The following is a 55449-nucleotide window of genomic DNA, read 5'->3' on the forward strand; positions in this document are numbered from 1 at the left end:
CCTCAACCCGATCGAAGAACCGATCAGGTCGGGGTATCAACATATCTGGCGTTGACTTTTGGCACGCTGTTGAGTTCTCAAGGAACGGACGCTTCCTTTGTACTCACCCGAGAGACTCTCTCAGGCTTTCCTCCGGGCGCTTCCCTTCGGTCTTGCGTTTCCGACTCTATCAGATCCTTTCGGACCCTGATTCCCTGTCGGCGGGTTTTGTCGTGGGCTTCTGGCTTTCGCCTGTCGGCCTTTCGACATTCACTACGTTAGCCGATTCCTCCGTGGACTCATAATCGAGTCTCGCGAGTTTGAATTCAGGCATGCGGACACGCCGAATTCGCCCCCGCTGAGGGGAAGTCGTAGGTAGTGGGTTTGCCGCTTCCGGCTGCAGGCGATTGCCGTACCCGGGTCAAGCGGCTCGGGCTACGTTACGCGCCTGCCAAGGGGGAGTCAACTTCGGCGTCGCCGGGGCACATGGGCCCGATAGGGGCTGACCGTCGGGTCGTCGGCGACCCAGTAGCGCCAGGGGTGGACGCCGCCCTCGCCGGCCACGCCGGTGCGTGGGCCGTTGCGTACCTGGTCGCGGGGTACAGGTGCGCCGGTCAGGATGCGCAAGGGGGTGGCCCCGTCCGCGCACGCGTCCGTGCCGTTCAGGGCTCGGTCCACGCCCAGGGCGGTGGCCAGGCGGGCCGGGCCTTTGGCCAGTTCCTTGTCATTGCGGGCGGAGAGCCGACGGGTGCGGGCCTGCTCGACGCCCTCGATGATCTCGCCGGCGCGGAGCAGAACGGCGCTCGCCCTGCCCTCCGGACCACACACCAGGTTCATGCAGAACCACATGCCATAGGTGAAGTAGACGTACACGTGTCCGGGCGGACCGAACATCACGTCGTTGCGGGGTGTGCGACCGCGGTAGGCGTGGGAGCCGGGGTCGTTCTGACCGTCGTAGGCCTCGACCTCTGTCAGGCGGAGAGCGATCGGGCCGTCCGGGGTGTCGCGCACCAGGATGCGGCCCAAGAGATCCGGGGCCACCTCGAGGATGGGGCGGTCGAAGAAATTCCTGGGCAGAGGCGTACGGTCAGGGCTCGCGATCATGCCGTCCGAGCGTAACGCAGCCGGGTCCGTTCGCGGGATGGCCGGGGGGTCGCCCACCTTGCCAGGGCGTGAGGTGCGGAACCGGCCACGGCCGAATCGCGTTTGTAGGGATCAAGGGTTCACACAATGCCTGGAGAGGGAGAGACATGGCGTTCAAGAAGCTGCTCGCGAGCCTGGGGGCCGGCGGGGCTTCGGTCGAGACCGTGCTGAGCGAGGTCAACGTCGTTCCGGGCGGTGTCGTCCAGGGCGAGGTGCGGATCCAGGGTGGGTCCGTCGACCAGCAGATCGAGGCGCTGTCGGTCGGACTGCAGGCCAAGGTCGAGGTGGAGAACGGCGACCAGGAGTACAAGCAGGACATCGAGTTCACGAAGAGCCGGCTCGGCGGTGCCTTCGAGCTGAAGGCGAACGCCGTGCACGCCGTACAGTTCGGGCTCGAGATCCCGTGGGAGACGCCGATCACGACGATCGACGGGCAGACGCTGCGCGGGATGAACATCGGCGTGACCACGGAGCTGGAGATCGCGCGTGCCGTGGACTCCGGTGACCTGGACGCGATCAACGTGCACCCGCTGCCGGCGCAGAAGGCGATCCTGGACGCGTTCATCGGGCTGGGCTTCCGCTTCAAGAGCGCGGACATGGAACGGGGCCACATCCGCGGTACGCGGCAGAAGCTGCCGTTCTACCAGGAGATCGAGTTCCTTCCGCCGCAGCAGTACCGGGGGCTGAACCAGGTCGAGCTGAGCTTCGTCGCCGACGCTCAGGCGATGGACGTCGTGTTGGAGATGGACAAGAGGCCCGGGCTGTTCAGCGAGGGCAGCGACACGTTCCGTTCCTTCAAGGTGGGGCTGAACGACTACCAGGGGACCGACTGGACGGCGTACCTCAACCAGTGGCTGTCCGAGGTCGGCAGCAAGCGGAACTGGTTCTAGGGGTTCTAGGCTCGGACACCACTGCACCGAACGATCAGGAGGTACCGAGGTGACCGAGCTCAAGCGGCGGCCGCTCCCCCATGACTTCCACCCGCCCGTGCCGGCGTTCACGGTCACGAGCGAGGACGTCCAGGAGGGGGCGACGCTCAAGGGCGCTCAGGTTCACGCGGCCGGCAACACCTCACCGCAACTGCGGTGGGAGGGTTTCCCCGCCGAGACCAAGAGCTTCGCCGTGACGTGCTACGACCCGGACGCCCCGACGGGCAGCGGGTTCTGGCACTGGGTGGTGTTCGACATCCCGGCCTCGGTGACCGAGCTGCCGGCGGGCGCGGGCAGCGGCAAGTTCGAGGGGCTGCCGGAGGGTGCCGTACAGGCGCGCAACGACTTCGGCACCAAGGACTTCGGCGGTGCCGCGCCGCCGGCCGGGGACGGGCCGCACCGGTATGTATTCACGGTCTACGCCGTGGACCAGGAGAAGCTGGGGCCGGACGCGGAGGGCACCCCGGCGTTCGTCGGCTTCAATCTGCGGTTCCACACGATCGCGCGTGCCCAGCTGATCGGTGAGTACGAGGTGCCCGCCGAGGGCTAGTGTTCCGAGCGTTCATGGAACGTTTGCCCGCCTCTGGTCTTGGAATGGATCAGGGGCGGGCATTTTTGTTGCCGGGGGGTGGCGGGGGGAGCGTTCCCCCCGCGGGAGCAGCAGATATTGCGTTGTCCATCTCGGCGTGCCCGGCCAGAGTTGATCCCAGCCCGCCACGGGGTGGGCCGGTGCGCACGGGAGGTGGGCTGGTATGCGGGACACGCTGGTGCTGAACGCTAGCTTCGAGCCGTTGTCGACGGTGACGCTTAATCGAGCCGTCGTTCTGGTGCTCCAGGACAAGGCCGTCGTCGAGCAGGCCCACCCCGAACTGCGGATGCGCGGAGCCGCGCTCGACATACCGGCGCCCCGGGTGATCAGGCTGTGCCAATACGTACGGGTGCCCTTCCGAAGACGCGCTCCGTGGTCGAGGCGGGGCGTGCTGGTCCGGGACCGGCACCGGTGCGCGTACTGCGGACGGCGGGCGACGACCGTCGACCACGTGGTGCCGCGGTCGCACGGCGGGCAGGACACCTGGCTGAACACGGTGGCCTCCTGTGCGGAGGACAATCACCGGAAGGCGAACCGGACGCCCGAGCAGGCGGGTATGCCGCTGCTGCGGGAGCCGTTCGAGCCGACGCCTGCCGACGCGATGCTTCTCGCCCTGGGTCAGCACGACTTCGACGCACTGCCGGAATGGCTCGCCCAGCCGGCCGCGTAGCCCACTGCGCGGATGGGGGCGTACCTCTCACCAGAGGTACGCCCCCATCCGCGCAGTGGGTACTGCCGTCAGTCGATGGACGGCTTCTCGCGCCGCTCCTGGGCCGGGACGCTCCCGCCGCCACCGCCGCCGCCCGAACCGCCGCCCATACCGCCGAAGTTGCCCATGGCGCCGGACAGGCCCTTGAGGGCGTCGCCGATCTCGCTGGGGACGATCCAGAGCTTGTTGGCGTCGCCCTCGGCGATCTTCGGGAGCATCTGGAGGTACTGGTAGGAGAGCAGCTTCTGGTCCGGGTCGCCGGCGTGGATGGCCTCGAAGACCGTACGGACGGCCTGGGCCTCGCCCTCGGCGCGCAGGGCGGCGGCCTTGGCCTCGCCCTCGGCGCGCAGGATCTGGGACTGCTTCTCGCCCTCGGCGCGCAGGATCTCGGACTGCCGGACACCCTCGGCCTGGAGGATCGCGGCACGCTTGTCGCGGTCGGCGCGCATCTGCTTCTCCATCGAGTCCTGGATGGAGGTGGGCGGTTCGATGGCCTTGAGTTCCACGCGGTTGACGCGGATGCCCCACTTGCCGGTGGCCTCGTCGAGGACGCCGCGCAGGGCCGCGTTGATCTCCTCGCGGGAGGTGAGGGTCCGCTCCAGGTCCATGCCGCCGATGATGTTGCGGAGCGTGGTGACGGTCAGCTGCTCGATGGCCTGGATGTAGCTGGCGACCTCGTACGTCGCGGCGCGGGCGTCGGTCACCTGGTAGTAGATGACCGTGTCGATGTTGACGACCAGGTTGTCCTGGGTGATGACCGGCTGCGGCGGGAAGGGGACGACCTGTTCGCGCAGGTCGATGCGGTTGCGGATGGTGTCGATGAACGGGACGACGATGTTGAGGCCCGCGTTCAGTGTCCGCGTGTAGCGGCCGAAGCGCTCGACGATGGCGGCGCTGGCCTGTGGGATGACCTGGATGGTCTTGATCAGGGCGATGAAGACCAACACCACCAGGATGATCAAGACGATGATGACCGGTTCCATCGTGGTTGTCCGTCCCCTTCTCCGCCTCGGCGCTCTGGCAGATCCTATTGGCCCTGACTGGCGACCCTGACTACTGCTGATCTTACGGCTGTTGAGGATCTTGCTGTCGAGTCTGACAGACCGTCGTGTACCGCGGAGGGTGTTCGGTCCACTTGCGTACGGCGAGGTCACATGATGATCGCCGTGGCCCCATCGATGTCCACGACGTCCACTTCCTCGCCCGTCTCGTACGCGCGTCCGGTGTCGAGCGCGCGTGCCGACCAGACCTCTCCGGCGAGCTTGATCCGGCCGCCGGAGCCGTCGACCCGCTCCAGTACGACGGCCTGTCTGCCCTTCAGGGCGTCCACGCCCGTGGCCAGTTGCGGCCGTTGGGAGCGGTGCCGGGCGGCGATGGGCCGTACGACGGCGATGAGGGCGACCGAGACGATGACGAAGACGAGTACCTGGACGACGACGTCCGCGCCGAATTCGGATGCGACGGCGGCGGCGACCGCGCCGACGGCGAGCATCCCGAACTCCGGCATCGCGGTCACGACGAGCGGAATTCCAAGCGCTGCCGCGGCGACGAGCCACCACACCCATGCGTCGATGTCGTTCACATGGTCATGGTAGGTCCGGGTGACGTGCCGGGAACAGGGCGCACGGGGGGCGGGTCAGGACAGGGGGAGCCCCTGTGCGGTCCAGCGGTCGCCGACCCGCTCGACGACGAGCGGCAGTCCGAAGCAGAGGGAGAGGTTGCGGGAGGTGAGCTCCAGCTCCAGCGGGCCCGCGGCCATGACCTTGCCCTGACGGATCATCAGAACGTGGGTGAAGCCCGGGGCGATCTCCTCTACATGGTGGGTGACCATGATCATCGAGGGGGCGATCGGGTCGCGGGCGAGACGGCCGAGGCGGCGGACGAGGTCCTCGCGGCCGCCGAGGTCGAGGCCGGCGGCGGGCTCGTCCAGGAGCAGCAGCTCGGGGTCGGTCATCAGGGCGCGGGCGATCAGCGTGCGCTTGCGCTCGCCCTCGGAGAGGGTGCCGAACCTGCGGTCCAGGTACTCGGTCATGCCGAGGCGGTCGAGGAAGGCGCGGGCGCGCAGCTCGTCGATGTCCTCGTACTCCTCCTGCCAGCCGGCGGTCATGCCGTAGGCGGCGGTCAGCACGGTCTGCAGGACGGTCTGGCGCTTGGGCAGCTTGTCGGCCATGGCGATGCCGGCCATGCCGATGCGCGGGCGCAGTTCGAAGACGTCCGTGCCGGGCTTGCCGAGGGTCTCGCCGAGGATGGTGGCGGTGCCGTTGCTGGGGTAGAGGTAGCTGGACGCGACATTGAGGAGGGTGGTCTTGCCGGCGCCGTTGGGGCCCAGGATGACCCAGCGCTCACCCTCCTTCACCGACCAGGAGACCTGGTCCACCAGAGCCCGGCCCTCGCGGACCACGGATACGTCCTGAAGCTCCAGAACATCGCTCATGAGCGCGTTGTCTCCCCTTGCATTGTGGCCGGTCTCGGCTGTCGCGTACGCCTCTGGCTCGGGCCGCCGCGCCGGTGGGCGCAGGCCCTCCAGGAAATCTACGCCACCGGTCGGCTTCACCGTTCCATCGGTCCGGTCCTTAGGGTGGGGGCATGCTCTCGGAACCACGCGCAGGGCGCCTTGCCGCCTGGGGAAATGCCCTTATTGCCGGAATGGTCTCGCCGGACGACGCCGCGGTCGCGATCGTCGGCGACGACGCGGTGCACCGGGTGGAGGGGGTGCCGGGTGAGGCGGAACCCGTCGGTCTCACGTTGGCGCTGGGGCGGTTGCGGGCGCTCGGCGCGACCGGGCTGCGGGTCGCGCTGCCCGCGCCGGGGCATCCGCTGGGGCTGAGCGGACCGCCGGACTTCAACGCGCGGGCGCTGGAGGCCGAGGAGGCGGTGATCTGTCACGGCGCCGCGCTCGGGCTGGTGCCGGAGGTGTACGAGGCCGGGCCCGAGGGTGATGTGCATGTCGAGGTCGTCTGGCACTGCCTGCCGGTGCGGGAGGCGCCACCGGCGGATGTGCCCTCGCTCGGGGAGGCCGAGCGGGAGTTGGCGGAGGCGCTGCGCGACGCGACGGAGGTGCTGACGCGGCTGGATGTGGCCGGGTCGGGGCCGGTGGCGGAGGCGGCGGTCGCGGCGTACCGGGCGCGGGCGGAGGCGGGGCGGGAGGTGCTGGCGCCGGGGTATCCGCCGCGGGCGGTGCGGGTGCTGGAGTTGGCGCAGCGGGTGGGGGCTTTGGTGTCGCTGGCGTGTGAGAACGGGCACGGGGGCGCGGTGAGCGCGTCCGAGATGGCGGCGCGGGGGGAGGCGTTGCGGCCGGTGGAGCGGACGGCTCGGCGGGCGCAGGTCGCGGCGTACAACTCCGTTGTGGAGGAGGGGGAGCGGGGCGTGCGGTGACGTCCCTTGGTCAGTGGGGGGTTTGGGTTGTGCGGGGCGTTGCCCAGGGGGCGGTGATGTCTCTCGGTGGTGGTGCCCGGGGTTCGGGTGGGCCGGGGGTGGGGCGCGCGGCCCGGCGCCGGCGGGGTGCCGCTGCGCCCACCCGTGCCGCCCCAGCGGCACGACTGCCCGCAGCTGGGAGGGAGGCGGGTGACTGCCCGCAGCTGGGGGGACGGGCAGCTGCCCGCAGCGGGGGGGGGACGGGAGCTACCCACAGCTGGGGGTGACGGGAGCTACCCGCAGCTAGGGGCGACGGGAGGCTGCTCCCGGCTGGGGGGAGCCGGGGATGCGACCGGCCTCCCGGGTGGGGGCCCGGGAGGCCGTGGTGGCTTGGTGGCCCGGGTCAGTGGTTGACGCCGAGGTTGCCGAAGGCCGGGTTCAGGACGCCGATGACGTTGACGCTGTTGCCGACGGCGTTCACCGGGATGTGGATCGGCGCCTGGACGACGTTGCCGGAGGCGACGCCCGGGGAGCCGATGGCCTCGCCGTGGGCGACCGAGCCGTCGGTGGCGGAGGCCATGCCCGCGCCGGCGGCGATCAGCCCGCCGGCCACCATCGTCACGGCCGCTGCCTTCTTCAGGTTCTTCACTTACAAGCCCTCCTTGCGATTGCCGCGGCAGGCGCCGCGGCACGCACTGGAGAACGGCCGGGCGGCGGAGAGGATGCGCCATATGGGTGACATTCCCACGACGGTATGAATCTCGCACCGGAAGGGAACCCTCCGGGGCGCCGCCGCGTAGGGGGTCAGGTCAGTCGGTCATCCCGTGGCGTACGGCCCACAGCGCGGCCTGGGTCCGGTCCGCGAGGTCGAGTTTCATCAGGATGTTCGACACGTGGGTCTTCACGGTCTTCTCGGAGAGGACGAGGGCGCGCGCGATCTCGCGGTTGGAGCGGCCGTCCGCTATCAGGCCCAGCACCTCGCGCTCCCGCTCCGTGAGGGCACCCGCTCTGCCGTGACCCGAGTTGTTCTCCTCCTGGGACAGCAGGGCGCCCGCGACCTCGGGCTGGAGCAGGATGTGGCCGGCGTGGACGGAGCGGATGGCGCCCGCCAGCGCATCGGGATCGACGTCCTTGTAGACGTAGCCGGCCGCGCCGGCCCGCAGGGCCGGGACGACGGTGCGCTGCTCGGTGAAGCTGGTGACGACCAGCACACGCGCGCGGTTGTCCAGCTCGCGGAGTCTGCGCAGCGCGTCGACGCCGTCCATGCCCGGCATCTTGACGTCCATGAGGATCACGTCGGGTTCCAGTTCCTCGGCGCGGTCGACGCCCTCGGCGCCGTCCGTGGCCTCGCCCACCACCTCGATGTCCTCCTGCACCTCCAGGAAGGTGCGCAGGCCCCGGCGGACCACTTGGTGATCGTCGACGAGCAGCACCTTGATTGCGTCAGCCACCGGGGACCTCCATCTCGATCGTGGTGCCCTTGCCGGGCGCCGATTGCACGGTCAGCCTGCCACCGGCGCCGCTCGCCCGGTCCCGCATCGAGACCAGGCCCAGGTGGCGTCCCGCGCGGCGCACCGTGCGCGTGTCGAAGCCGCTGCCGTCGTCGGTGACCCGCAGCACGGCTCCGGCGCCGCGCCGCTGCAGCGTCACGTCGACGTGGTCCGCCGCGGAGTGGCGCAGGGCGTTGTGCAGCGCCTCCTGGGCGACGCGCAGCAGCGCCTCCTCCTGGGCGGCGGGCAGCGCCTTGACCCCGTGCCCGGTGAAGGTCACGCGCGCGGTGTGGGCGCGGTCGAGGACCTGGATCTGGGTGCGGAGGGTGGCGACGAGGCCGTCCTCGTCCAGGGCGGCGGGGCGCAGCTCGACGACGGCGGCGCGCAGTTCGTCGGCGGCCTCGGCGGCGAGCGCGGCCACCTGCTGCAGCTCGCCCTTGGCGCGCGCGGGGTCGCGGTCGACCAGGGTGGCGGCGGCCTGGGCGGTCAGGCGCAGCGAGAACAGCTTCTGGCTGACCGCGTCGTGCAGTTCGTGGGCGAGGCGGGAGCGCTCCTCGGCGATGGTCAGCTCGCGGCTGCGTTCGTACAGGCGGGCGTTGGTGAGGGCGATCGCGGCGTGCTGGGCGAGGATGCCCAGCAGTTCCTCGTCGTCCGCGGTGAAACCACAGGTGCCCTGCGGTTTCGGACAGTTCTTGTTGGCGAGGAACAGGGCCCCGATGACCTCGTCGCCGTCGCGGATCGGCAGGCCCAGGAAGTCGACCAGGTCGGGGTGGGCGGACGGCCAGCCCCCGAAGCGGGGGTCCTTGCGGACGTCGCCGAGGCGCTGGGGCGTGGCCTCGTGCAGCATCGCGGCCAGGATGCCGTGCTGGCGTGGAAGGGGGCCGATGGCCTTCCACTGCTCCCCGCTGACGCCGTCGACGACGAACTGCGCGAAGCCGCCGTGGTCGTCGGGGACGCCGAGGGCGGCGTACTGCGCGTCGAGCAGTTCGCGGGCCGAGGCGACGATCGTCTTGAGGACGTCGCGCACCTCGAGATGCCTGCTCATGGCCAGCAGCGCGGAACTGACCGCGGCGAGGCCGGACCGGGGACCGTGACTCATGTCCTCACGGTACCGGCGGGCTACGACACCGGGATCGGACCTGTGACCGCCGTCGCCTAGGGCGGTGGGCCTAGGCCCGAGGTCCCGCCCGCCGGTCCTAGGGCGAAGGGCCCCGCACGGTTGCGGCCCGTGCCCGAGGCGGCCGGTGCGGCGCGGTTCCTACGTTGAGGATCACGCCGACCGCTCAGGAGGCGTGGACGACGAGGGGACGTGTGTCATGCCGGTTGCGATCATCACGGGAGCTTCGAAGGGACTGGGCCGGGCGCTCGCCGAGGCCCTGGCGGCGCGGGGCTGGGACCTGGTGCTGGACGCCAGGACGCCGGAGGTGCTCGAGGAGACCGCGGCGGCGCTGGAGGCGTCCGGAACGCGCGTGACGGCGCTGCCCGGGGACGTCACCGACGCCGGGCACCGGGCCGGGTTGGTCGCGGCGGCCTGGCGGCTGGGCGGGGTGGATCTGCTGGTCAGCAACGCGAGTGCGCTGGGCGCGGAGCCGCTGGTGAGCTTGGAGGAACTGTCGCTGGACGGGCTGCGGCGGGCCCTGGAGGTGAACGTCGTGGCCGCGCTGGGCCTGGTCCAGGAGGCGCTGCCGTTGCTGCGTGCGGCCCCGGCGGGCGCGGTGCTGACGGTCAGCTCGGACGCCGCGGCGGAGGCGTACGAGACGTGGGGCGGCTACGGGGCGTCCAAGGCTGCCCTGGACCAGCTGGCGGCGGTACTGGGCGTCGAGGAGCCTGGGCTGCGGGTCTGGGCGGTCGATCCCGGGGACATGGCCACCGACCTGTACGCGGCGGCCGTACCGGACGACGACGATCCGCGGCCCGATCCGGTGAATGTCGTCCCGGCACTGCTCAGGCTGCTGGACGAGCGGCCGGCCAGCGGTCGCTACGGGGCTCCGGCGCTACTGGAGGGACCGCGATGACGCTGGCGCTGCACGTTCCGCAGGAGCTGTCGGCGCGGGTACCCGCCGAACAGCGGGGGCCCGGGCTGGCCCGGGACGGCGTACGGCTGCTGGTGTCGCGTGGCACCGACGTCTCGCATCACGGGTTCCGGGAGTTGCCGAGGCTGCTGCGGGCGGGGGATCTGCTCGTCGTCAACACGTCGGCCACGCTGGCGGCCGCCGTCGACGGGCGCGTCGGGGACGCGCGCGTGGTGGTGCACTTCTCCACCCGCGGGGATGACGGCCGGTGGGCGGTGGAGCTGCGGGATCCGGACGGAAGGGGCACCACGCGCGCGCGTGCGGGCGGACCGAAGGGGACGGAGGCGCGGCTCCCAGGGGGCGCGCGGCTCGTACTGGAGGAGCCGTTGAGTGCGCGCGGCGAGCGGTTGTGGTGGGCCCGGGTGTCGGGGGCGGAGGTGCCCGCGGTGCTGCGGGAGCACGGGCGGCCCATCCGCTACTCCTACACGGAGCGGGATCAGCCGTTGTCCGCGTACCAGACGGTGTTCGCGCTCCCGTCCGCGGACGGGGCGGGCAGCGCGGAGATGCCGAGCGCGGCACGGCCCTTCACGGCGCGGCTGGTGGCGGAGCTGGTGAGCCGGGGGGTGCAGTTCGCGCCGGTGACGCTGCACACGGGGGTGGCTTCGGCGGAGTCGCACGAGCCGCCGTATCCGGAGCGGTTCTCCGTGCCGGAGGCGTCGGCACGGCTGATCAACGCCGCCCGGGCCGGTGACGGGCGCGTGCTGGCGGTGGGGACGACGGCCGTGCGGGCGGTGGAGTCGGCGGCCGGTGCCGACGGGGTCGTACGGGCCCGGGCGGGGTGGACCGATCTGGTCGTGACTCCCGAGCGCGGGGTGCGGGTGGTCGACGGGCTGCTGACGGGGCTGCACGAGCCCGAGGCCTCGCATCTGCTGATGCTGGAGGCGGTGGCGGGGCGGGCGGCGATCGACCGCGGGTACGAGGCGGCGGTGCTCGGTCGCTATCTGTGGCACGAGTTCGGGGACGTCCATCTCCTCCTGCCGTAGGAGGAGGGTGCGCAGGCCCTCACACACTGCATTGCTTCAGCAACCGAAGGTGAGAAGGGCGGGGGGCGGGTGTGAGCCCGCGCATAGGGTGCACGTCACGTACGAAGGGGAGTAGGAGAACGACTCGTCCGTTTTGAGCGGGGCAGATGGTCCAATCTGCCCCGCTTTGCCGTTCCCTGATCCACTATCCCGGATCGTACGTCACACCTTTGCCTCCAGATTTTGCGGCCGCTAAGAATTGCTCTCGTCGCTCAACGCCGTGGGTTGTCGCCCCGCGGCGTTCGTGCCGGAAGCATCCCTGTCCCCACCGGACGAGAGCGACCTCCGCGCTATTCGAAGAGGTCTATCCCGCCATGCCCAAGAACATCTTCACCCGTGGTCATAGTCGTCCCCTGAACCGCACCCACAAGCTCGCGATAGCCGGTGTCGGCACGCTCGGCGCCGCCGCCGTCGCGCTCACCGCGGTGCCGGCCAGCGGTCAGACGACCACGAGCGAGGCTGCCGCTCCGAAGGCCAAGGTGGCGTACAGCACCGAGCAGATCCAGGACGTGCACGCCGGCGTCACCGGCCAGCTCGCCGGTGCCAGCCAGAAGGTCGCCTCCATCGAGGCGAAGAAGGAGGCGACCGCCAAGGCCGCCGCCAAGAAGAAGGCCGCCGCCGAGAAGGCCGCGGAGAAGCGCGAGGCCAAGGAGACCGCCAGCCGGTCCGCCAAGCGCGCCGAGGTCAAGAAGGCCTCGACGAAGAGCTACTCCGACAACCTCGACGGCTGGATCCGCGAGGCCCGGGACATCATGAAGAAGCACGGCATCCCGGGTACCTACGAGGGCATCCACCGCAACATCATGCGGGAGTCCTCCGGCAACCCGAAGGCCATCAACGACTGGGACATCAACGCCATCAACGGCATCCCGTCCAAGGGCCTGCTCCAGGTGATCCCGCCGACGTTCGAGGCCTACCACGTGCCCGGCACCTCCAAGAACATCTACGACCCGGTCGCCAACATCGTCGCCGCGTGCAACTACGCCGCGGACAAGTACGGCACCATGGACAACGTCGACAGCGCGTACTGAGGTCGGCGCGGACCTCTTCACGACGTCGCCGACGCCGATCCGAACACCGAAGGGCGGCACCCTCCTGACGGGGTGCCGCCCTTCGGGGCGTTCACGGGACCTGAGGTCCCTCGCGCTTAGTTGCGCATGACCTCGGGCTCGTGCCGGCGCAGGAAGCGGGCCACGAAGAAGCCGCAGATCACGCCGAGGACGATCAGCGCGGCCATGTTCATGCTCCAGGCTCCGACGGTGTGCTCCCACAGGGGATCCGCCTCGGCGCCCTTCTCCGGCGGGCTGATCCTGTTGAAGTCCAGCGTGGCGCCGGCCGCGGCGACCGCCCAGCGCGACGGCATCAGGTACGAGAACTGGTTGACGCCGACCGCGCCGTTCAGGGCGAAGAGGCAGCCGGTGAAGACGACCTGGATGATCGCGAACATGACCAGCAGCGGCATGGTCTTCTCGGCGGTCTTCACCAGCGAGGAGATGATCAGACCGAACATCATCGAGGTGAAGCCCAGCGCCATGATCGGCAGGGACAGCTCGACGAGCGTCAGCCCCCCGAGGACCAGCCCCTCCTCCGGGATCTCCCGGGTGGCGAAGCCGATGACGCCGACCAGCAGACCCTGCAGCACGGTGATCATGCCGAGCACGAAGACCTTGGACATCAGGTACGCGGAACGCGACAGGCCGGTCGCGCGCTCCCGCTCGTAGATGACCCGTTCCTTGATCAGCTCACGGACGGAGTTCGCGGCACCGGCGAAGCAGGCGCCGACCGCGAGGATCAGCAGGACCGTGGTGGCCGTGCCGTTGGGAATGATCCGGCCGGTCTGCGGGTTGGCGGGATTGGGCAGCAGGCCCTTGTCGGCGTCGATGAGCAGGCTCACCGCGCCGAGTACCGCCGGCAGGATCACCATCAGGGCGAGGAAGCCCTTGTCCGAGACGATCACCGACACATAGCGCCGCACCAGCGTGACGAACTGGGACATCCAGCCCTGCGGCTTCGGTGGCTTCATCGCCTGCATCGCCGGTACCTGTACGGACTGCGGCGCGACGGCGTCGATGTCCGCGGCGTACATCTGGTAGTGCTGCGAGCCCTTCCAGCGGCCCGCCCAGTCGTAGTCGCGGTAGTTCTCGAAGGCGGAGAAGACGTCGGCCCAGGTGTCGTAGCCGAAGAAGTTCAGCGCCTCCTCGGGCGGGCCGAAGTAGGCCACCGAGCCGCCCGGCGCCATCACCAGCAGCTTGTCGCAGATCGCCAGCTCGGCCACCGAGTGGGTGACGACGAGGACGGTGCGGCCGTCGTCGGCGAGGCCGCGCAGCAGCTGCATGACGTCGCGGTCCATGCCCGGGTCGAGGCCGGAGGTCGGTTCGTCCAGGAAGATCAGCGACGGCTTGGTGAGCAGTTCCAGGGCCACGGAGACACGCTTGCGCTGGCCGCCGGACAGGGAAGTGACCTTCTTGTCCTTGTGGATGTCCAGCTTGAGCTCGCGCAGCACCTCGTCGATGCGGGCGTCACGCTCGGCGGCCGTCGTGTCGGCCGGGAAGCGGAGCTTGGCCGCGTACTTGAGGGCCTTCTTGACGGTCAGCTCCTTGTGCAGGATGTCGTCCTGCGGGACCAGACCGATGCGCTGACGCAGCTCGGCGAACTGCTTGTACAGGTTCCGGTTGTCGTAGAGGACCTCGCCCTGGTCGGCGGGCCGGTACCCGGTGAGCGCCTTGAGCAGGGTCGACTTGCCGGAGCCGGACGGGCCGATGACCGCGATCAGCGACTTCTCGGGCACGCCGAACGAGACGTCCTTGAGGATCTGCTTGCCGCCGTCGACCGTGACGGTCAGGTGCCGGGCGGAGAAGGACACCTCACCGGTGTCGACGAACTCCTCGAGCCGGTCCCCGACGATGCGGAACGTCGAGTGGCCGACGCCCACGATGTCGGTCGGGCCGAGCAGCTGCGTGCCGCCCTTGGCGATCGGCAGACCGTTGACGTACGTGCCGTTGTGCGAGCCCAGGTCGCGGATCTCCATGCGCCCGTCGGGCGTCGAGTGGAACTCCGCGTGGTTGCGCGAGACCTGCAGGTCGGAGACGACCAGCTCGTTCTCCAGGGCACGGCCGATGCGCATCACGCGGCCGAGCGAGAACTGGTGGAACGTGGTCGGGCTGCGGTCGCCGTAGACCGGCGGCGCCCCCGCCGCGCCGCCGGGCCCCTGCTGCTGGGGGAAGTGCGGCGCGGCCTGCTGCTGCTGCGCGTGCTGCTGCTGCCAGCCGGCCTGCTGCTGCCCGTGCTGCTGTCCGTACTCCTGTCCGTGCTGTTGGGCCTGGTGCGGCGGGGCCTGCTGCTTCTGCGGCTCCTGCGCCGGGGCCTGCTGGGCCCAGCCGGCGTTCGCACCCTGCGCGGCGTACGGCTGCTGCGAGGGCTGGGCCTGCGGCGTGCCGACGGCGGCCTGGGCGCCGGTCAGGTTCACGCGCGGTCCGTCGGTCGCGTTGCCCAGGTTCAGCACCGTGCCGGCGCCGAGCTCCACCTGCTGGATCCGCTGCCCGTGCACGAACGTGCCGTTGGTACTGCCGTGATCCTCGACGACCCAACTGCGGCCGTTGAAACTGATCGTGGCATGCCGCCAGGAAACCCTGGCGTCGTCGAAGACAAGCTCCCCCTGCGGATCGCGTCCGAGCGCATATGACCGGGACGGGTCGAGCGTCCAGGTCTGTCCATTGGATTCCAGTACGAGTTCCGGCACTCCATGCCCCACTGAGTTGTCCCCCGATGTGCTCCCGTCGCGGGGAGTCTAGGGATGTCGAACATCGGGGGGAACTATTTCAGGCTCGGCCCCCTGACCGAAAGTCGGGCCTTGTGAAAACTGCGTAGGCACCCTTCGGCCGTTCCCGTTGACGGGGTTGAAACCTGCCCGGAGAGTGGTATTCCACGCGAGGGGGACATGCGCGGCAACTTCGCCGCGCAGCGGATCGGGGGGTCTGCCATGAGCGCGTCCACAAGCGTCGGAACCGACGGGTACGGCACCAAGGTGCCTTGGGGAGACGTCCTGCTGTCCGCGATCGCGGCCGTGAGCTGGGCGTTGATCGGCATGGCGGGAACGGCGGCGCTCGGTCTGCGTCTGCTCGACGCGGACGCGGCGGGCTCGCTCGGCCCGATGACCGCGGCGGTCGTGGCGCTCGGCGCGGGCGGTTCGGTCACACCGGCCGGTGATGTGTCCGCGTTCGGACTGAAAGGCGCCGAGGCGCACACGGCCATCGAGATCACGCCACTGGGTGTCGGCCTGGTCGGTGCGCTGCTCCTGTCGTTCTTCTTCCTACGGTCCTTGCGGGCGGCCGGAGTTGTGGTCTCGCCCGCCGAACTCCTCGCGCGCGCGGGAGCGGCGATCGCCCTTTTCGTGGCGATGACGGGCGGGCTGGCCTGGGCGGGGCGCGACGTCGTCACGATCGACGGCGGCTCGCTCGGACTGGACGACCTGCCCGGCGGGGGCGGCGGCATCGAGCTTCCGGGGCTCGGTGACGTGGGCGACATCGGCGGGCTGCTGCCCGACCGGATCGGTGACCTCGTCGACGCCGAGGCGGCCGTCGGCTTCACCGTCGACACCACGCCGACGCTGCTGGGCGGGCTGCTCTGGTCCACCGGGGTTCTGCTGATCGCGCTGCTGGCCTCGCGTCGCACTCCCCTGCCACGCGGGTTCGAAGCCGTGCACCGGGTGGTGCGGCCGGCGGTGTCGGCCGTCGTCACGGTGGCGCTCACCGCGGTGGCCGCCGGTTTCGCGGCGGCGGCCTACGCGGCGACCGGCGACGACCACCCCCGGCGGATCGCCGGGGCCGCGCTGCTGGGCGCGCCGAACGGGGTCTGGCTCGGTGTTCCGGTCGGCCTGTTCGTGCCGTGGGACGGGCGGGCCACGGGCGAGCTGATCGGGGTACTCCCCGCTCCGCTGGACGAGCTGCTGGGCGCCGGCGCAGAGGAGCCGGTCACGCTCGGGCGGCTGGCGGAGCTGGACGGGCGGGTGTGGCTGCTGGGGGTGGCAGCGGCGCTGATGATGCTGCTGGCCGGTGTGCTGACGGCGGTCCGGACGCCGGTGACGCGGGAGGACGCGCACTCGCTCGCTTTCGCCGGGCGGTGTGCTCTGCGACTGGGCGTCGCCATGGCGCCGGCGCTGCCCCTGCTGGCCTGGCTGACGGAGGTGTCGGTGAACGCCTCGCTGTCGGTGCTCGGCGTCGACGCGTTCGGGGCGGGCATCGGCCTGCGGGGACACCTCGGCACGGCGCTGCTGCTGGGTGCCGTGTGGGGCGCCGGGGCCGGAGCCGCCGGGGCGCTGCTGGCACGGGTGAGCGGGGTGGCCGGGGCGCGAGCGACGCCGTTGGCACGGGGTGCCGGGACGGCTGGGACGGAGGCCGCGGTCGGGGGTGGCGGGATCGCGGGCGACGCGACGTACGCGGGGCCGCCGTCGGGGCCGTACCGGCCGGGCCCGACGCAGCGGCCGCCCGATTCCGGCGGCAACCCGTATCTCCGGCTGCGGGAGGGGTCGGGAGAGCCCGAGGACGCGCGGCCGTCGGGGCCGCGTACCCCGCCGCCGCCCGCTGCGGAGCGGACGCCGGGCAGCGGACGGACCGCCCCCGGAGCCCAGCCGCGCCGCGGCGCGGGGCAGGGACGCGAGGACGCGGGCCGGGGACCCGAAAGCGCGGGACAGCAGCCCGACCGCGACGGGCGGCAAGGCGGTCACGACGTGTACGGCGCCCCTACGGTGGCCGGGCCGCTGGGGCCGCCGCGACGGCCTCCGCGGCCCGCGAGCCGGCCGCGGTCCCGGTGGGGCGAAGGCCCCCCTCCCCCGCCTCCCCCGCCTCCGGCACCGCCGCGGCATCCCAGGGACGACCGGTGAAGCGCCCGGCACCGGGCCGGGACGAGTCGATGGCCGACCCCCGATCCCGCGGACCGCGGCAGGCCACCGCCCGAGCGGTACGGCGGCAGGCCACCGCCCGAGTGGTACGGCGGCCTCCGTGGCCCGGGGGGGGGACGGCCCGAAACGTGCACCGTAATCGTGCACCGAAGTCGTGGCACCGAAGTCGTCACACCCGCGCGGGACGGAAGCAGGCGCGCCCGGCCGCCGTCCTCGCCAGGGCGCGGGACGACCGGCTCCCCGGCCGCAGTGCCGCCCCGCGTTCCACGAGGCGACAGTGGAGGGGAGGAAACAGGCACAGTCGGGCCCGTCCCGGACGTCGTGTCCGTCAGGCGGACCTCGGGGGCGGGAGGCACCGGGTGCCGGATACGGTTGGAACACCATGAGCGCTTCGCAGACCTCTGACGTTCCCACGCTTCTCGTCAAGATCTTCGGCAAGGACCGACCGGGCATCACGGCCGGCCTGTTCGACACCCTCGCCGCCTACTCCGTCGACGTGGTCGACATCGAGCAGGTCGTCACCCGTGGCCGGATCGTGCTGTGCGCGCTCGTGACCGAGCCGCCCCGAGGCCTGGAGGGCGATCTGCGGGCGACCGTCCACAGCTGGGCGGAGTCGCTGAAGCTGCAGGCGGAGATCATCTCCGGTATCGGCGACAACCGGCCGCGCGGTCTCGGCCGCTCCCTGGTCACGGTGCTCGGCCACCCGCTCACCGCCGAGGCGACGGCCGCCATAGCGGCCCGCATCACCGAGTCCGGCAGCAACATCGACCGCATCTTCCGGCTGGCCAAGTACCCGGTCACCGCCGTCGAGTTCGCGGTGTCCGGCGTGGAGACCGAGCCGCTGCGCACCGCGCTGGCCACCGAGGCCGCCGCACTCGGTGTGGACGTCGCGGTCGTCTCGGCGGGGCTGCACCGGCGGGCGCAGCGCCTGGTCGTGATGGACGTGGACTCCACGCTCATCCAGGACGAGGTCATCGAGCTGTTCGCCGCGCACGCCGGCTGCGAGGACCAGGTCGCCGAGGTGACGGCGTCCGCGATGCGCGGAGAGCTGGACTTCGAGCAGTCGCTGCACGCGCGCGTGGCGCTGCTGGGAGGGCTGGACGCCTCGGTGGTGGAGAAGGTGCGCGGCGAGGTGCGGCTGACACCGGGTGCCCGCACCCTGATCCGTACGCTGAAGCGGCTCGGCTACCAGGTGGGGGTCGTCTCCGGCGGCTTCACCCAGGTCACCGATGATCTGAAGGAGCGGCTGGGGCTGGACTTCGCCCAGGCCAACACCCTGGAGATCGTCGACGGAAAGCTGACCGGGCGGGTCACCGGGGAGATCGTCGACCGGGCGGGCAAGGCGCGGCTGCTGCGCAGGTTCGCCGCCGAGGCGGGCGTGCCGCTGTCGCAGACCGTGGCGATCGGTGACGGCGCCAACGACCTGGACATGCTGAACGCGGCCGGACTCGGCGTCGCCTTCAACGCCAAGCCGGTGGTGCGGGAGGCGGCGCACACCGCGGTGAACGTGCCCTTCCTCGACACGGTCCTGTACCTGCTGGGCATCACCCGCGAGGAGGTCGAGGCGGCGGACACGCTGGACGAGGGTCTCGGCGAGGACCTCGGCCTGCCCTTCGACCGGATCTGACCCGGCGGGCGAGCGCCCGGCGCAGCGAGCACCCGCCGCAGCCGGGCGTGGGGCGGATCAGTCGGCCGGTGCCCAGTAGTCGGCCAGGGAGGCCGTGCCCGGCTCCACGTCCTTCCAGGAACCGGTGAAGGTCAGGACGGCGAAGGCGGCGGTCGGGAAGCCCCGGCTGCCCATCCGCTCGCGGGCTTCGTCCTCGGTCGAGCCGGCCAGGATCTCGGCGAGTCCCTCCATGCCCGGGTTGTGGCCGATCACCAGCACGTTCCGCAGGTCGTCGGGGGTCTCGTTGAGCACGGCGATCAGCTCACCGGGCGAGGCCTCGTAGATCCGCTCCTCGTAGACGGTTTTCGGCCGCTGCGGGAACTCCTGGACGGCGAGCTTCCAGGTCTCGCGGGTCCGGATCGAGGTGGAGCACAGTGCCTGGTCGAAGGGGATGCCGGTGTCCGCCAGCCGACGTCCTGCCTCTGCGGCGTCCTTGCGGCCCCGATCGGCGAGCGGCCGTTCGTGGTCGGTCACCTGTGGCCAGTCGGCTTTCGCATGCCGGAAAAGAACAATCCTGCGGGGTTCTGCGACGCTCATGGCATCCAGCTTCGCATGAAACAGGCCACGGGGCGCAGGGAGTTGACATGCGGATTCACCGCCTGGGGCGCATCCGGGCGCCGATCCGGCCTCAGTGCGCGGTCAGCTCCCGCACCCGCTCCAGGAGGTGGGCGATCCCGGGCTCACCGGCGGCGGCGTGGGCCTCGGAGGGGTTGAGTATCAGCAGGAGCAGAGTGACGAAGGCGAGCACGGGCAGGGCGAGGGCCCACCAGGGCAGCCGGTTCTCGACGCCGCCCCGGGTCGCCTGGGGAGGCCGGGTGTGGGTAGGGGCCGACATGAGTGCCTCCGCTGGTCTTCGGGCGTCCCGGTCCGTGCTCCGCGGCCCGCCTGCCGCGGGCACTGTCGAAACTACGGAAACCGCGGGCCCCGGCCCATCCGGAGGTCCACCCACTCGACCCTGAACCTCGCCCCCTAGGGGATGGGGGGTTAACCCCACCATCAGGCGGACGAGGCCGGCGTCACGGCGAGGCGATCGTCGCGATGATGCCGATGATCACGAAGATCGCGAGGAAGCCACCGAAGACGTACAGCATCTTCTTCTGGCCGTGCTGAGGGTTCGGGTCGAGGACTGGCATGAGGCAAGTCTCGCATCCGGCGTCCGCTCCGGGGCACGCGGGCCGCCGGCCGGGGCAGCCGGGCCACCGACCGCGGCAGGCGGACCCACTGACCGCGGCAGGCGGGCCACTGACCGCGGCAGGCGGGCCACCGACCGCGGCACGCGGGCCGCTGCCGGGATCAGCGGGCCGCTTCCTCCTCCACCGTGCGGTCGCGCCCCGCCAGGAAACCCACCACGATCTGCGGCACCATCAGGGCGCTCATCAGCGCGATCGGCAGGCCCCAGCCCCCGCTGTGCTGGTAGAGCACGCCCACCAGCAGCGGGCCCGGGATGGAGATCAGATAGCCGGTGCTCTGCGCGAAGGCGGACAGCTGCGCGACGCCCGCGCCCGTCCTCGCCCGCATCCCGACCATGGTCAGCGCGAGCGGAAAGGCGCAGTTGGAGACGCCGAGCAGCAGGGCCCAGGCCCAGGCGCCGCCGGCCGGGGCGAAGTACAGGCCGGCGTAGCCGGCGAGCCCGCACACGCCCAGTACCAGCACGATGGGGCCCTGATGGGGCAGGCGGGTGGCCACGCGCGGGATGACGAAGGCGAGCGGCACGCCCATCACCATGATGACGGCGAGCAGCAGCCCCGCGGTGCCGGCGGACACGCCCGCGTCCCGGAAGATCTGCGCCATCCAGCCCATCGTGATGTAGGCGGCGGTGGCCTGGAGGCCGAAGAAGACGGCGAGCGCCCAGGCCGTACGGCTGCGGGTGATCCGCAGCGGGGGCTGTTCGGCGGACGGCTCCGCCGGCCGGTCCGCACGCGCCGTCGCGGGCTCCGCGGTCGTCCCGTCGGCCCCGTCCCCGTCCCCGTCGGAAGAGTCCCGGGCGGGCGACGTCGTGGACGGTGCCTTCCGGTCCCGTACGAACGGGATCCACGGCAGGACGGCCGCCGCCCCCACCACGGCCCACACCGCGAGGCCGGGCTGCCAGTGCCCGCCCAGCGCGTTCGTCACGGGCACGGTCGCCGCGGCGGCGATCGAGGTGCCGAAGGCGAGGGCCATCGAGTACAGGCCGGTCATGGAACCGACCCGGTCGGGGAAGTAGCGCTTGACGATGACCGGCATCAGGACGTTGCTGACCGCGATGCCCATCAGGGCGAGGGCGGTGGCGGCCAGGAAGCCTGCCGTACCGCCCGCGTACGGGCGTATGAGCAGGCCCGCGGTGATGGCGACCATGCCCGCGCAGACCACCGCGCCGGGCCCGAAGCGGCGGGCCAGCCGCGGGGCGGTGACCCCGAAGACGGCGAAGCAGAGCGGGGGCACGGAGGTGAGCAGTCCGGCCACGCTGCCGCTCATGCCGAGCCCGTCGCGGACCTCTTCCAGGAGCGCGCCCAGGCTCGTGATGGCGGGGCGCAGGTTGAACGCGGCCAGGACGATGCCGAGGAGGAGCAGGCGGGTCGTCCACGTCGTCCACGCGCGCGTGCCGGGCGCCTGGGCCTCGTGCGCGGTCGACTTGCCGGGGGGCGTGGCCTCAGAGGTCCCCGTTCGCGTTCTCGTTCGCGTTCCCGTTCGCGTTTCCGTCCGAGTCTCCGTCCGGGTTTCGTCACTAGCCATGAGACCCATCATAGAATCATGGGATGATTGATTGTCCACTCGCGTGCGAAGGTGAGCCATGCCCCTGAGTCACCCCCGTCGTTCGGCACTGTCCGAGCAGGTCATCGCGGCACTGCGCCAGCAGATCGCCACGGGCGAGTGGCCGGTCGGCTCCCGTATCCCTACCGAGCCCGAACTGGTCGAGCAGCTCGGCGTCGCCCGGAACACGGTCCGTGAGGCGGTCCGCGCGCTGGCCCACAACGGCCTGCTGGACATCCGCCAGGGCTCCGGTACGTACGTCGTGGCGACCAGCGAGCTGGCGGGCGTGATGCAGCGCCGCTTCGCCGACGCCGACCCCCGGCATATCGCCGAGCTGCGTTCGACCCTGGAGTCCGCCGCCGCCCGGCTCGCCGCCGAGCGGCGCACGGAGAAGGACCTCAGGCAGCTCGACGCGCTGCTGGTGCGCCGCGAGGAGGCCTGGGAGTCGGGCGACGCGGAGGCGTTCGTGACCGCGGACGCCACCTTCCACCTGGCCGTCGTGGCCGCCTCGCACAACGACGTGATGACCGCCATGTACGCGGACCTCGGCGAGGTGATGCGGGACTGGCTGCGCGACGACGTCGGCAGCGAGCTGACGCCGGAGACGCATATGGACCACACGCGGCTGGTCGACGCCGTCCGCGCGGGGGACGCCGCCACCGCCGCGGAGGAGGCGGCCGGCTATCCGTTCCTGTGCCGCCCGGGCCGACTCAGCGCGCCCGCTGGTGGCTGACCCACGCCGCCCGGACCTCCTTCCAGCACCGTCCGTCCAGCCGTACGGTCTGCGCGGGTCCGGCCCGGACCGCCGAACCGTCGCTGTCGAGGTCCCACCAGCGGGCGCACTCGATGTGCAGACGCACGTGGTCGGTCTCCGGGTACGGGTTGTGGCAGTAGGCGGTCACGTCGGAGTCGTCGACGCGAACCCTGCATTCGGCGCCGGACAGCTGCCCCGACGGGGCGTCCGCGGCGGACACGCGCGCGTGGGACACGGCTTCGTACGGCAGGATCAGCACGAACGCGAGGGCTACGGTCGCTGAGGCCAGGCGAGGGAGCAGACGCACAAGGACCTCCTCGGCCGTACTGGGGAGGGAAGACGCGTGGTGAATCCGTGCTCCAGCGTGCGCCGCCGGCCTCGCCGCCGCCCGGCCGACTGGGCCGAACGGGTGACACGCCAAGGGCCCGCACCCGACAAGGACGCGGGCCCCGGGAGGGCGACCGGTCAGGCGCCGACGGCGTGCAGACCACCGTCTACGTGGACGATCTCGCCCGTGGTCTTCGGGAACCAGTCGCTCAGCAGCGCGACGACACCGCGGCCGGCCGGCTCCGGGTCCTTCAGGTCCCACTCCAGCGGGGCGCGGTTGTCCCACACGGAGGCCAGTTCGGCGAAGCCCGGGATGGACTTGGCGGCCATGGAGCCGATCGGGCCCGCGGAGATCAGGTTGCAGCGGATGTTCTGCTTGCCCAGGTCACGCGCCATGTAGCGGCTGGTGGCCTCCAGGGCGGCCTTGGCCGGGCCCATCCAGTCGTACTGCGGCCAGGCGTACTGCGCGTCGAAGGTGAGGCCGACGACCGAGCCGCCGTTCTGCATCAGCGGCAGGCAGGCCATGGTCAGCGACTTCAGGGAGTACGCCGAGACGTGCATGGCGGTGGCGACCGACTCGAACGGCGTGTTCAGGAAGTTGCCGCCGAGCGCGTCCTGCGGCGCGAAGCCGATGGAGTGGACGACGCCGTCGAGGCCGCCCAGCTCCTCGCCGACGATGTCGGCCAGGCGACCGAGGTGCTCGTCGTTGGTGACGTCGAGCTCGATGACCTTGGTGGGCTTGGGCAGCTTCTTGGCGATGCGCTCGGTCAGCGTGGGCCGCGGGAACGCGGTCAGGATGATCTCGGCACCCTGCTCCTGGGCCAGCTTGGCGGTGTGGAAGGCGATGGAGGACTCCATCAGCACACCGGTGATCAGGACGCGCTTGCCCTCGAGAATTCCGCTCATGGTGATCAGTGACCCATTCCCAGTCCGCCGTCAACGGGGATGACGGCTCCAGTGATGTACGAGGCGTCGTCCGAGGCGAGGAACCGCACCGTCGCGGCGATCTCCTCGGGCCGCGCGTACCGGCCCAGCGGTACCTGCGACACGATGTTCGACCGCTGCTCGTCGGTGAGCGCCTTGGTCATGTCCGTGTCGACGAAGCCCGGCGCGACGACGTTGAAGGTGAGGTTGCGCGAGCCCAGCTCACGGGCGAGGGAACGCGCGAAGCCGACCAGAGCGGCCTTGGAGGCGGCGTAGTTCGCCTGCCCCGCGGAGCCGAGCAGTCCGACCACCGACGAGATGAGCACGACGCGGCCCTTCTTGGCCCGCAGCATGCCGCGGTTGGCGCGCTTGACCACGCGGAAGGTGCCGGTGAGGTTGGTGTCCACGACGGAGGTGAAGTCCTCTTCGGACATGCGCATCAGGAGCTGGTCCTTGGTGACGCCTGCGTTGGCGACCAGGACCTCGACGGGTCCGTGCGCTTCCTCGATCTCCTTGTAGGCCTGCTCCACCTGCTCGCTGTCGGTGATGTCGCACTTGACGGCGAGGCAGCCCAATTCGGTCAGGGCCTCCGGCGGCTCACCCGAACGGTACGTGATCGCGACCTTGTCACCGGCGTCGGCGAAAGCGCGGGCGATGGCGAGGCCGATGCCCCGGTTGCCTCCGGTGACGAGAACCGAGCGGCTCAACGGATCACCCTTTCGATAGCGTTCTTGTACCCGCCCGAACACCCGGTTGACGGGCGGCGATGACAGGCGGCTTCCTCGAAAACCTATCGGTCCCCGCCCGTCCGCAAAGACTCGGGCACCCACAGTGGCTTACGGGGCTGGCTGTCGGATCCCTACAGAAGGAACCCGGTCCCGCGGGCCCGGCCACGGCCCGAAAGGTGTGGTCCGCGTCCGTCCCGACGCGACATGATGCGGCGCAGCCCCCGGTGTCGCGGCAGACGACCGGGTCACGTCGACAGAAAGAGACGCAGTGCCTCACAGCATCGACGAAGCCTTCACGGCACTCCCCCTACGAGCCCTCGCCGACGCCGCCCTCGCACGCGCGCGTGCCCTCGGCGCCGAGCACGCCGACTTCCGGCTGGAGCGGGTGCGCGACGCCTCCTGGCGCCTCAGGGACGCCAAGCCCGCCGGGTCCTTGGACACCACCGACCTCGGGTACGCGGTGCGCGTGGTGCACGGCGGTACGTGGGGCTTCGCGTCCGGTGTGGACCTGACGATGGACGCCGCAGCCAAGGTTGCGTCCCAGGCGGTGGCGATGGCCAAGCTGTCCGCGCAGGTGATCCGCGCGGCCGGTTCCGACGAGCGGGTCGAACTCGCCGACGAGCCCGTGCACGCCGACCGGACCTGGGTCTCGTCGTACGAGATCGACCCCTTCACCGTGCCCGACGCCGAGAAGTCGGCCCTGCTGGCCGACTGGAGCGCGCGGCTGCTGGCGGCCGACGGGGTCGACCACGTCGACGCCTCGCTGCTCACCGTGCACGAGAACAAGTTCTACGCCGACACCGCCGGGACCGTGACCACACAGCAGCGGGTGCGGTTGCATCCGGTGCTCACCGCCGTGTCGGTGGACGACTCCAGCGGCGAGTTCGACTCCATGCGCACCCTCGCGCCGCCCGCCGGACGCGGCTGGGAGTACCTGACCGGCACCGGCTGGGACTGGGACGCCGAGCTGGCCGGGATCCCTGAACTGCTGGCCGAGAAGATGCGGGCGCCGAGCGTCGAGGCGGGCCTGTACGACCTGGTCGTCGACCCGTCGAATCTGTGGCTGACCATTCACGAGTCCATCGGGCACGCCACCGAGCTGGACCGCGCCCTCGGCTACGAGGCGGCCTACGCCGGCACCTCCTTCGCCACCTTCGACCAGCTCGGCAAGCTGCGCTACGGCTCGGAGCTGATGAACGTCACCGGCGACCGCACCGCCGAGCACGGGCTGGCGACCATCGGGTACGACGACGAGGGCGTCGCGGGCCAGTCCTGGGACCTGGTGAAGGACGGCACCCTGGTCGGCTACCAGCTCGACCGGCGCATCGCGCGGCTCACCGGGTTCGAGCGGTCCAACGGGTGCGCCTACGCCGACTCCCCCGCCCATGTGCCCGTGCAGCGGATGGCCAACGTCTCGCTGCGGCCGGACCCCGGCGGGCTGTCCACGGAGGACCTGATCGGGGGCGTGGAGCGCGGGATCTACGTCGTCGGGGACCGGTCCTGGTCCATCGACATGCAGCGCTACAACTTCCAGTTCACCGGGCAGCGGTTCTTCCGCATCGAGAACGGGCGGCTCGCCGGTCAGCTGCGGGACGTGGCCTACCAGGCGACGACCACCGACTTCTGGGGGTCCATGGCGGCCGTCGGCGGCCCTCAGACGTACGTCCTGGGCGGCGCCTTCAACTGCGGCAAGGCCCAGCCGGGACAGGTCGCGGCCGTCTCCCACGGCTGCCCGTCCGCCCTCTTCAGGGGAGTCAACATTCTGAACACCACGCAGGAGGCCGGTCGATGAGCGCGGGTACGAACAGGCCGCACGAGATCGTCGAGCGGGCGCTGGAGCTGTCCCGGGCCGACGGGTGTGTCGTCATCGCCGACGAGGAGTCCACCGCCAACCTGCGCTGGGCGGGCAACACGCTCACCACCAACGGCGTCACGCGCGGGCGCACGCTCACCGTCGTCGCCACCGTCGACGGCCGGGAGGGCACGGCGTCCGGGGTCGTGTCGCGCTCCGCCGTGACCGTGGACGAGCTGGAACCCCTGGTACGCGCCGCCGAGGCCGCCGCACGCGGCGCCGGGCCGGCCGAGGACGCGCAGCCGCTGGTCACCGGCGTGCCCGCCTCGCCCGACTTCACCGACGCGCCCGCTCAGACGTCGTCGGCCGTGTTCGCCGACTTCGCCCCGGCCCTCGGGGAGGCGTTCGCACGCGCGCGGGCGGGCGGGCGCGAGCTGTACGGCTTCGCCAACCACGAGCTGACGTCGACGTACGTGGGTACGTCCACGGGGCTGCGGCTGCGGCACGACCAGCCGGGCGGGACGCTGGAGCTGAACGCCAAGTCGCCGGACCGCACCCGGTCGGCGTGGGCGGGACGCGCCACGCGGGACTTCAAGGACGTCGACCCGGCGGCGCTCGACGCCGAGCTGGCCGTACGGCTCGGCTGGGCCCAGCGGCGGGTGGAGCTGCCCGCGGGCCGGTACGAGACGCTGCTGCCGCCCACCGCGGTCGCGGACCTGCTGATCTACCAGCTGTGGTCGGCCTCCGGGCGGGATGCGGCCGAGGGGCGCACGGTGTTCTCCAGGCCGGGCGGCGGCACGCGCGTCGGCGAGCGGCTCGGCGAGCTGCCGCTGACCCTGCGCAGCGATCCGCACGAGCCGGGTCTTCAGAGCGCGCCCTTCGTGGTCGCGCACTCCTCGGGCGGGGACCAGTCGGTCTTCGACAACGGGCTGCCGGTCGGGGCCACCGACTGGATCCGCGCGGGCGAGCTGAACCGGCTGACGACCACCCGGCACAGCGCCGGGCTGACCGGGCTGCCGGTGGCACCGGCGATCGGCAACCTGATTCTGGACGGCGGCGACCCCGACCGGTCCCTGGACCAGATGGTCGCCGGCACCTCGCGCGGCCTGCTGCTCACCTGCCTCTGGTACATCCGCGAGGTCGACCCGGCGACCCTGCTGCTGACCGGGCTGACCCGGGACGGCGTGTATCTCGTCGAGAACGGCGAGGTCGTCGGCGAGGTGAACAACTTCCGGTTCAACGAGTCGCCGGTGAGCCTGCTGGGCCGGGCCACGGAGGCGGGGCGCACGGAGAAGACGCTGCCCAGGGAATGGGGCGACTGGTTCACCAGGGCCGCGATGCCCGCGCTGCGCGTCCCCGATTTCAACATGAGCTCTGTCAGCCAGGGCGTATAACCTCGTAGTCGGCTGTCACCCGACTGCCCGAAGATCATGAGCACGTAGGAGACACGAGAACCGTGACGGACATCGTCGACGAGCTGAAGTGGCGCGGGCTGTTCGCCCAGTCCACTGACGAGGACGCTTTGCGCAAGGCGCTCGCGGACGGTCCCGTCACGTTCTATTGCGGTTTCGACCCGACCGCGCCGTCACTGCACGTGGGGCACCTGGTGCAGGTGCTCACCGTGCGCCGGCTCCAGCAGGCCGGTCACCGGCCGCTGGCGCTGGTCGGCGGCGCGACGGGCCAGATCGGTGACCCGCGCCCGACCGCCGAGCGCACGCTGAACTCGCCGGAGACCGTCGCGGGCTGGGTCCAGCGGCTGCGCGGCCAGATCGAGCCGTTCCTGTCCTTCGAGGGCGAGAACGCGGCCGTGCTGGTCAACAACCTCGACTGGACCGAGGGACTCTCCGCGATCGAGTTCCTGCGGGACATCGGCAAGCACTTCCGGGTCAACAAGATGCTGACCAAGGACTCGGTGGCCCGGCGGCTGGAGTCCTCCGAGGGCATCAGCTACACGGAGTTCAGCTACCAGCTGCTCCAGGCCATGGACTTCCTCCAGCTCTACCGGAGGTACGGCTGCACGATGCAGCAGGGCGGCAGCGACCAGTGGGGCAACCTCACGGCCGGCCTGGACCTGCTGCACCGGCTGGAGCCGGACGCCACCGCCCACGCCTACGCGACGCCGCTGATGACGAAGGCGGACGGCACCAAGTTCGGCAAGACCGAGGGCGGCGCCGTCTGGCTCGACCCGGAGATGACCACGCCGTACGCGTTCTACCAGTTCTGGCTGAACGTGGACGACCGCGACATCTCGAAGTACATGCGCATCCTGTCCTTCCGCTCCCGTGCGGAGCTGGAGGAGCTGGAGCGGCAGACCGAGGAGCGTCCGCAGGCCCGGGCCGCGCAGCGCGCGCTGGCCGAGGAGCTGACGACGCTGGTGCACGGCGCCGGCCAGACGGCCGCCGTGATCGCCGCGTCCAAGGCCCTCTTCGGCCAGGGCGACCTGACGGAGCTGGACGACCGGACGCTGGCCGCGGCCCTCTCCGAGCTGCCGCACGTCCAGGTCACCGAGCTGGGCCCGGTCGTGGACCTGTTCGCCGAGGTCGGTCTGGTCGCCAGCAAGTCCGCCGCGCGCCGCACGGTCAAGGAGGGCGGCGCCTACGTGAACAACGCCAAGGTCATCGGCGAGGACGCCGTCCCCGCCAAGGAGGACCTGCTGCACGGGCGCTGGCTGGTGCTGCGCCGCGGCAAGAAGAACCTGGCCGCGGTGGAGGTCACCGGCGCCTGAGCGTACGAGGGGCGGCCTCCGGTGCCTCGCGGCTCACCGGAGGCCGCCCCTTCGCCGTACGGTGTCGGTGCGGGCGGTCAGGCCCGCTCGCGCCGCTTGTTGCCCCGCACCGCCATGTAGGCCGCGTCGCCGACGGCGACGATGACGACCGCGGCCACGAGCTGGAAGACGTGCCGCCACCAGTCGATGCCGGAGGTCGCGTCCACCCCGGCCGCCCGCGCGATCGCGTTGCCCGCGATGGCGCCGAGAATGCCGAAGATGGTGGTCAGCCACAGAGGGCTGTGCTGCTTCCCGGGAATGATCGCCTTGGCGATCAGACCGAGCACGAATCCGACGATGATCGCCCACAACCAGCCCATGACTGCCTCCTCGTACGGCTCTACGCGAGCATTACCGCCAGTGTTCGGCCGTACCGCGTACGGCGCATGCCGGATACGGCCGAACGAGGTACCCGGCTACGTGGTGCGGCGCACGCCGTGCGCGCGGGCCGGGGGTGCCCCGGTCTCGTAGGCGGCGCAGGTGCGGCGTAATGTGGAGAGTTGTCCGGGACCGGAGTCCCCGAGCGGCCGCGGACGGGAGCGGGCGGGGAGAGTCCGATACGGGCGGATGGTGGAACCAGATGCGGAAGCAGAGTGGCGGCGGCAGCGCCGAGGTGTTCCGGATCACCGGGGCCCGGACGGGTCTCCAGGAGGATGTGCGCGGGCGGCAGCGCCGGTACATCATCTCGATGTCGGTGCGCACGGTGTCGGTGGTCCTCGCGGCCTGCCTGTGGAACGTGGAACGGCACGTCGCGATCGTGGCCCTGGTCCTCGGCGCGGTCCTGCCGTACATCTCGGTCGTGATCGCCAACGCCGGGCGCGAGAACGCGCCATCGTTGCCGTCGACGTTCGTCACCGTGCCGACTCCACCGATGATCATGCCGCCGCGGGCCGGCGACGGGTCAGCGGAACCCGGCCCGGAAGATGTCGTGTCCGACCCCGCGCCGGGCGCGGCGAGCGAGCCCCGCGGCAGATCGTGACCGCGAGTGCCCCGCCGGGGCGGGCGTCGATTCCGCGCCAGGCCTGAGAAATCCTCAGATCAATCATGTGGTTCCGGTGCCGGGCGATGGGTGACCCGTGACATACTTCGTACGCGCTCCGCATCCCCCGTCGGAGCGACGGACCGACGCCGGGCAGCTCCCCCCGTGGCTGCTCGGCGTCGCCTTGTTTGTGGACCTGTGAGACGAACTGTGAGTGACGAGACCGCCCCGATCTGCTCCGCCAAGGGCTGCCGCACCGCCGCCGTGTGGGTGCTGGCGTGGAACAACCCGAAGATCCACACGCCGGAGCGCCGCAAGACGTGGATCGCGTGCGAGGAGCATCGGGAGCACCTGTCCCAGTTCCTCGGCGTACGGGGTTTCCTCAAGGACGTGGTCCCGCTGGCGGACTGGGAGTCCGCCGGCGGCTCCCGGCCGCTCGACTAGCCTCCGATCGCCGACATCGGCCGGTCGGGCTGGACGAAGGTCGGGTCGTCGAGGCCGGCGCCGGCCTTCTTGCCCCACATGGCCAGCCGCCAGATGCGGGCGATCTCCTCGTCCGGCGCGTCGGAGCGCAGGGCGGCGCGCAGGTCCGTCTCCTCGGTGGCGAACAGGCAGGTGCGCACCTGGCCGTCGGCGGTCAGGCGGGTGCGGTCGCACGCCGAGCAGAACGGGCGGGTGACGGAGGCGATGACGCCGACGCGGTGCGGGCCGCCGTCCACGAGCCAGCGCTCGGCGGGGGCCGAGCCGCGCTCGTCGGATCCCTCGGCGGTCAGCTCGAAGCGGGTGCGCAGGGAGGCCAGGATGTCACCGGCGGTGACCATGCCCTCGCGCTTCCAGCCGTGCTGGGCGTCCAGGGGCATCTGCTCGATGAAGCGCAGCTCGTAGTCGTGCACGACGGCCCAGGCCAGCAGGTCGGGTGCCTCGTCGGCGTTGAGCCCCGGCATCAGGACGGAGTTGACCTTCACCGGGGTCAGACCGGCCTCGCGGGCGGCCTCCAGGCCCTCCAGGACGTCCTTGTGGCGGTCCCGGCGGGTGAGGGTCTTGAAGACGTCCGGGCGGAGCGTGTCCAGGGAGACGTTGACCCGGTCCAGGCCCGCGGTCTTCAGGGCCGGTGCCGTGCGCCTGAGGCCGATGCCGTTGGTCGTGAGGGACATCTGGGGGCGCGGCTCCAGGGCGGCGACGCGCTCGACGATGCCGACCAGGCCGGGGCGGAGCAGGGGCTCGCCGCCGGTGAAGCGGACCTCCTCGATACCGAGGGAGGTGACGGCGATGTCGATGAGGCGGACGATCTCGTCGTCCGTGAGCAGGTCGGGCTTGGCCAGCCACTGGAGGCCCTCTTCGGGCATGCAGTAGGTGCAGCGCAGGTTGCAGCGGTCGGTGAGCGAGACCCTCAGGTCGGTGGCCACTCGGCCGTAGGTGTCGATGAGCACGTGGGCCCCCTCCCTCGACGCGGATCGGCGGAGCACTTCTCTCTCCTCCGATACTGCGAGCCTACGTGACCGGTCCGACATCGACAGCGGCCCGATCCCACGACGTGCGACGCGGCCGCGTCGTAGGGATCTACGAGCGGCCGCGTCGGTGCTGGCCGGGCGCGTGTCTCAGTGCGCTCCGGTGCCGGTCAGGGACCGGACCTCCAGCTCCGCGTACTTCGCCTTGTCGGGCTCCTCCTTCGACAGGATCGTGCCGAGCCAGCCCATGAGGAAGCCGAACGGGATGGAGATGATGCCCGGGTTCTTCAGCGGGAACCAGGCGAAGTCGACGTCCGGGAACATCGCCTTCGGGTCGCCGGAGACCACGGGCGAGAACAGCACCAGGCCGACGGCGACGATCAGACCGCCGTAGATCGACCACAGGGCGCCCTGGGTGGTGAACCGCTTCCAGAAGAGGCTGTAGAGGATGGTCGGCAGGTTGGCGGACGCGGCGACCGCGAAGGCCAGGGCGACCAGGCCGGCCACGTTCAGGTCGCGGGCGAGGGCGCCGAGCGCGATGGAGACGATGCCGATGAGGACGGTCGCCCAGCGGGCCGCCCGCATCTCCTCCTTCTCGGTGGCCTTGCCCTTGCGGATGACGTTGGCGTAGATGTCGTGCGCGAAGGACGAGGACGAGGCCAGGGTGAGGCCCGCGACCACGGCGAGGATGGTCGCGAAGGCCACCGCCGAGATCGTGGCGAGCAGGATCGCGCCCCAGGCCGAGTCGACGCCGCCCACGTGCAGGGCGAGCAGGGGCGCGGCCGTGTTGCCGGACGGGTTGGACGCGATGATCTCCTTCTGCCCGACGAGCGCCGCGGCGCCGAAGCCGAGCGCGATGGTCATCAGGTAGAAGGCGCCGATGATGCCGATCGCCCAGTTCACGGACTTACGGGCGGCCTTGGCGTTGGGCACCGTGTAGAAGCGGATCAGGATGTGCGGCAGGCCGGCCGTGCCGAGCACCAGGGCGATGCCCAGGGAGATGAAGTCGAGCTTGGTGGTGCCGCTGGCGCCGTACTGGAGGCCGGGCTCCAGGAAGGCGGCGCCCTTTCCGCTGTTCTCGGCGGCCGTGCCGAGCAGGTCGGAGATGTTGAAGTTGAACTTCAGCAGCACCAGGAAGGTGATCAGGATGGTGCCGCCGATCAGCAGCACGGCCTTGACCATCTGGACCCAGGTGGTGCCCTTCATGCCGCCGATGGAGACGTACACGATCATCAGCAGGCCGACGAGGGCCACGATCAGGATCTTGCCCGCGTCGGAGGTGATGCCGAGCAGCAGGGAGACGAGGATGCCCGCGCCCGCCATCTGGGCCAGCAGGTAGAAGATCGACACGACGATGGTGGAGGTACCGGCGGCCGTGCGCACGGGGCGCTGGCGCATGCGGTACGCGAGGACGTCGCCCATCGTGTAGCGGCCGGAGTTCCTCAGCGGCTCGGCCACCAGGAGCAGGGCGACCAGCCAGGCCACCAGGAAGCCGATGGAGTACAGGAATCCGTCGTAGCCGAAGAGGGCGATGGCGCCGGCGATGCCGAGGAAGGACGCGGCCGACATGTAGTCGCCGGAGACGGCGAGTCCGTTCTGGAAGGCGCTGAACTGGCGGCCGCCCGCGTAGAAGTCGGCGGCGTCCTTGGTCTGGCGGCCCGCCCAGACGGTGATGCCGAGCGTGGCGATGACGAAGACCGCGAAGAGCGTGATGATCAGCGGGCGGTGCTCGCTGGCCTCGTTGGCGGCCAGCTCGGCGGCGAGAACGGTCTGTGCGGGGCTCATGCGCCGCCCTCCATCCGGGTCTTGATGGCCTCGGCCTTGGGGTCGAGCTTCGCGGCGGCGTACCGCGAGTACCACCAGGCGATGAGGAACGTGGTGACGAACTGGGCGATGCCGAAGACGAAGGCGACGTTGATGTTGCCGAACAGCTTGGTGCCCATGAAGCCGCCTGCGTAGTTCGACAGCAGTACGTACAGCAGGTACCAGGCCACGAAGGCGAGCGTCAGCGGGAACGCGAAGGAGCGGAAGGAGCGGCGCAGTTCGGCGAACTCAGCGCTCTGCTGCACTTCGGAGAACTCCTCGGCGGAGGGAAGTGGGCGTTCCTCTTTGGAGGGGGGTGGTGCGTCGGTGGCCACGGAGTCTCCTCGTACGACGGACATGACGGCTTGGACCTCGGTGTTCTCACAGGAAGCTGGTCGTGCTCGGGCTTCCTGTCCAACGACACGGCGCCCCGCGGGGCCCGGTTCAACGCCGGGGGCACTTTCCGAAGTCACCCGTGGCGGGTCATTGCTGGCCAGCGGCTCCTGGGGATAGCTTCGCCCTGCACCACTCCGTCATGTACCTGCCCGAGCATCACCTGTGTCTCGGGCCGGTTTCGTTTCCGGATGATGTGGAGACCCCATGGATCATCTGTACGCGCCGCGTTCGTCGCGGTCCACGCGTTCCAGACGGCGGCTGGCCCTCGCCGTGCCCGTCGTACTGTCGCTGACCGCGTCGCTCGGCTTCCTGTCGGCGGCCGCCTCGGCCGCCCCGGGCGCCCCGGGCGCGGAAGCCGCCGCGGAAGCGGCGCGGGCCGACCGGGCGGCGGACGCTCCCAGCCTGGCCTACGTCGTCAACACGAGGACGGACCACCGCACGATCGCGTCGGTGAAGCGGGCGATAGCCGAGGCCGGCGGCAGTGTCGTCACCACCTACCAGAAGATCGGCGTGATCGTCGTCCACTCGTCGAACCCGGAATTCGGCGAGCGGATACGCGAGGCGCGCGGAGTGCGGTCGGCGGGCGCCACCCGTACCGCGCCCCTGACCGCCGCCGGCACGACGGACCAGGGCGGCGCCGAGATGCTCTCCGCCGGGCAGGCCGCGCGGACCGCGAAGGCGTCGAAGGCCGCGGGCGCCGGCGAGCCGCTCGAAGCGGACCAGTGGGACCTGCGCGCGATAGGCGCCGACAAGGCCGCGAAGATCAACCCGGGCAGCTCCCGGGTCACCGTCGCCGTGATCGACACCGGCGTCGACGACACCCACCCCGACCTCGCCCCGAACTTCTCCGCCTCGCAGTCCGCCAACTGCGTCGGCGGCAAGGCGGACACCAGCGAGGGCGCCTGGCGGCCGTACACCGCCGACGACTACCACGGCACCCATGTGGCCGGTGAGATAGCCGCCGCCCGCAACGGCATCGGCGTCGCCGGTGTCGCGCCGGGCGTGAAGGTGTCGAGCATCAAGGTGAGCGACCCGGACAACGGGCTCTTCTACCCCGAGAACGTCGTGTGCGCGTTCATGTTCGCCGCCGACCACGGCGTGGAGATCACCAACAACAGCTACTACGTCGACCCCTGGCTGTACAACTGCATGGACGACCCGGACCAGCGCGCGATCGTCGACGCGGTCAACCGGGCCCAGCTGTACGCCCAGCGCAAGGGCACCTTGCACCTCGCCTCCGCCGGCAACTCCAACCACGACCTGGACTCCGACGCGATCGTCGACGACTCCAGCCCCGACGACTCCACGCCGGTGACGCGGACCATCGACCCGCACGAGTGCTTCGACGTGCCGACCCAGCTGCCCGGCATCGTCACGGTCAGCGCGACGGGCGTCGACAAGGAGAAGTCCTACTACTCCTCGTACGGCAAGGGCGTGGTGGACATCGCCGCGCCGGGCGGCGACGCGCGCTACCAGATCCCGGACACGCCGTCGAAGAACGGCCGCATCCTGTCGACCATGCCGAACAACGAGTACGCCTGGCTGCAGGGCACCTCGATGGCCTCGCCGCACGCCGCAGGCGTCGCCGCGCTGCTGAAGTCGGAGCACCGGCACGCCTCCCCGGCGATGCTCCAGGCGCTGCTGAAGGCCCAGGCGGACAACCCGGGCTGCCCGGCCTCCTACGACCAGGACGGCGACGGCGCGCAGGACGCCACGTGCGAGGGCGGCAAGCGGATCAACGGCTTCTACGGCTTCGGCATCGTCAACGCGCTGCGCGCGGTGAAGTGACCGGCTCGTCCGGCCCGAACGCCTGCTCCACCGTCCACGAAGTTCCTCGAACCAACTGGAGACATCGCACATGACAGTGCCCCACCCGCGTCACCGTCGGGCCCTCGCGATCCCGGCCGGCATGGCCGTGGCAGCGTCCCTCGCCTTCCTGCCGGGCGTCCCGGCCTCCGCCGCGGAGGCTTCGGTCGCCGGTCAGGCCGCGCCCTCCGTGTCGGCCGACTCGGCGTCCTCGCTCAGCTACGTCGTCAACGTCCGCCCCGGGCACGGTCCCTCGGCGCATGTGAAGCGGGCGATAGCCAAGGCCGGCGGCACGATCGTGACGTCGTACGACCGGATCGGCGTGATCGTCGTCCACTCCGCCAACGCGGACTTCGCCAAGACCGTCCGCAAGGCGCGCGGCGTGCAGTCGGCCGGTGCCACCCGCACCGCGCCGCTGCCCTCGGCCGCCACGACGGACACGGGCGCGCCGAAGGTGCTCAGCGGCAAGGAGATCGCCGCCGCCGAGGCCGCCGAGGGGCAGGACCCGTTGCAGCCCCTCCAGTGGGACCTGCCCGCCATCAAGGCGGACAAGGCGCACGAGAGGTCGCTGGGCAGCAGCAAGGTGACGGTCGCGGTCATCGACACCGGCGTGGACGACACCCACCCGGACATCGCCCCGAACTTCGACCGGGACGCCTCCGTCAACTGCGTGTCGGGCAAGCCGGACACCGCCGACGGCGCCTGGCGGCCGAGCGCGGCGGAGAGCCCGCACGGCACGCACGTGGCCGGGGAGATAGCCGCCGCCAAGAACGGCGTCGGCATGACCGGTGTGGCGCCCGGGGTGAAGGTCGCCGGCATCAAGGTGTCCAACCCGGACGGCTTCTTCTACACCGAGGCCGTGGTCTGCGGCTTCATGTGGGCGGCCGAGCACGGCGTCGACGTGACCAACAACAGCTATTACACCGACCCCTGGTACTTCAACTGCAAGGACGACCCGGACCAGAAGGCGCTCCTGGAAGCCGTCACCCGGGCCTCGCGGTACGCGGAGAGGAAGGGCGCGGTCAACGTCGCCGCGGCCGGCAACGAGAACTACGACCTCGCGGCCGACGAGATCACCGACCCGGTCTCCCCGAACGACTCCACGCCCTCGGACCGGGTGATCGACCCGTCCGAGTGCCTGGACATCCCGACCCAGCTGCCGGGTGTCGTGACGGTCGCGTCGACCGGCGCGAAGGACCTCAAGTCGTCCTTCTCCAACCACGGCCTCGGTGTCATCGACATCGCCGCGCCCGGCGGCGACTCGACGGCCTACCAGAAGCCGGAACCGCCCGCGACCAGCGGACTGATCCTGGGCACGCTGCCCGGTGGCAAGTGGGGCTACATGGCCGGTACGTCGATGGCGTCGCCGCACGTCGCGGGCGTCGCCGCCCTGATCAAGTCGACGCACCCGTACGCCTCCCCGGCCATGGTCAAGGCCCTGCTGTACGCCCAGGCCGACGCCACGCCGTGCACCAAGCCGTACGACATCGACGGCGACGGCAAGGTCGACGCGGTGTGCGAGGGCTCGAAGAACCGCAACGGCTTCTACGGCTGGGGCATGGCCGACGCGCTGGACGCGGTGACCTGGTAAGCGGCACGCGCGCGTGGAGCGGGCCGGGAGCAGTTCCCCGGCCCGCTTCCGCTTCCTGCCGTACGGCGGGACCTTTGCCACGCACACGTACGAGGACCCCGCGACCTGGAGGCCCGAACCGGTCCGGCCGCGACGGCGGTCGGCACTCCGCTTCGCCGCGACCCCGGTGTTCGTCCCGCAGCTGTCCGCGGTCACGGGCGACACCCCGGCTGGACCGCTCGCGCCTCGGCCCCGCACGGGCCGAAGCGCCGCGCCCCACCGACCTGCGCGAGGAGGTCCGGCTGTGGTGGTCGGCCGCCTCCCGGGCCGGCTGAGTCGACGCCGCGCGGTGGATGTGACGTGTCCCTCACCCTTTTCCCGGCCCTCCCGAACCGTACGGCGGCCGAAGACGTCCTCATGTGCGGAATGCCGGACCGCCGGTCGTTTTCCGGAACTTGCCCGGATCTGCGGGAGCTGGTGAAGATTCCGAGGTGACCTTGACCAGACCCCCGTCCCGGACCGCCGGCACCGGACGGCACGCGCGGCCCGCCGGTACCGGCCGGACCGTGGCGGTGCTCGTGCTGGTGGTGCTGGCCGCGCTGATACCCGTCCTCGGCCCGTCCCCCGCCCTGCACGGCACCGGGGAGGCCGAGGCACCCGGCACCGGCGGCATAGCCCTGCTGCGTACGGTGCTCTTCGCCGCGCTGAGCGTTCCGGTCGGCGAGCTCTTCGTGAACCGGCTCACCCGGTCGCTCCCCGGCGCTCCCCCGCAACGGCCCCGCAACTGGTCGCCGTACGCGGCCGCGGCCGGTTTCGTCGCCGCGCTGGGACTGGCGTCGGTCGTGGCCACGGGCAATCTGGTGCCGGACAGCGTCGCCGACATCGACGTCGGCGGCCTCTACGAGTCCCGTGACGGCAAGCTCGCGCTCCTGGAGGTCAACGGGTTCCTCGCGGCCGGCCTGTGCGCCACCTCGCGCCGGCCCGGCCTCCAGGTCTGGCCGCTGGCCGCCGTGATCGTCGCGGAGGCGCTGCGCGCCCACCCCACGACCGAGTACAGCCCGCTGCTCGGCTCCGGTCTGACCCTCGTCCATCTGACGTGCGCCTCGCTGTGGGTGGGCGGTCTGCTGTACGTGCTGAGGACGCTGCGGCAGTGGCGGGGCGCCGAGGCGGGTCCGGCGCTGCTGGGTCTCTACGCGCGCGTGGCGGCCGTTCTGCTCGCCGCCATCACGGCGACGGGGGTGTGCAGTTCGCTGCGCCGGATGCCGCCGGGCACGATCGTGGACCAGCTGACGGACACGGCGTACGGGCGGGTCCTGCTCGCCAAGGTGATCCTCGTGGCCGCCGTCGCCGCGCTCGCCCTGTGGGCCAGGATCCGGCTGAGCCGCGCGCCCGACCCGCTGGACGCGTGCTCGCCCGCGCGCGCGGAGGTCGTCGCCCTGGGTGTGGTGGTCGCGGTGTCGGGCCTCCTGACGGCCCTTCCGGTACCGATCCGGTGGTGACCCCGCGGCCGGTCGAGCCGGGCGCCGAGGGCTCCGCCGTGGGCCCCGTCGTGGTGGGTTGCGTCACATGGCAGGGGATGCCACCCGGCGCGCCGCACGCCCCGCACCGGCGCTCCGCGCCCGTCTCCTCGCACCGTGCCGCCGCAACCCTTCGCCGACGCGCGGAACTTGACGGAGGGACCGTTTCGCCGGGCGCCGCGGGGCACCTGCGGGTCCTGGGTGTCAGTCGCGGCCCGTATCCTCATGGACCATGCTCGAAGACCGCACGACCACAGCGCCGTCCGCCACGGCGTGGCCGGCCGCGTATCCACAGGGGTACGCGGTCGTCGACGTGGAGACCACCGGCCTGGCCCGCGACGACCGCATCATCTCCGCGGCCGTCTACCGACTGGACGCCCGCGGCGAGGTCGAGGACCACTGGTACACCCTGGTCAATCCGGAGCGCGACCCCGGCCCGGTGTGGATACACGGCCTGACGAGCGACGTGCTCGGCGGAGCACCGCTCTTCCCGGACGTGGCCGAGGAGTTCGCGGCCCGGCTCGACGGTCGGGTGCTCGTCGCGCACAACGCCGTCTTCGACTGGCAGATGATCGCCCGGGAGTACGCGCGCGCGAAGCTGGAGGCGCCGGTGCGCCAACGGCTGTGCACCATCGCGCTCTCCAAGGAACTGGCCCTGCCCCTGCCCAACCACAAGCTGGAGTCGCTGGCCGCCCACTTCGGCGTCGTACAGCAGCGGGCGCACCACGCCCTGGACGACGCGCGGGTGCTGGCCGAGGCGTTCCGGCCGAGCCTGCTCGCCGCGGCGGCGGGCGGCGTGCGGCTGCCGCTGCACGAGTGCCGGCCGCTGACCGAGTGGTCGGACCGGCCCGCGCCCCGGATCGGGCAGCAGGCGGGCTACGGCGGCTACCGGCCGACCAGTTGGCGCCCCTCCCGCAAGCGGCCCGCGTGCCCCTACCCCAACCCGGGCCGGTACGAAGAAGGCAAATGCCTCAAGCAGGGCATGCGGGTCGCCTTCTCGGGTGACACCTCCGTCGAGCGGGACCTGCTGGAGGACCGCGCGACCGAGGCCGGGCTGCACGTCGCCACCAGCCTGTCCCGGCTGACCAGCCTGCTGGTCACCAACGACCCGGACTCGGGCACATCGAAGGTGGTCAAGGCCCGCCAGTACGGGACGCCGGTGGTGGACGAGGCCGCGTTCGGGCAGCTGCTCGCGGACGTCGAGCCCGCGGACGGCTGAGCCGTACGTGAGCCGTACGTGAGCCGTACGGACGGGTGATTCCGGGCGACTCGCCCGGCACCCGCTCGCCCGCGTCGCGGAGACGGCTCACCCTGTGGCGCATGGCGACATGTGAAGTCTGCGGCAACAACTACGGAATGACCTTCGAGGTCCACGCCCAGGGAGCGGTGCACGTCTTCGACTGCTTCTCCTGCGCGATCCACCGGATGGCGCCCATCTGCGAGCACTGCCGGGTGCAGATCATCGGCCAGGGCGTCGAGGTCGAGGGCCACTGGTACTGCGGCGCCCACTGCGCCCGTGCCGAGGGGAGAGCGGGGGTCGTCGACAAGGTCTAGGCGCTTGGCGTGACTGCCGGGCGAAGCCGTCGCTGAACCCGCGCATCTGCTTCGATGCCGAACGCGCTCCCCGCCGACGCGGGGCTACGGCCCTCGCCGGGACCTCCCCGCGAGGGCCGATCCCGGCCGAGGTACCGTCGATGCGTGTACCGGTTCCTGTTGTCCCGCCAGTGGGTGATCCTCACCCTCGTGGCCCTCGCGCTCATCCCGACGATGATCGAGCTGGGCTTCTGGCAGCTGCACCGCCACGAGCGCAGGGTCGAGCTGAACGGCGAGATCTCCGGCTCCCTGGCGGCGGAGCCCGTGCCGGTCGAGTCCATGTCCTCGCCGGGGGCCGAGGTCGACGACGAGCACCGCTACCGCAGGGTGACCGCGAAGGGTCACTTCGACCGTGCCGACGAGGTCGTCGTCCGCCGCCGCACCAACGCGGACGACCGGGTCGGCTACCACGTGCTGACCCCGTTCGTCCTGGACGACGGCAAGGTCCTGATCGTCAACCGGGGCTGGATCCCGTCGAACGCCGGGAGTCAGACCGCCTTCCCGAAGATCCCGGCGCCCCCGGAGGGCGAGATCACCGTCACCGGCCGGCTGATGCCCGACCAGACGACCGAGGACAGCGGCATCAAGAACGTCGACGGGCTGCCCGACCGCCAGGTCATGCTGATCAACAGCGAGCAGCAGGCCGAGCGCCTCGGCAAGCCGGTCCTCGGCGGCTACGTCGAGCTGACCGAGCCCGAGCCCTCGGGCGACACCCCCGAGCTGATCGCGGAGCCCGACCACGACAGCATCGGCAACCACATGGCGTACGCCGTCCAGTGGTGGCTGTTCGCCGCGGGCGTCCCGGTCGGCTGGTTCGTCCTGGCCCGCCGTGAGGCACGGGACCGGGCGGCGGAGGACGAGCGCAATGCCGCGGAGGCGGAGCCCGCGGCCGTGTAGCCGGTGGCCGGTACGGGGCCGTCCGTCTTCCCGACCCGGGACGGATCCGATTGCTCCGCCCGCTCTCGGGAAGACGGAATCCCGTGCACCCCCAAATCGAGGACTACGCGCTCATCGGCGACCAGCAGACCGCGGCCCTGATCGGCACGGACGGCTCCGTGGACTGGCTCTGTCTGCCCCGCTTCGACTCCGCCGCCTGCTTCGCCAAGGTTCTCGGCGACGAGGAGAACGGCCACTGGCGCATCGCCCCCAAGGGCGCCGAACGCTGCACGCGGCGCGCCTACCGGCCGGACACCCTCGTCCTGGACACCGAGTGGGAGACCGCGGACGGCGCGGTACGCGTCACCGACTTCATGCCCCAGCGCGACCGCGCCCCCGACCTCGTACGAGTCGTGGAGGGCCTGCGCGGCGAGGTCACCATGCACAGCGTGCTGCGGCTGCGCTTCGACTACGGCTCGATCGTGCCCTGGATGCGCCGCACCGACGGCCACCGGGTCGCGGTCGCCGGCCCGGACTCGGTGTGGCTGCGCAGCGAGCCGGAGGTGCGCAGCTGGGGGCAGGACTTCGGGACGCACGCGGAGTTCACGGTCACCGAGGGCGAGAAGGTCGCCTTCGTCCTCACCTGGCACCCCTCGCACGAGCCCCGCCCGCCGCTGATCGACCCGTTCGTCGCGCTGGAGCACAGTGTCGAGGACTGGCGGGCCTGGGCCGCGCACTGCCGCTACGACGGTCCGCACCGGGACGCCGTCGTCCGCTCGCTGATCACCCTGAAGGCGCTCACCTACAAGCCCACCGGCGGCATCGTGGCCGCTCCCACCACCTCGCTGCCCGAGGAGCCCGGCGGCGTGCGCAACTGGGACTACCGCTTCTGCTGGCTGCGCGACTCCACCCTCACCCTGGGCGCCCTGCTGTCGGCCGGATATCTGGAGGAGGCCGAGGCCTGGCGCGACTGGCTGCTGCGCGCGGTCGCGGGCAACCCGGCGGACCTGCAGATCATGTACGGGCTGGCGGGCGAGCGGCGGCTGCCCGAGTTCGAGCTGCCGTGGCTGTCCGGCTTCGCCGAGTCGACCCCCGTACGGATCGGCAACGACGCGGTGAACCAGCTCCAGCTGGACGTGTACGGCGAGGTCATGGACTCGCTGTCGCTGGCCCGGCTGGCGGGCATGCACCCGCAGCCGCAGATGTGGGAGCTGCAGTGCGCCCTGATGGACTTCCTGGCCACGGCATGGCGCGAGCCCGACGAAGGACTCTGGGAGGTGCGCGGCGGGCGCCGGCAGTTCGTGCACTCGAAGGTCATGACGTGGGTGGCCCTGGACCGGGCCGTGCGCACGGTGGAGGAGCATCCGGAACTGAGCGGCGGTGACCCTGACCGCTGGCGGGCGCTGCGCGACGAGGTGCACCGCGAGGTGTGCGAGAAGGGCTACGACCCGGAGCGCAACACCTTCACCCAGTCCTACGGTTCTCGGGAGCTGGACGCCTCACTGCTGCTCATCCCGCGCGTGGGCTTCCTGCCGCCGGACGACCCGCGGGTCGTCGGCACGGTGGACGCGATCGGCGAGGAGCTGACCCGGGACGGCCTGGTGCGCCGCTACAGCACCGAGGGGGACCCCGTCGACGGGTTGCCGGGCAGCGAGGGGACCTTCCTGGTGTGCTCGTTCTGGTACGCGGACGCGCTGTACGCGACCGGCCGGGCGAAGGAGGCCCGGGAGCTGTTCGAACGGCTGGTGGGGCTCGCCAACGACGTGGGGCTGCTGGCCGAGGAGTACGACCCGGTGGCCGGTCACCAGCTCGGCAACTTCCCGCAGGCGTTCAGCCACGTCGGCCTGGTGAACACCGCCCTCGCCCTGTTCGGGAACGAGGGGGCAGGATAGGGCCATGGATCTTGGACTGAAGGACCGGGTGTACGTCGTCACGGGAGCGACCCGGGGACTGGGCAACGCCGCCGCGCGTGAGCTGGTCGCCGACGGGGCGAAGGTGGTCGTCACGGGGCGGGACGAGGAGAGCGTCGCCGACGCCGCGGCCGCGCTCGGCCCGGACGTGGTGGGGGTGGCCGCCGACAACGCCGATCCCGGGGCCGCCGGCCGACTGGTCGCGACCGCCCGTGAGCGCTTCGGCCGCTTCGACGGCGTACTGATCAGTGTGGGCGGGCCGCCGCCCGGCTTCGTCGCCGACAACACGGACGAGCAGTGGCAGGCGGCGTTCGAGTCGGTGTTCCTCGGCGCGGTGCGGCTGGCCCGGACGGCGGCGGCGGAGCTGGAGTCGGGTGGTGTCATCGGCTTCGTGCTGTCGGGCTCGGTGCACGAGCCGATCCCGGGCCTGACCATCTCCAACGGCCTGCGCCCGGGCCTGGCCGGCTTCGCCAAGTCCCTCGCCGACGAGCTGGGTCCGCGCGGCATCCGTGTCGTCGGCCTGCTGCCGGGCCGCGTCGACACCGACCGGGTGCGCGAGCTGGACGGCCTGTCCGCCGACCCGGAGGCGACCAGGACGGCCGCCGAGTCCCGCATCCCGCTGCGCCGCTACGGCGCCCCGGAGGAGTTCGGCCGCGCGGCGGCGTTCCTGCTGTCCCCGGCGGCGTCGTACCTGACGGGCGTGATGCTGCCGGTGGACGGCGGGGTACGGCACGGGTTCTAGGACCGCCGCCGCCCCACGCGGAGCCCGGCACGGGGCCCGGGACCGCCGCCGCCCCACGCGGAGCCCGGCACGGGGCCCGGGGCCGCCACCGACCCACGCGGGGCCCGGCCGGGCGGTGCCGAGCCGACGCGATGCATCCCGCTCGCGCACGGCTCGGCCGGCCCGCTCACGCGGGTCGGTCTGCCCCGCCCGTCGCCCGGTAGCGGAGGTTCCTACGGGCGCGGGCCCGCGGTCGTCGTCGGCCGGGGGCCCGTCCGGCCCGTCCGGCCCGTTCATAGGCCGTCTCTCCGGTGGTGCCCGCGCTGACGTCAGTTGACCCGCTCGGCGCGGTGCTTGACGCCCCGGAGGTGGACCTCCGCCGGGAGGTCCTCCAGGTTCGCCGAGGTGCGGGCGTGGGTCAGGGCGTGGGTGGTGAGGTCGTTCAGGGCGGTGCCGGGGTCCACGTGGGGGGCCAGGAGCAGGCGGATGCGGGCCGCCGGGGCGGTGCGGCGGCCGGTGAGGCGGACCTTGGCCCGCTCGACCCCGTCCACCCGGTCCGCCTCCTGGGCGAGGACGGCTTCCAGGGCCCGACCGCGCAGCACCGCGCCCTCGCCGTCCCCGGTGTCGACGAGGACCTCGGCCAGCCGACGGCGGCGCACCACCGCGACCAGCCACCACAGGGCGAGCAGCAGCAGGACGGCGAGTGCGGCGATGACGACCGGCCACCACCAGCCCGCGTCCCGCCACCGGGTCCGCTCGGCCTCGCCGAGCAGCACGTCGTGCGGCCCCTGGTGGAGCCACCAGGAGGGCGCGGGGGCGCCGAACCCGATGGCGAGGACCGAGCCGCCGAGGGCGAGCAGGATCAGGCCCACGAGCCCGAGCAGTACACGGTCGACGGTCCTGAGCACCGCCCTCACCCCTTTCGCCCCGGCCGCGCGACCCGCAGCGACACGGCGGGCGGCCGGGCCAGCCCCAGCCCCCGCACCGCGTCGTCGAGCGCGCCGTCCAGCTCGGTCCGTACGTCGTCCAGTTCGCGGAAGTGCGACAGCGCGCGCACGCGGGCCTTCCGGCGGCGCATCCGGACCCGCGCGGACTGCACCCCGGGAACCTCCATGGCCCGATCGCGCAGCACCGTGGCGGCGGCGTCCCGGTGGAGCCCCGCGCGTACGTCCGGACGGGTGCGCCGCATCGGGAGCACCTTGCGCAGGCCGGGAGTGAGGGCCAGGGCGAGCAGCCAGAGCCCGAGGGCCGCGGCGACTCCCGCGCCGACGAGGACCCACGTGTCGTCGAGGGGCCGGTCGGCGAGCTGCCGGGCCAGTTCGCGGCGCCAGCCGAGGGCGGGCCGGCCGGCGCGCACGGCGACGACGTCGTAGAGGAAGGCGCCCGCGACGAGCAGGAGCAGCAGCGCGACGATGCCCGCGGGGACGCGGCGCGCCGACCAGAAGCGGCCGGACGGTCCACTGCCGGTGTCGGGGGCAGGGTCGGGCGGCGGCCCGGTGCCGACTGCCGTCTCCTTCTCCGTGACGGGCTCCATGACGGGCAGGCGCCTCGTGCTGCCCTCGGTGCCCTGGGGCTCGCTCATCGCGTCCTCCCCTGTCTCGCGCCGTACTCCGCCGCCAGGTGCAGCCGCTCCACCTGGACGGCGACCTCCGGCACCGCCATCCCCGCCAACGCGCGTACCCGCTGGACGACTTGGTGACGCACCCGCCCGCAGCGGGCGCCGATGTCACACGGGTAGTCGAGTTCCAGGTGGACCCGGACGTGGGCGCTGTCGTGGTGGACGACGACGGTGGCGTGCGGGCGCTCGGCGTCCGGGTGGAGCGGGCCGACCGCCTCGCGCGCCGCCTGCGCGGCGACCTTGGCGACCACCCGGTCGGCGATGCGCGTGGCACCGCGCTCGCCCGGCGGGACGACGGCCGGGGGTTCGAGGAGCTCACCGGCCCCACCGCTCACGCCGGTCACCGCCGTCGGTCGTCTCGGCTGCGGAAGAAGTCACCGAGGTCCATGTCCCCCTCCAGAAGGCGGCCGACGACGAACCCGACGGCTCCCAGGGCCGCCACCAGCAGAAAGGCTCCGAACCCGCCGAAGTATCCGGCGAATCCCAGTGCCATGCCGGCGATCATGCCGACCACGGCCATGCTCATGGTGCGCTCACCTCGTTCACCGCTCGGTTCCACCGTTCGGTCAGCGTCCGCTTCACTTGATCCGGGGCTCCGGCTCCTCGTCCTCCTCGTCGGGCAGTTTCACGTCGCTCACCGCGATGTTGACCTCGACGACCTCCAGCCCGGTCATCCGCTCCACCGCCGCTACCACGTTCTCCCGTACGTCCCCGGCGACGTCCGAGATCGACACGCCGTACTCGACGACGATCTCCAGGTCGAGCGCGGTCTGCTGCTCACCGACCTCGGCCTTCACCCCGCGCGTCACCCCCGACTTGGTCCCGCCGGGCACCCGGTCGCGCACGGCGCCGAACGTGCGTGACATCCCGCTGCCCATGGCGTGCACACCGGCGACGTCGCGTGCCGCCATTCCGGTGATCTTCTCCACGACGCCGTCGGCGATGGTGGTGCGGCCTCGGTCGGCGGGGGCTCCCCCACCGCGCCGGGCGCCCTGCCCACGCTGTGCACCGGTCTCGGTCGTTTCCTTCTCCGTCAAATCACTCATCGCCGCATTCCCTTCCGGTACGTCCTTCTTCGACCACCGTAAGCACGGTTGCGCGATCGTGCGCCGTGGATGCGGCAGGCTGGAGGAATGACGACGGCGGACCGGTGGGCACGAACGGTGCGGGAACAGTTGCGGCTCGGCAGGCTGCTGCCGCTGGGCGATCCGCGGGACGGCGCGTGGATCGCGGAGCGGGCGGCACGGGAGGTACTGCTGGCCGCGGCCCGGGACGTGGCGGGCGTGCGGCCGGGTGGCCTGCGTATCGCGCTCGCCGACCGGGACGACACGGACGAACCTGCCGTACCGCCGCCGCCGAGTGCCCTGCCGCCCGGCCCGCTACGGGTGACGGCCGACTTCGCGGCGGTCGTCGGTCCCGCGGCGGCGGGCGAGCCGCTGCCGGCGACGGCCGCCCGTCTGCGCGCCGTGCTGACGGCGGCGGCGCGGGGACTCGGTCTGCCGGTGACCGACGTGGACCTGCGGGCGACGGCCCTGCTGGACGCGGCCGCGGAGCCGGAGCCGGAACCGGCGTCCGGTCACGAGCCGCCGCGTCCCCCGGCCGTGCACCCCGGCGACGGTGACGCGGGCCGCGCGGCCGACGCCGCGCTGGCGGTCCCGGGCGTGGCCCGGCTGACGGCGACGCTGGGCCGTCCGGTGGACGTCACGGAGCTGCCGGGGGAGCAGGCCGCGCTGCCGCGCCGTCATGTCCGGGTGGAGCTGGCGGTGGACGGGGACCACCGGGCCGTGGAGGTGGCCCGGCGGGTCCGCGCGGCGGTGACGGAGGCCCTGGCGGACCGTCCGTCGGTCGCGGTGCTGGTGACAGCGGTCGGCTGACGGCGGTCGGCTGACAGCGGTGGCTGACAGTGGTCGGCCGACAGCGGTCGGCCGAGCGGGCCCGTCCCGGGCCTCTGCCCGGGCCACCCGGGCCCGACGGATCGTCGCGACGGTGCCGAACAGTCGCCTGCGGCGCCCGGACTACTCCCCGAGCCCGGCGAGGTCGCGCAGGCGGCGTGCCTGCGCGGCCCGCTCGGCGGCGCGCTGGGCCTCGTAGTCCCGGCCCTGGGCGCCCTGGAGCAGCGCCTTGGTCTCGATGACCGCGTCGCGCGGTGCGGCCAGGACCGCCGACGCCAGGTCGCGTACGGCGCCGTCGAGCTGGTCGGCGGGCACGGCGAGGTTGGCCAGCCCGGTGTTCACTGCCTCCTCGGCCATGACGAAGCGGCCCGTCGCGCAGATCTCCAGCGCGCGGGCGTAGCCGACCAGGGACACCAGGGGGTGCGTGCCCGTGAGGTCCGGCACGAGGCCGAGGCTGGTCTCGCGCATGGCGAACTGCACGTCGTCGGCGACGACCCGCAGGTCACAGGCGAGGGCGAGCTGGAAGCCGGCCCCGATGGCGTGGCCCTGCACGGCGGCGACCGACAGGATGTCGCTGCGCCGCCACCAGGTGAACGCCTCCTGGTACTCGGTGATGGTCGCGTCCAGCTCGGCGTCGCCGCCCCGCGCGAGGTCGATGAACGACGGCTCGCCGTCGAAGCCCTCGGGGGTGAACGCCTGCCGGTCGAGTCCGGCCGAGAAGGACTTGCCCTCGGCCCGCAGCACCACGACGCGGACGGAACCCGGCAGCAGCCGACCGGCCTCGGTGAGCGCCCGCCACAGAGCGGGGCTCTGCGCGTTGCGCTTGTCCGGGTTGGTCAGCGTCACCGTGGCGACCGCGTCGTCGACGGTGAGCCGCACGCCGTCCTGGTCGAGTACGGGAGCGGGGTCGTGGGCGGGCGAAGCCATGGGGTGCCTCCGAAAGGTGCGGTCGTCGTCCCCGCCGTGCGCCGGCTGTGACGCCGTACGACGGCAGAGCTAAGTGACTGCACAGTAACCACCCGGACGGTCGGACGACCGGCCGGGTGGCCACCTTCACTTTCGGAGTCGAAGGGCCGCCCGGAGCATCAAGCCGATGTGGCCTTTTTGCCCCGGGTAGCCCCGCCACGCCCTCGGAGCGTGACACCCGACTCGCTGAGCATGCGGTGCACAAAGCCATACGAGCGGCCGGTCTCCTCGGCCAACGCCCGGATGCTCGCACCGGCGTCGTACTTCTTCTTCAGGTCTGCCGCGAGCTTGTCGCGCGCGGCGCCGGTTACCCGGCTGCCCTTCTTCAGAGTCTCGGCCACCCGGTCCTCCTCATGGGAAGTGCGCTCTGGTCTCCTCATGATCACCCCTCCAGGGCTTCATGGCCACCCATTCGGCAAGGTCGATGAGACAAGGTTGTGACGACAGGAGCGAGTCCCCACATGCGGAATCCCTGATTCCACCGGATCACGCCCGTACCGCCGAACGGGTTTTTCCGCGAAGTACCTGGTCAGAAAGACACCGCGGCCGGACCCCCGGCTTCGGGGGGTCCGGCCGCGAAATCGATGTAGGACACACCTCGTGATGAGGAGATCTCACACAGATGGTGGATCACGGATCGACCGAATGATCCGTACCCAGTGGATCATCCATTCGGTCAAGCCAGGGCGACGAGGTCCGCGTAGTCGGCGCCCCACAGGTCCTCGACGCCGTCCGGAAGCAGAATGATCCGTTCCGGCTGGAGCGCCTCGACGGCGCCCTCGTCGTGGGTGACCAGGACGACCGCGCCCTTGTAGGTGCGCAGCGCGCCGAGGATCTCCTCGCGGCTGGCCGGGTCGAGGTTGTTGGTCGGCTCGTCGAGCAGCAGCACGTTCGCCGAGGACACCACGAGGGTGGCCAGCGCGAGGCGGGTCTTCTCGCCGCCGGACAGGACGCCGGCCGGCTTGTCGACGTCGTCGCCGGAGAACAGGAACGAGCCCAGCGTCTTGCGGACCTCGACGAGGTCGAGGTCGGGGTTGGCCGAGCGCATGTTCTCCAGGACGGTGCGCTCGGGGTCGAGGGTCTCGTGCTCCTGCGCGTAGTAACCGAGCTTGAGTCCGTGGCCCTCGACGACCTGGCCGGTGTCGGGCTTCTCGACGCCGCCGAGAAGGCGCAGCAGAGTGGTCTTGCCGGCGCCGTTGAGGCCGAGGATGACGACCCGGGAGCCCTTGTCGATGGCCAGATCGACGTCGGTGAAGATCTCCAGCGAGCCGTACGACTTGGACAGGCCCTCGGCGGTCAGCGGGGTCTTGCCGCAGGGCGCCGGCTCGGGGAAGCGGAGCTTGGCGACCTTGTCGGACTTCCGCTCGCTCTCGAGGCCGGCCAGCAGCTTGTCCGCGCGGCGGGCCATGTTCTGCGCGGCGACCGTCTTGGTGGCCTTGGCGCGCATCTTGTCGGCCTGCGAGTGCAGCGCGGAGGCCTTCTTCTCCGCGTTCTGCCGCTCGCGCTTGCGGCGCTTCTCGTCGGCCTCGCGCTGCTGCTGGTAGAGCTTCCAGCCCATGTTGTAGACATCGATCTGGGAACGGTTGGCGTCCAGGTAGAACACCTTGTTGACGACCGTCTCGACCAGGTCGACGTCGTGGGAGATCACGATGAAGCCGCCGCGGTAGCTCTTCAGGTAGTCGCGCAGCCAGACGATCGAGTCGGCGTCGAGGTGGTTGGTCGGCTCGTCGAGCAGCAGGGTGTCCGCGTCCGAGAACAGGATCCTGGCCAGCTCGATACGGCGGCGCTGACCGCCGGAGAGCGTGTGCAGGGGCTGCCCGAGCACGCGGTCGGGCAGATTGAGCGCGGCGGCGATGGTGGCGGCCTCGGCCTCGGCGGCGTATCCGCCCTTGGTGAGGAACTCCGTCTCCTGGCGCTCGTACTGCTTGAGGGCCTTCTCGCGGGTGGCGCCCTGGCCGTTGGCGATGCGCTGTTCGTTGTCGCGCATCTTGCGGATCAGGGTGTCCAGGCCGCGCGCGGACAGGACGCGGTCGCGGGCGAGTACGTCGAGGTCGCCGGTGCGCGGGTCCTGCGGGAGGTAGCCGACCTCGCCGGAGCGGGTGACGGTGCCTGCGGCCGGCTGGCCCTCGCCGGCGAGCACCTTGGTGAGGGTGGTCTTGCCGGCGCCGTTGCGGCCGACCAGGCCGATGCGGTCGCCCTTGGCGATGCGGAAGGTGGCGCTTTCGATGAGGACGCGGGCACCGGCGCGCAGCTCGATGCCGGAGGCGGAGATCACGGACAGACTCCAGGGCGGGTGGTTGGCGGGATGGGCGGCTGAGGACGTTTCCCGCCGTCTAATGCGCGAGGAGAATGGCCATGGGGCCAGTCTAACGGGGCCGTGCAACCACTTTTCCCGGGATCCGGTGTCCGCGGTCCCTTGTTCGGCGCTCCCGTGTTCGGAAGCCCGGGGCCGGGGCGTTGTCGGTGGGCGGTGCGAGACTGGGCGACAGGGCTGGATTCCGTGACTTTCCGGGCTTTACGGGATCTTCGCGGTATCCGCTGCTCGGTTTCCGGCTCACTAGGGAGTGATCGGCATGGCAGGCATGGACGGCGCACGCCCGAGCGTCTACCCGACGCTGCTGTACGCGGACGCCAAGGCGGCGGTCCGGCAGCTCACCCAGGCCTTCGGCTTCACGGAACTGGCCGTGTACGAGGGCGAGGACGGCTCGGTGGCCCACGCCGAGCTGGCCCAGGGCAACGGCGCGATCATGCTCGGCTCGAAGGGCACGGGCAGCCGCTTCGACGAGGCGATGAAGAACGCCGGTACGACGGGGGTGTACGTCGTGGTGGCGGACGTCGACGCCCATCACCGGCGAGCGGTGGAACACGGCGCGGAGATCCTGATGCCCCCGACGGACCAGGACTACGGCTCGCGGGACTACATGGCCCGGGATCTGGAGGGCAACATCTGGAGCTTCGGGACGTACGCGCCGGAGATCCGCGGGTAGCCTCCGGCGGTTCGCGCGGCGGGGCCGGACGGCGCGGGTGAGGTGGTGTTCCGGGGTCCGGGGCGGGCGGCCGCGCAGACCGGTGAACGGCCGCGACCGTGCTCCCGGAGCCATGCACCGCGTACTCGTCGTTCGTGCGCAAGCGTCCCCCGGTCGCGCGTGGCCGGTCGGCCTCGGGTGCCCGGGCGTGGTCAGTTGCCTCCGGTGTGGACCTGGAAGGCCGCCCTGCGCACGGCCTTGGCCAGGGCCGGGTCGGGGTGCGCGGCGGCGAGGGCGACCAGGACCTGCACGGTTCGGGGATGGCCGACGGCCCGGACCTCGTCCAGCAGGGCCGGGACGGTGGGCTGCACCGCGGCCTCCAGGTGCCGCACGAGCAGCGGGGCCTCACCGTGGTCGGCGACGGCGGCCGCGGTGTCGACCCACAGCCACGTGGCCTCCTGGCGGGTGAGGACCTCGTGGGCGTCCTCGGGGTCGGCGCCGTCGTGCTCGGCCAGCCACAGCAGGGCGTACGGCCGCAGCGTCGGCTCGTCGAGGACGGCGCGGACATCGGGCTCGGCGGGGGCGCCGACGACGCGCAGCGCCTCGAAGGCGAGGCCGCGCAGCAGGGCGTCCTCGCCGCGGGCGCCGTCGAGCAGCTCGGCGACGGCGCTGCCGACGGGGCGCGCGGCGAGCCAGGCGCGGTACTCGGCGCGGGCGGCGTTCGGGCGGAGCTGGGCGCAGCCGCGGAGCATGTCCTCCGCCGACTGCTCGATGTTGCCGGCGGGGCTCTGCGCGGCGACGCAGATCTGCTCCAGCTTGACCCAGACCGCCCAGCTGCCGAGCGGGGTGAGCGTGGCGTGTCCGTCACCGCAGGTGAGGGCGCCGACGGAGGCGAGGGCGTGCAGGGCCCAGTCGAGGAGGGGGGCGAGCGGGGTGTCGGCGGTGGCGTCCGGGAGCGGTGCGGCGGCCGTGGCGGTCTGCGGCGTTCCGGGTTCGAGACGGGGGCCGTAGGGCACTTCGCAGCGCTCGGTGCGCAGTTCGGTGACGCGCTGCTCCAGCAGGTCCAGGAGCTGCGCCACCGGGACGGGCCCGGCGGACAGCTGGAGGAAGGAGAGCAACTGGGGCATCGCGGAGATGACCTCGGCCACGGCGGCGGGCTCGTGCCCGTCGGGCTCGGGGTGGGCCAGCGACCAGGCGTCGAAGAGGGCGACCCAGCCGCGCAGTACGGCACTGTCGTCGCGGTTCCAGGCGCGCAGCCGCCAGCCGGGGCGGGCGCTGCCGCCGTGCACCTCGACCAGTCCGGCGAGGCGGGCGGTGTCCCAGTCGGCGCGGACTTCGGCCGGGGTCAGGCCCAGTTCCCGGGCGGCCTGACGGGCGGTCGCGTCGGAGAGCGTGGCCTTGCCGTCGGCGGTCGCGCCGCCGCGGCCGGGGCCGAGGGCGGTGTCGGCCCAGCGGGCGACGCGGGCCGCGTCGGCCAGACCGGAGCGGGCCATTCTGGCCAGCTCCGACCGGGCGGGTGTGCCCTCCGGGGGACGCGGCGCGGCACGGCGCGGACGCCGCTGGTTCATCGCTGGAGGGGCGGCGGCCAGGGGTCGCGGGCGGACGAGTCGGAGCCTGGAGTCGCGCGGGATACGGGACGTCACGGGTGCAGTCTTCCGGTTGACGGTCCGAAAACCCAAACGGAATGCCCCGGCGGGCGTTCGGGACGGCGCACGCGCGGGTCCCGGACGGCGTCAGGGCATCGGATCAGGCCAGTGGTACGACGCTAAACGGAACCGGAGCGGTGTGCGGCGGACCAGGGGGCGCGGCGGATCACACCAGCGGGGTCATGAAGCGGCGCAGGGCCTCCTCGTAGCCGTCGGGGTCGGCGTTCCACATGGCGCCGTGCGGGGCGCCCTCGACCGTGTGGAGGGCGACCAGGCGTGGGTGGGTGTCGGCGAGGCGGCGGGAGAGCCGCCACGGGGCGACCACGTCGTCGGGGCCGTGGAAGATCAGGGTCGGGACCGCGGGGCGGTGGAGGCCCGCGGTGTGGACGTCGCTGTCGGCGTGCAGTCCGGCGCGGCCCTGGGCGGCGCGGACGGCGAGCGGCAGGAGCGCGCCCGGCGTGCGGCGGGCGGTGGCCAGGGCGCGCAGGGTGGCCTCCCAGCTGAGTACCGGGGAGTCCAGCACGAGTCCCGCGATGCGCTCGCGTACGCCGGAGAGCGCGGCCGTGCGCAGGGCCATGGTGGCGCCGGTGGACCAGCCGAGCAGGACGACCTGGCGGGCGCCGTGGTCGACGGCGTAGCGGACGGCCGCGTCCAGGTCGCGCCACTCGGTCTCGCCGAAGTGGTGCAGGCCGTCCGGCGAGGACGGGGCGCCGACGTCGCCGCGGTAGGCGAGGGCGAGCACCGGCACGTGCCGGCGGCGCAGGGGGGCCATGAAGTTCATGGCGTGTTCGCGGGTGGCCCCCAGGCCGTGCACGGCGATGATCCAGGTCGGGCGAGCGCCGGGCAGGAACCAGGCCGGGAGGGGGCCGAGTTCGCCGGGGACCTCGACGTCGGTGTACTCCAGGTCGAGGGCGGTGCCCGGGTTTCCGACGTACAGGTTCGGGGTGAACCACGCCCGGTCGCCGGCCGCGAGGGTGCCGTGCGTGACGCGTTCGAGGCGGCGGACGACGGTGTCGGCGCCGTGCTCGGCCGTGCCGAGGACCGGGCCGACCACGGCGTGCGAGCCGTCACCGGCGAGGCCGTACCGGCCGGGGCGCAGCGCGGCCAGATCCCGGGTGAGGGTGATCTGCCCGGCGGCGGTGCCGTGCACGGTGAGCCGGGGCTCGGTGGGCAGGGGCCGGCCGGGAGCCGCCTTGAGCGCGGCGTCGCTGGCGAGCCGGCCGGCGGCGACGCTCGCTGCACCGGCCGCCAGGGCTGCGGTGACGGCGGCGGCCGTTGCTGTCACAGTGCGCATGGGGCCAGTCTCCTGGTGGAGTCCTCGGGCGGCCAGTGGGCGGGCGGTGGGGAGTGACGAGCCCCCGCCGGCCGCCCGGTCGGGCCCGGAGCCGTGAGTCGGTCCCGCTGCCGGTACCCCCGAAGCAGCGCGGTACGCGCTTCGCCGCCGGCGGGTTCCGCCGACAGGGGCACGCACGTACCGCGCGGCGCGTGGCCGGGTGCCGGGGATACCGGGCAACCGGTGTGCCGCCGCGCGAAGCGTCCGTCGTCCGGGGCGCCGGGTGTGCGGGACACCGGGCGTGCGGGACACCGGGCGTGCGGGACACCGGGCGTGCGGGACACCGGGGCGCCGTCGCGCGAGGCGCCGGGATGCCGGGTGCCCGGGGCGCCATCGCGCGAGGCGCCGGGTGCGCGGGTGCCGAGTGCCCGGGACGCCCGGCGTACGGGGCGCCGGGTGCGCGGGAGGCCGGGTGCCCAGGCGTCGACGTCCGGGACTTGCGCCCCTCGCCCGGAAGCCGGCTTCGGCCGCCGGCCGCATGCCGCATGCCGCCGCCGTCGGCCCGGCAGGGCGGCGGCCTGCGCCCGCCACCGGACGCCCCGGCCGCCCTGCGCTCAGCCCCGCAGGGGACCCTGCTCAGCCCCGCGGGGGACCCCGCACAGCCCCCCGGGGGACCGTGCTCAGCCCCGTTGCCCGTACCCCCGGAGGCGTCGCGTCACCTCCGTCAGTTGGTCGTCCGTCAGCAGGGACGGTGTGCGGCCCGGGACCGAGGAGGCCGCCAGCCAGAGGCGGCACATCCACTCCAGTTGGGCCGTGCGGTCGTAGGCCTGGTCGAGGGAGGTGCCGTAGGTGATCGTGCCGTGGTTCTGGAGGAGGCAGCCGGTGCGGTCGGTGAGGGCGGCGAGCACGTGGCGGGCCAGTTCGTCCGTGCCGTAGGCCGCGTAGGGGGCGACCCGGACGGGGCCGCCGAGGGCAGCGGTCATGTAGTGGACCGGCGGGAGTTCGGGGACGAGGAGCGAGACCGCCGTCGCGTGCACCGCGTGGGTGTGGACGACGGCCCGGGCGTCGGTGGCGCGGTACACGGCGAGGTGCATGGGCAGTTCGCTGGTGGGGACGAGCGTGCCGAGCACCTGCCGGCCGTCGAGGTCGACGCCGGTCGCGTCGGCCGGGGCCAGACGGTCGTACGGCACACCCGAAGGGGTGACCAGCACCGTGTCGCCCACACGCACCGAGACGTTGCCGGAGGTGCCGACCACCAGCCCGTCCGCGACCGTGCGCCGGGCTGTCGCGACGAGCGCCTCCCAGGCCGCCTCCCGGTTCCGCTCCTCGTCCGCGCCCACCGCTCCGACCCGCGAATACGTCACAGTCACCGTCTCCCCACGGGCACTTCCGCACCCCTCACGTCCCACCGCCGACCGGCCTCGCGGCGATCCTGCCAGGCACGTCTCCGGAGAGCATCGGGCCGGGCACACAGAGGGAGGCGGCGTCACCGGTTCCGGTCACCGTGGCGCCCTGTCCAGTTCATCTTCCGTTCACTCTGGTTACCTACGTTCGTCCAGCCAATGACCTCGAACGATTGCCTGGGTAAATGGAAAGCTTCT

The 55449-nt window shown here is 72.0% G+C and carries 56 protein-coding genes (1 of these 56 only partly in view); 26 read left to right on the forward strand and 30 right to left on the reverse strand.

Annotated elements, in window-relative coordinates; genetic code table 11:
- Positions 1–441: 441 nt before the first annotated feature.
- On the reverse strand, positions 442–1083 hold the full coding sequence (locus ACIQ6R_RS07990; RefSeq protein ID WP_404219646.1) for a DNA-3-methyladenine glycosylase: 642 nt from the start codon (positions 1081–1083) through the stop codon (positions 442–444).
- A 146-nt stretch (positions 1084–1229) separates the two neighbouring features.
- Here ACIQ6R_RS07990 and ACIQ6R_RS07995 point away from each other — a divergent pair, with 146 nt between their 5' ends.
- The 3 genes from ACIQ6R_RS07995 to ACIQ6R_RS08005 all read left to right on the forward strand — a co-directional run bounded on the left by ACIQ6R_RS07995 (position 1230) and on the right by ACIQ6R_RS08005 (position 3310).
- Positions 1230–2012 carry a sporulation protein gene (locus ACIQ6R_RS07995; RefSeq protein WP_404185143.1) on the forward strand — a complete coding sequence of 261 codons (783 nt, stop codon included), beginning with the start codon at positions 1230–1232 and terminating at the stop codon, positions 2010–2012.
- Between the two features lie 49 nt (positions 2013–2061).
- Positions 2062–2601: a YbhB/YbcL family Raf kinase inhibitor-like protein gene (locus ACIQ6R_RS08000; protein WP_404219648.1), complete on the forward strand. Its 540-nt coding sequence runs from the start codon at positions 2062–2064 to the stop codon at positions 2599–2601.
- A gap of 202 nt (positions 2602–2803) precedes the next feature.
- Positions 2804–3310 carry an HNH endonuclease gene (locus tag ACIQ6R_RS08005; RefSeq protein WP_404185149.1) on the forward strand — a complete coding sequence of 169 codons (507 nt, stop codon included), beginning with the start codon at positions 2804–2806 and terminating at the stop codon, positions 3308–3310.
- A gap of 68 nt (positions 3311–3378) precedes the next feature.
- Here the strand turns inward: ACIQ6R_RS08005 and ACIQ6R_RS08010 are convergent, their stop codons facing one another.
- From ACIQ6R_RS08010 to ACIQ6R_RS08020, 3 genes are all read right to left on the reverse strand, one after another.
- Positions 3379–4332, reverse strand: a complete 954-nt coding sequence (locus ACIQ6R_RS08010; protein ID WP_404185152.1) for an SPFH domain-containing protein — start codon at positions 4330–4332, stop codon at positions 3379–3381.
- Positions 4333–4499: 167 nt separating this feature from the next.
- Positions 4500–4931, reverse strand: coding sequence for an NfeD family protein (locus ACIQ6R_RS08015; RefSeq protein WP_404185155.1), 432 nt, complete (start codon positions 4929–4931; stop codon positions 4500–4502).
- 54 nt (positions 4932–4985) lie between these two features.
- Positions 4986–5783: an ABC transporter ATP-binding protein gene (locus ACIQ6R_RS08020; protein WP_404185158.1), complete on the reverse strand. Its 798-nt coding sequence runs from the start codon at positions 5781–5783 to the stop codon at positions 4986–4988.
- A gap of 152 nt (positions 5784–5935) precedes the next feature.
- On the opposite strand from ACIQ6R_RS08020, the gene ACIQ6R_RS08025 reads away from it, so the two are divergent.
- Entirely contained in the window at positions 5936–6724 is a 789-nt protein-coding gene (locus ACIQ6R_RS08025) for a hypothetical protein (RefSeq protein WP_404185160.1), read from the forward strand.
- A gap of 382 nt (positions 6725–7106) precedes the next feature.
- On the opposite strand, the gene chpE is transcribed toward ACIQ6R_RS08025, so the two are convergent.
- From chpE to ACIQ6R_RS08040, 3 genes are all read right to left on the reverse strand, one after another.
- Positions 7107–7352 (reverse strand): chaplin ChpE, encoded by a 246-nt coding sequence (gene chpE / locus ACIQ6R_RS08030; RefSeq protein WP_219188938.1) that lies wholly within the window; start codon positions 7350–7352, stop codon positions 7107–7109.
- A gap of 160 nt (positions 7353–7512) precedes the next feature.
- On the reverse strand, positions 7513–8154 hold the full coding sequence (locus tag ACIQ6R_RS08035; protein WP_404219650.1) for a response regulator: 642 nt from the start codon (positions 8152–8154) through the stop codon (positions 7513–7515).
- A complete protein-coding gene (locus ACIQ6R_RS08040; protein WP_404219652.1) occupies positions 8147–9292 on the reverse strand; it encodes a GAF domain-containing sensor histidine kinase in 1146 nt (381 codons plus the stop codon). The genes ACIQ6R_RS08035 and ACIQ6R_RS08040 overlap by 8 nt, the downstream gene beginning before the upstream one ends.
- Before the next feature lie 217 nt (positions 9293–9509).
- Here ACIQ6R_RS08040 and ACIQ6R_RS08045 point away from each other — a divergent pair, with 217 nt between their 5' ends.
- From ACIQ6R_RS08045 to ACIQ6R_RS08055, 3 genes are all read left to right on the forward strand, one after another.
- Positions 9510–10208, forward strand: a complete 699-nt coding sequence (locus ACIQ6R_RS08045; protein WP_404219654.1) for an SDR family NAD(P)-dependent oxidoreductase — start codon at positions 9510–9512, stop codon at positions 10206–10208.
- Entirely contained in the window at positions 10205–11248 is a 1044-nt protein-coding gene (locus tag ACIQ6R_RS08050; RefSeq protein WP_404219656.1) for an S-adenosylmethionine:tRNA ribosyltransferase-isomerase, read from the forward strand. The genes ACIQ6R_RS08045 and ACIQ6R_RS08050 overlap by 4 nt, the downstream gene beginning before the upstream one ends.
- Positions 11249–11601: 353 nt before the next feature.
- The gene (locus tag ACIQ6R_RS08055) at positions 11602–12318 is read left to right on the forward strand and encodes a transglycosylase SLT domain-containing protein (protein ID WP_345631026.1); all 717 of its coding nucleotides are present in this window, start codon (positions 11602–11604) and stop codon (positions 12316–12318) included.
- Positions 12319–12434: 116 nt separating this feature from the next.
- Here the strand turns inward: ACIQ6R_RS08055 and ACIQ6R_RS08060 are convergent, their stop codons facing one another.
- Positions 12435–15026, reverse strand: coding sequence for an FHA domain-containing protein (locus tag ACIQ6R_RS08060; RefSeq protein ID WP_404219658.1), 2592 nt, complete (start codon positions 15024–15026; stop codon positions 12435–12437).
- A gap of 240 nt (positions 15027–15266) precedes the next feature.
- Between ACIQ6R_RS08060 and ACIQ6R_RS08065 the strand changes: the two genes are divergently transcribed.
- A complete protein-coding gene (locus ACIQ6R_RS08065; RefSeq protein ID WP_404219660.1) occupies positions 15267–17165 on the forward strand; it encodes a streptophobe family protein in 1899 nt (632 codons plus the stop codon).
- Positions 17166–17565: 400 nt separating this feature from the next.
- Positions 17566–18810, forward strand: coding sequence for a phosphoserine phosphatase SerB (gene serB, locus ACIQ6R_RS08070; protein WP_404185183.1), 1245 nt, complete (start codon positions 17566–17568; stop codon positions 18808–18810).
- Positions 18811–18867: 57 nt separating this feature from the next.
- Here serB and ACIQ6R_RS08075 read toward each other — a convergent pair whose 3' ends face one another.
- The 4 genes from ACIQ6R_RS08075 to ACIQ6R_RS08090 form a co-directional block, all read right to left on the reverse strand.
- Positions 18868–19386 (reverse strand): SixA phosphatase family protein, encoded by a 519-nt coding sequence (locus ACIQ6R_RS08075; protein ID WP_404185186.1) that lies wholly within the window; start codon positions 19384–19386, stop codon positions 18868–18870.
- Between the two features lie 91 nt (positions 19387–19477).
- Positions 19478–19684, reverse strand: a complete 207-nt coding sequence (locus ACIQ6R_RS08080; protein WP_404185189.1) for a hypothetical protein — start codon at positions 19682–19684, stop codon at positions 19478–19480.
- Between the two features lie 181 nt (positions 19685–19865).
- A complete protein-coding gene (locus ACIQ6R_RS08085; RefSeq protein WP_121746300.1) occupies positions 19866–19982 on the reverse strand; it encodes an SGM_5486 family transporter-associated protein in 117 nt (38 codons plus the stop codon).
- 160 nt (positions 19983–20142) lie between these two features.
- Complete coding sequence (locus ACIQ6R_RS08090) at positions 20143–21573, reverse strand: CynX/NimT family MFS transporter (RefSeq protein WP_404219662.1); 1431 nt, start codon at positions 21571–21573, stop codon at positions 20143–20145.
- Between the two features lie 46 nt (positions 21574–21619).
- Here ACIQ6R_RS08090 and ACIQ6R_RS08095 point away from each other — a divergent pair, with 46 nt between their 5' ends.
- Positions 21620–22312, forward strand: a complete 693-nt coding sequence (locus tag ACIQ6R_RS08095; RefSeq protein ID WP_404185195.1) for a FadR/GntR family transcriptional regulator — start codon at positions 21620–21622, stop codon at positions 22310–22312.
- Here the strand turns inward: ACIQ6R_RS08095 and ACIQ6R_RS08100 are convergent.
- The 3 genes from ACIQ6R_RS08100 to fabG all read right to left on the reverse strand — a co-directional run bounded on the left by ACIQ6R_RS08100 (position 22290) and on the right by fabG (position 24291).
- The gene (locus ACIQ6R_RS08100; protein WP_404185198.1) at positions 22290–22640 is read right to left on the reverse strand and encodes a hypothetical protein; all 351 of its coding nucleotides are present in this window, start codon (positions 22638–22640) and stop codon (positions 22290–22292) included. The genes ACIQ6R_RS08095 and ACIQ6R_RS08100 overlap by 23 nt on opposite strands.
- A gap of 158 nt (positions 22641–22798) precedes the next feature.
- Positions 22799–23566 (reverse strand): enoyl-ACP reductase FabI, encoded by a 768-nt coding sequence (gene fabI, locus ACIQ6R_RS08105; protein ID WP_279566108.1) that lies wholly within the window; start codon positions 23564–23566, stop codon positions 22799–22801.
- A gap of 5 nt (positions 23567–23571) precedes the next feature.
- Complete coding sequence (fabG, locus tag ACIQ6R_RS08110; protein WP_386320762.1) at positions 23572–24291, reverse strand: 3-oxoacyl-[acyl-carrier-protein] reductase; 720 nt, start codon at positions 24289–24291, stop codon at positions 23572–23574.
- Between the two features lie 289 nt (positions 24292–24580).
- Here fabG and ACIQ6R_RS08115 point away from each other — a divergent pair, with 289 nt between their 5' ends.
- From ACIQ6R_RS08115 to tyrS, 3 genes are all read left to right on the forward strand, one after another.
- Positions 24581–26104 (forward strand): TldD/PmbA family protein, encoded by a 1524-nt coding sequence (locus ACIQ6R_RS08115; RefSeq protein WP_404219664.1) that lies wholly within the window; start codon positions 24581–24583, stop codon positions 26102–26104.
- Positions 26101–27498, forward strand: coding sequence for a metallopeptidase TldD-related protein (locus ACIQ6R_RS08120; RefSeq protein WP_404219666.1), 1398 nt, complete (start codon positions 26101–26103; stop codon positions 27496–27498). The genes ACIQ6R_RS08115 and ACIQ6R_RS08120 overlap by 4 nt, the downstream gene beginning before the upstream one ends.
- A 62-nt stretch (positions 27499–27560) precedes the next feature.
- Positions 27561–28829 carry a tyrosine--tRNA ligase gene (tyrS, locus tag ACIQ6R_RS08125; protein WP_404219668.1) on the forward strand — a complete coding sequence of 423 codons (1269 nt, stop codon included), beginning with the start codon at positions 27561–27563 and terminating at the stop codon, positions 28827–28829.
- Positions 28830–28906: 77 nt separating this feature from the next.
- Here tyrS and ACIQ6R_RS08130 read toward each other — a convergent pair whose 3' ends face one another.
- The gene (locus tag ACIQ6R_RS08130) at positions 28907–29188 is read right to left on the reverse strand and encodes a GlsB/YeaQ/YmgE family stress response membrane protein (protein WP_404185211.1); all 282 of its coding nucleotides are present in this window, start codon (positions 29186–29188) and stop codon (positions 28907–28909) included.
- A gap of 260 nt (positions 29189–29448) precedes the next feature.
- On the opposite strand from ACIQ6R_RS08130, the gene ACIQ6R_RS08135 reads away from it, so the two are divergent.
- Both ACIQ6R_RS08135 and ACIQ6R_RS08140 read left to right on the forward strand, forming a co-directional pair.
- Entirely contained in the window at positions 29449–29847 is a 399-nt protein-coding gene (locus tag ACIQ6R_RS08135; RefSeq protein WP_404185215.1) for a DUF3099 domain-containing protein, read from the forward strand.
- 210 nt (positions 29848–30057) lie between these two features.
- On the forward strand, positions 30058–30291 hold the full coding sequence (locus tag ACIQ6R_RS08140; protein ID WP_404219670.1) for a hypothetical protein: 234 nt from the start codon (positions 30058–30060) through the stop codon (positions 30289–30291).
- Here ACIQ6R_RS08140 and moaA read toward each other — a convergent pair.
- The 3 genes from moaA to ACIQ6R_RS08155 form a co-directional block, all read right to left on the reverse strand.
- Positions 30288–31277, reverse strand: coding sequence for a GTP 3',8-cyclase MoaA (moaA, locus tag ACIQ6R_RS08145; RefSeq protein WP_404219672.1), 990 nt, complete (start codon positions 31275–31277; stop codon positions 30288–30290). The genes ACIQ6R_RS08140 and moaA overlap by 4 nt on opposite strands.
- 168 nt (positions 31278–31445) lie before the next feature.
- Positions 31446–33080, reverse strand: coding sequence for a cation acetate symporter (locus ACIQ6R_RS08150; RefSeq protein WP_404219674.1), 1635 nt, complete (start codon positions 33078–33080; stop codon positions 31446–31448).
- A complete protein-coding gene (locus tag ACIQ6R_RS08155; protein WP_404219676.1) occupies positions 33077–33433 on the reverse strand; it encodes a DUF485 domain-containing protein in 357 nt (118 codons plus the stop codon). The genes ACIQ6R_RS08150 and ACIQ6R_RS08155 overlap by 4 nt, the downstream gene beginning before the upstream one ends.
- A 265-nt stretch (positions 33434–33698) precedes the next feature.
- Between ACIQ6R_RS08155 and ACIQ6R_RS08160 the strand changes: the two genes are divergently transcribed.
- The 8 genes from ACIQ6R_RS08160 to ACIQ6R_RS08195 all read left to right on the forward strand — a co-directional run bounded on the left by ACIQ6R_RS08160 (position 33699) and on the right by ACIQ6R_RS08195 (position 43508).
- Positions 33699–35282: a S8 family peptidase gene (locus ACIQ6R_RS08160; protein ID WP_404219678.1), complete on the forward strand. Its 1584-nt coding sequence runs from the start codon at positions 33699–33701 to the stop codon at positions 35280–35282.
- Between the two features lie 70 nt (positions 35283–35352).
- On the forward strand, positions 35353–36891 hold the full coding sequence (locus ACIQ6R_RS08165; RefSeq protein WP_404219680.1) for a S8 family peptidase: 1539 nt from the start codon (positions 35353–35355) through the stop codon (positions 36889–36891).
- Between the two features lie 470 nt (positions 36892–37361).
- Positions 37362–38369 (forward strand): CopD family protein, encoded by a 1008-nt coding sequence (locus ACIQ6R_RS08170; protein ID WP_404219682.1) that lies wholly within the window; start codon positions 37362–37364, stop codon positions 38367–38369.
- A gap of 250 nt (positions 38370–38619) precedes the next feature.
- A complete protein-coding gene (locus tag ACIQ6R_RS08175) occupies positions 38620–39606 on the forward strand; it encodes a DEDDh family exonuclease (RefSeq protein ID WP_404185236.1) in 987 nt (328 codons plus the stop codon).
- Positions 39607–39707: 101 nt separating this feature from the next.
- The gene (locus ACIQ6R_RS08180) at positions 39708–39941 is read left to right on the forward strand and encodes a hypothetical protein (protein ID WP_161164690.1); all 234 of its coding nucleotides are present in this window, start codon (positions 39708–39710) and stop codon (positions 39939–39941) included.
- Between the two features lie 144 nt (positions 39942–40085).
- Positions 40086–40877 carry an SURF1 family protein gene (locus ACIQ6R_RS08185; protein ID WP_404219684.1) on the forward strand — a complete coding sequence of 264 codons (792 nt, stop codon included), beginning with the start codon at positions 40086–40088 and terminating at the stop codon, positions 40875–40877.
- An 83-nt stretch (positions 40878–40960) separates the two neighbouring features.
- Positions 40961–42748 (forward strand): glycoside hydrolase family 15 protein, encoded by a 1788-nt coding sequence (locus ACIQ6R_RS08190; RefSeq protein WP_404185242.1) that lies wholly within the window; start codon positions 40961–40963, stop codon positions 42746–42748.
- A gap of 4 nt (positions 42749–42752) precedes the next feature.
- A complete protein-coding gene (locus ACIQ6R_RS08195) occupies positions 42753–43508 on the forward strand; it encodes an SDR family oxidoreductase (RefSeq protein WP_404219686.1) in 756 nt (251 codons plus the stop codon).
- A gap of 308 nt (positions 43509–43816) precedes the next feature.
- On the opposite strand, the gene amaP is transcribed toward ACIQ6R_RS08195, so the two are convergent.
- The 5 genes from amaP to ACIQ6R_RS08220 are packed head-to-tail and all read right to left on the reverse strand — an operon-like array spanning position 43817 to position 46151.
- Entirely contained in the window at positions 43817–44404 is a 588-nt protein-coding gene (gene amaP, locus ACIQ6R_RS08200; RefSeq protein WP_404219688.1) for an alkaline shock response membrane anchor protein AmaP, read from the reverse strand.
- Positions 44401–45069 (reverse strand): DUF6286 domain-containing protein, encoded by a 669-nt coding sequence (locus ACIQ6R_RS08205; protein ID WP_404219689.1) that lies wholly within the window; start codon positions 45067–45069, stop codon positions 44401–44403. Before ACIQ6R_RS08205 ends, amaP begins: the two co-directional genes overlap by 4 nt.
- Positions 45066–45449, reverse strand: coding sequence for a hypothetical protein (locus ACIQ6R_RS08210; RefSeq protein WP_404185254.1), 384 nt, complete (start codon positions 45447–45449; stop codon positions 45066–45068). The genes ACIQ6R_RS08205 and ACIQ6R_RS08210 overlap by 4 nt, the downstream gene beginning before the upstream one ends.
- The gene (locus ACIQ6R_RS08215) at positions 45446–45631 is read right to left on the reverse strand and encodes a hypothetical protein (RefSeq protein WP_031047637.1); all 186 of its coding nucleotides are present in this window, start codon (positions 45629–45631) and stop codon (positions 45446–45448) included. The genes ACIQ6R_RS08210 and ACIQ6R_RS08215 overlap by 4 nt, the downstream gene beginning before the upstream one ends.
- 52 nt (positions 45632–45683) lie before the next feature.
- Entirely contained in the window at positions 45684–46151 is a 468-nt protein-coding gene (locus tag ACIQ6R_RS08220; protein ID WP_404185257.1) for an Asp23/Gls24 family envelope stress response protein, read from the reverse strand.
- Between the two features lie 87 nt (positions 46152–46238).
- On the opposite strand from ACIQ6R_RS08220, the gene ACIQ6R_RS08225 reads away from it, so the two are divergent.
- Complete coding sequence (locus ACIQ6R_RS08225) at positions 46239–46979, forward strand: nucleopolyhedrovirus P10 family protein (protein ID WP_404219691.1); 741 nt, start codon at positions 46239–46241, stop codon at positions 46977–46979.
- 141 nt (positions 46980–47120) lie between these two features.
- Here the strand turns inward: ACIQ6R_RS08225 and ACIQ6R_RS08230 are convergent, their stop codons facing one another.
- From ACIQ6R_RS08230 to ACIQ6R_RS08240, 3 genes are all read right to left on the reverse strand, one after another.
- Positions 47121–47924 (reverse strand): enoyl-CoA hydratase/isomerase family protein, encoded by an 804-nt coding sequence (locus ACIQ6R_RS08230; RefSeq protein ID WP_404185263.1) that lies wholly within the window; start codon positions 47922–47924, stop codon positions 47121–47123.
- A gap of 158 nt (positions 47925–48082) precedes the next feature.
- The gene (locus ACIQ6R_RS08235) at positions 48083–48304 is read right to left on the reverse strand and encodes a helix-turn-helix domain-containing protein (RefSeq protein ID WP_003976983.1); all 222 of its coding nucleotides are present in this window, start codon (positions 48302–48304) and stop codon (positions 48083–48085) included.
- A 335-nt stretch (positions 48305–48639) separates the two neighbouring features.
- On the reverse strand, positions 48640–50238 hold the full coding sequence (locus ACIQ6R_RS08240; protein WP_404185266.1) for an ABC-F family ATP-binding cassette domain-containing protein: 1599 nt from the start codon (positions 50236–50238) through the stop codon (positions 48640–48642).
- A 298-nt stretch (positions 50239–50536) separates the two neighbouring features.
- Between ACIQ6R_RS08240 and ACIQ6R_RS08245 the strand changes: the two genes are divergently transcribed.
- Positions 50537–50950, forward strand: coding sequence for a VOC family protein (locus ACIQ6R_RS08245; RefSeq protein ID WP_404185269.1), 414 nt, complete (start codon positions 50537–50539; stop codon positions 50948–50950).
- A gap of 191 nt (positions 50951–51141) precedes the next feature.
- On the opposite strand, the gene ACIQ6R_RS08250 is transcribed toward ACIQ6R_RS08245, so the two are convergent.
- From ACIQ6R_RS08250 to ACIQ6R_RS08260, 3 genes are all read right to left on the reverse strand, one after another.
- On the reverse strand, positions 51142–52572 hold the full coding sequence (locus ACIQ6R_RS08250; protein WP_404185272.1) for a hypothetical protein: 1431 nt from the start codon (positions 52570–52572) through the stop codon (positions 51142–51144).
- A gap of 169 nt (positions 52573–52741) precedes the next feature.
- On the reverse strand, positions 52742–53869 hold the full coding sequence (locus ACIQ6R_RS08255) for an alpha/beta hydrolase (protein ID WP_404219693.1): 1128 nt from the start codon (positions 53867–53869) through the stop codon (positions 52742–52744).
- Positions 53870–54528: 659 nt separating this feature from the next.
- Positions 54529–55212, reverse strand: a complete 684-nt coding sequence (locus tag ACIQ6R_RS08260; protein ID WP_404185278.1) for a class II aldolase/adducin family protein — start codon at positions 55210–55212, stop codon at positions 54529–54531.
- A gap of 224 nt (positions 55213–55436) precedes the next feature.
- Between ACIQ6R_RS08260 and ACIQ6R_RS08265 the strand changes: the two genes are divergently transcribed.
- Positions 55437–55449 carry the 5' portion of an anion permease gene (locus tag ACIQ6R_RS08265; RefSeq protein WP_404185281.1) on the forward strand. The gene runs 1226 nt beyond the window's last position, so 13 of the gene's 1239 nt are visible here — the first part of the coding sequence; the start codon lies at positions 55437–55439; its stop codon lies beyond the right edge, outside the window.

Source organism: Streptomyces sp. NPDC096048, from assembly GCF_044763415.1.
Lineage (GTDB): Bacteria > Actinomycetota > Actinomycetes > Streptomycetales > Streptomycetaceae > Streptomyces.

What these genes read in the sequence shown, in the direction of transcription:
- ACIQ6R_RS07990 (WP_404219646.1), bottom strand. Translation starts at nt 1,083, where the DNA reads ATGATCGCGAGCCCTGACCGTACGCCTCTGCCCAGGAATTTCTTCGAC.
- ACIQ6R_RS07995 (WP_404185143.1), top strand. Translation starts at nt 1,230, where the DNA reads ATGGCGTTCAAGAAGCTGCTCGCGAGCCTGGGGGCCGGCGGGGCTTCG.
- ACIQ6R_RS08005 (WP_404185149.1), top strand. Translation starts at nt 2,804, where the DNA reads ATGCGGGACACGCTGGTGCTGAACGCTAGCTTCGAGCCGTTGTCGACG.
- ACIQ6R_RS08010 (WP_404185152.1), bottom strand. Translation starts at nt 4,332, where the DNA reads ATGGAACCGGTCATCATCGTCTTGATCATCCTGGTGGTGTTGGTCTTC.
- ACIQ6R_RS08020 (WP_404185158.1), bottom strand. Translation starts at nt 5,783, where the DNA reads ATGAGCGATGTTCTGGAGCTTCAGGACGTATCCGTGGTCCGCGAGGGC.
- ACIQ6R_RS08025 (WP_404185160.1), top strand. Translation starts at nt 5,936, where the DNA reads ATGCTCTCGGAACCACGCGCAGGGCGCCTTGCCGCCTGGGGAAATGCC.
- ACIQ6R_RS08040 (WP_404219652.1), bottom strand. Translation starts at nt 9,292, where the DNA reads ATGAGTCACGGTCCCCGGTCCGGCCTCGCCGCGGTCAGTTCCGCGCTG.
- ACIQ6R_RS08045 (WP_404219654.1), top strand. Translation starts at nt 9,510, where the DNA reads ATGCCGGTTGCGATCATCACGGGAGCTTCGAAGGGACTGGGCCGGGCG.
- ACIQ6R_RS08050 (WP_404219656.1), top strand. Translation starts at nt 10,205, where the DNA reads ATGACGCTGGCGCTGCACGTTCCGCAGGAGCTGTCGGCGCGGGTACCC.
- ACIQ6R_RS08055 (WP_345631026.1), top strand. Translation starts at nt 11,602, where the DNA reads ATGCCCAAGAACATCTTCACCCGTGGTCATAGTCGTCCCCTGAACCGC.
- ACIQ6R_RS08065 (WP_404219660.1), top strand. Translation starts at nt 15,267, where the DNA reads ATGAGCGCGTCCACAAGCGTCGGAACCGACGGGTACGGCACCAAGGTG.
- serB (WP_404185183.1), top strand. Translation starts at nt 17,566, where the DNA reads ATGAGCGCTTCGCAGACCTCTGACGTTCCCACGCTTCTCGTCAAGATC.
- ACIQ6R_RS08075 (WP_404185186.1), bottom strand. Translation starts at nt 19,386, where the DNA reads ATGAGCGTCGCAGAACCCCGCAGGATTGTTCTTTTCCGGCATGCGAAA.
- ACIQ6R_RS08080 (WP_404185189.1), bottom strand. Translation starts at nt 19,684, where the DNA reads ATGTCGGCCCCTACCCACACCCGGCCTCCCCAGGCGACCCGGGGCGGC.
- ACIQ6R_RS08085 (WP_121746300.1), bottom strand. Translation starts at nt 19,982, where the DNA reads ATGCCAGTCCTCGACCCGAACCCTCAGCACGGCCAGAAGAAGATGCTG.
- ACIQ6R_RS08090 (WP_404219662.1), bottom strand. Translation starts at nt 21,573, where the DNA reads ATGATGGGTCTCATGGCTAGTGACGAAACCCGGACGGAGACTCGGACG.
- ACIQ6R_RS08095 (WP_404185195.1), top strand. Translation starts at nt 21,620, where the DNA reads ATGCCCCTGAGTCACCCCCGTCGTTCGGCACTGTCCGAGCAGGTCATC.
- fabI (WP_279566108.1), bottom strand. Translation starts at nt 23,566, where the DNA reads ATGAGCGGAATTCTCGAGGGCAAGCGCGTCCTGATCACCGGTGTGCTG.
- ACIQ6R_RS08120 (WP_404219666.1), top strand. Translation starts at nt 26,101, where the DNA reads ATGAGCGCGGGTACGAACAGGCCGCACGAGATCGTCGAGCGGGCGCTG.
- ACIQ6R_RS08130 (WP_404185211.1), bottom strand. Translation starts at nt 29,188, where the DNA reads ATGGGCTGGTTGTGGGCGATCATCGTCGGATTCGTGCTCGGTCTGATC.
- ACIQ6R_RS08135 (WP_404185215.1), top strand. Translation starts at nt 29,449, where the DNA reads ATGCGGAAGCAGAGTGGCGGCGGCAGCGCCGAGGTGTTCCGGATCACC.
- ACIQ6R_RS08150 (WP_404219674.1), bottom strand. Translation starts at nt 33,080, where the DNA reads ATGAGCCCCGCACAGACCGTTCTCGCCGCCGAGCTGGCCGCCAACGAG.
- ACIQ6R_RS08160 (WP_404219678.1), top strand. Translation starts at nt 33,699, where the DNA reads ATGGATCATCTGTACGCGCCGCGTTCGTCGCGGTCCACGCGTTCCAGA.
- ACIQ6R_RS08165 (WP_404219680.1), top strand. Translation starts at nt 35,353, where the DNA reads ATGACAGTGCCCCACCCGCGTCACCGTCGGGCCCTCGCGATCCCGGCC.
- ACIQ6R_RS08175 (WP_404185236.1), top strand. Translation starts at nt 38,620, where the DNA reads ATGCTCGAAGACCGCACGACCACAGCGCCGTCCGCCACGGCGTGGCCG.
- ACIQ6R_RS08180 (WP_161164690.1), top strand. Translation starts at nt 39,708, where the DNA reads ATGGCGACATGTGAAGTCTGCGGCAACAACTACGGAATGACCTTCGAG.
- ACIQ6R_RS08195 (WP_404219686.1), top strand. Translation starts at nt 42,753, where the DNA reads ATGGATCTTGGACTGAAGGACCGGGTGTACGTCGTCACGGGAGCGACC.
- ACIQ6R_RS08205 (WP_404219689.1), bottom strand. Translation starts at nt 45,069, where the DNA reads ATGAGCGAGCCCCAGGGCACCGAGGGCAGCACGAGGCGCCTGCCCGTC.
- ACIQ6R_RS08215 (WP_031047637.1), bottom strand. Translation starts at nt 45,631, where the DNA reads ATGAGCATGGCCGTGGTCGGCATGATCGCCGGCATGGCACTGGGATTC.
- ACIQ6R_RS08220 (WP_404185257.1), bottom strand. Translation starts at nt 46,151, where the DNA reads ATGAGTGATTTGACGGAGAAGGAAACGACCGAGACCGGTGCACAGCGT.
- ACIQ6R_RS08225 (WP_404219691.1), top strand. Translation starts at nt 46,239, where the DNA reads ATGACGACGGCGGACCGGTGGGCACGAACGGTGCGGGAACAGTTGCGG.
- ACIQ6R_RS08230 (WP_404185263.1), bottom strand. Translation starts at nt 47,924, where the DNA reads ATGGCTTCGCCCGCCCACGACCCCGCTCCCGTACTCGACCAGGACGGC.
- ACIQ6R_RS08245 (WP_404185269.1), top strand. Translation starts at nt 50,537, where the DNA reads ATGGCAGGCATGGACGGCGCACGCCCGAGCGTCTACCCGACGCTGCTG.
- ACIQ6R_RS08255 (WP_404219693.1), bottom strand. Translation starts at nt 53,869, where the DNA reads ATGCGCACTGTGACAGCAACGGCCGCCGCCGTCACCGCAGCCCTGGCG.